This window comes from Ilumatobacter sp. (assembly GCF_965215205.1).
Classification (GTDB): Bacteria; Actinomycetota; Acidimicrobiia; order Acidimicrobiales; family Ilumatobacteraceae; genus Ilumatobacter_A.
In genome coordinates this window covers 3,724,378-3,781,074 of the sequence record NZ_OZ244049.1, presented here as the reverse complement: position 1 = coordinate 3,781,074, position 56,697 = coordinate 3,724,378, and the positions used below count along the sequence as shown (strand labels likewise).

The following is a 56,697-nucleotide window of genomic DNA, read 5'->3' as shown; positions in this document are numbered from 1 at the left end:
CCTACGTCGCGGGCGTCTCGACCCGCTCGGTCGACGACCTGGTCGCCGCGCTCGGCATCGATTCAGGTATCTCCAAGTCCGAGGTGTCACGCATCTGTGGTGGTCTCGACGAAGTCGTCGGCGCGTTCAGAACCAGGCCGCTGGATCATGTCGAGTTTCCCTACGTCTACCTCGACGCCACCTATCTCCACGTCCGCAACCAGACCTCGCAGGTCACCTCGATGGCCGTGGTCGTCGCGACCGGGATCACGGCCAACGGCGACCGTGAGATCCTCGGCTGCGACATCGGTGACTCCGAAGACGAGATCTTCTGGAAAGGCTTCATGCGCTCGCTCAAGGCCCGCGGACTGGGCGGGGTCAAGCTGGTGATCTCGGACCAGCACTCCGGGCTCGTCGCCGCGCTCCGCAAGTCGTTTCAGAAATCGAGCCATCAGCGCTGCAGGGTCCACTTCGCTCGCAACCTGCTCGCCCTCGTCCCACGCAGCCACACCGACATGGTCGCTGCGTTGTTCCGCACGATCTTCGTTCAACCCGACGCCGACAACGTCGCAGCGACGTGAGACCAGGTGCGCGTTCAGCTCGCCGACAAGTTCCCCAAGATCGGCCCGCTGATGGACGACGCGAAAGCAGAGGTGCTCGCGTTCACCGTGTTTCCGAAAGCGCACTGGCAGAAGATCTGGTCGACTAACCCGCTCGAACGGATCAACAAAGAGATCAAGCGCCGCAGCCGCGTGGTCGGCATCTTCCCGAACGAAGCCTCGGTGATCCGCCTCGTCGGCGCCGTGCTCGCGGACATGCACGACGAATGGGTCGCCTCCGACCGCCGCTACCTCTCCGAGGGCTCCATGGCCAAGCTCTACCCCACGCGCGAGACTGACCCCATCGCCGAACTCAACAACGGCGACTGACACCGAGGATCAACCTCGAAACCCCACCACCTCGCGGGCCTCTGCCACTAGGCCGGCGGTCGTCACATGGTCAGCAGGAACATCAGCTTTCTCGCCTGAGAACACAGAGATGTCCCGCAGGCCACAGCCTCAGGACCAGGGAGTTCTCGCGACGAGTGTGACCCGAATTTGCGATGCCGCCTCGATTTCACAAGCGGTCTAGGCACGAGCTAGGCACCAGAGTCGACATCGGAACGAACCAGATGGCCTCTGAGCAGGCGTTTTATGGAGCGGATGACGGGAATCGAACTCGCGTTCTCAGCTTGGGAAGCTGAGAAGTGCGCATGAAACTCGTACCTATCTAGCAGGGACGGGGCGCCGAGCAGCCTGATCGAGAATCCCCGCGTGTAACATTTGTGCAACTAGCGGGGTCGCAGCGATCATCAGTACTGCGCTGGTCTGGGCCGGTGGATCGGGTGGCGGCCTGAATGGCACAGCGCAGGAACCGGCATAGAACTACTGTCGTGCCGGTGATCTGGGCGGAACTGAAAGCAGGCGGATGACGACCTTCCGCCAGCTGTTGGAATTCTTCGACGAGTCAGCCAAGACACTGACGGCCAAGGGGAAGCGGTTCGAGGACTTTTGCGAAGCGTTCCTGCAGGTGGACCCGATCTGGACCGAGCGCTTCGATGCGGTGTGGTCGTGGCAGGACTGGCCCGACCGACCCGACGGGCTTCCCGACACCGGCGTCGACCTCGTCGCCCGCGAGCGCGGCACCGGTGATCTGGTTGCGGTGCAGTGCAAGTTCTATGCGGGCCCTACGCGATGAAGGTGGGTTGAGCATCCCTGCGTGAGGTGGGGGCCTCGGTGAATCTCGTGACTGTCTGACGGTCCGAGTTCAAGGAGGCCCCTGGTGGTCGAAGGTAGTGGAGGTGTCTGTTGGTTCAGCACGCCCGGGTTCACGGTGGTGGGCATCGACGACGGCGCACACGATGTGGTGGTCGAGATCGAGACGACCGCCCAGCGCGCTGCATGTCAGCGGTGTGGGGTGTTCGCGAAGGTCAAGGATCGGCGGACCGTGACGCTGCGCGATGCGCCAGCGGGTGGTCGGCCGGTCTCGATCCGGTGGTGCAAGCGGGTGTTCGTGTGCCGCGAACCCGAGTGTGAGACGCGGACGTGGACCGAGCGTCGCGACGACTTCGTGCTGCCCCGCCGGGTTCTCACCGAGCGAGCGATCAGCTGGGCAACAGATCGCATCGCTGCGGTCGAGGCGACACCGGCATCGTTGGGTCGCGAGTTCGGAGTGACGTGGTCCACGGTGTGGGCCGGCATCGAGCGCCACGGCCACACCCGTGTCGACCACCCCGGCCGGGTCGGCGAGATCACCCAGATCGGGTTCGATGAGACGGTGATGTCACCTGCGAAGCGGCATCGTCGTCGCCGGTTCGTCACCTCCGCCGTCGACCTCGCCACGGGTCGGGTCATCGATGTGCTCGACGGCCGTGACGCGGCTGACCTGGACCGATGGCTGCTCTCGCAGCCTGCCGACTGGGTCGGCGGCATCCGGGTTATCGCTGTCGATCCGCACCCCGGCTACCGCTCCGCGATCGTGCGCTGCGAGTTGCTCGCGGAGGTCACCGTGGTGGTCGATGCGTTCCACATCGTGCGGCTCGCGAACGCTGCGGTGACGAAGTGTCGCCAACGCGTTCAACAAGAGACGCTCGAGCATCGAGGTTGGAAGGGCGACCCGCTCTACGACATCCGCCGTGTCCTGCTCCTCGGCGCCGAGCGCGTCGATGAACGCGGTTGGGAACGCATCCACACAGCACTCGCAGCCAGCGATCCCGACGGCGAGGTCCGCGACACCTGGGTCGCCAAGGAACTCGTCCGCGACATCTACCTCGCGAACAGCCTCGAAGACGCCACCGCAGCACTCGACGCAGCCGTCGCCTGGTGCACCGATCCCGACGCCACGATCGAGCAACGCACACTGGCCAAGACGCTGAGCCGCTGGCGGTCCGAGATCCTCGCGCGACACACCACGGGCGCCTCCAACGGTCGCGTCGAGGCGACGAACCTGACGATCAAGCAGGTCAAACGATCAGGTCGAGGGTTCCGCAACCTCGGCAACTACCGGCTCCGGATCTTGCTCGCCGCCGGTTGCCCACGACAGACTCACCACGTCACGAGACACCGAGCCCGACCCAGCTCAATCGCGTAGAGCCTCTATGCGCCGACGGCGTCGTTGTCGTGGTCGAATGCGTCGACGTTCATCGCGATGTTGTCGAACGATGTGTTCTCGTCTGGTCTGCTGATCTCGACGGCTGGCACGGAGTCGCCGAACTTCCACAAGAACCTGGCGGCCACGTCGAAGAAGGTCACGGTGTGGCGGGTCGAGGACTTCGAGGAGTCGCTGGTCGACTGGAACCAGTTCCAACCCTCAAACCCGACGCAGCTCACGCTGGCGCATCGCAAAGAGCTGCACCCGCATCAGGTCGATGCGATCACCGATGTGCGGGCTGGCTTCGATGCGGGCGCGGATCGTGGCCAGATGATCATGGCGTGCGGCACCGGCAAAACGTTCACGTCACTGCGTCTCGCCGAGCAGGTCGTCGGCGCCGGTGGCCGGGTTCTGTTCCTGGTGCCGTCGATCAACCTGTTGTCCCAGACGGTGGTGGAGTGGGCGAACGATGCTGAGGTGCCCCTGTCGACGTTCGCGGTGTGTTCGGATCGTCATGCGGGCAAGCGAAAGAAGGGCGACGAGGACATGTCGGCCAACGACTTGCAAGTGCCGGCGTCGACAGATGTCGAGTCGCTGCTCGACGAGTGGCGGGCTCGCGCAACGCCGACGCAGATGGCAGTCGTGTTCTCGACGTATCAGTCAATGGACGTCATCGCCGCAGCACAACAGGCGGGCCTCGGCAGGTTCGATCTGATCGTCTGCGACGAGGCACACCGCACGACGGGCGGCACGGGCCCGAAGAGCGACGCATCGTCGTTCGTCAAGGTCCACTGAGCGGGTCCCGATGAGTGGTCCAGGTGTTATGCGGGTTGGGGTTGGTGTCGGCTGATCCAGGCCTTGGCGGCCTCGCTCGGGGTGAGGTCGCCGTGGGCCGTGTGGGGTCGGTTGATGTTGTAGTCGATGCGCCAGTCCTCGATGATCACTCGGGCCTCGAGGAGGCTGTCGAACTGCCAGAGGTTCAACAGTTCGTCCCGTAGGCGGCTGTTGAAGCTCTCGATCCAGGCGTTCTGCCACGGTGAGCCGGGATCGATGAACACGCACTCGGTGCCGTTCGCTGCGCACCACTCGGCGACCACGACAGCGACGAACTCGGGGCCGTTATCGAAGCGCACGAACGCTGGCGGCCGCCCGCGTTCGATGGCGAGGCGGTCGAGGCAGGCAACGACGTCGTCGGCGGTGATCGAGTGCGCGACATCGATCGCAAGTGCTTCTCGGGTGTATTCGTCGATGACGTTGAGGACTTTGACTTGGCGGTGGTCGATGAGGTGATCGAACTGGAAGTCGAGCGCCCACAAGGCGTTCGGCGCGATCAGCGACATGGGCCCAACGTGCGCGCCGACTCCGGTGAGGCGCTTCTTGCGGGACTTGGTCGGCACCTGCAGGCCCTCGTCACGCCACAGGCGCCGAACCCGCTTGTTGTTGACCTTCCAGCCGCCCCGGCGGAGTTCCTTCGCGGCGCGTCGCCACCCCCACCGGGGTCGCCGCTTCGCGAACGCCCGGAGGAACTCGCGTAGCTCGGCCTCGTCATCGGGGACCGGTGGCGGGTCGAGGCGCTGAGTTGAGCGGTGCTGACCCACGATCCGGCACGCCCGACGCTGCGAGACCCCGAACCGATCCTCCAGCTCGCGCACGGCGTCACGGCGGCGGTTCGGGGTCACCATTTTCCCTCGGCGAGATGCTTCAACATCTCCTTGTCCAGCTCCGCCTCGGCCAGCAGCTTCTTCAACCGGGCGTTCTCGGACTCGAGCTCACGAAGTCGTTTCGCGTCGTCGGCTTTCATGCCGCCGTATTGGTTCAGCCAGCGCGCCCAGGTCGATTCGGCGATGCCGAAGTGTCGGCACACCTCCTCGACCGTCTGACCGCCAGCGAGGAGCTTGTGGCCCTCGGCGAGCTTGCGGATGATCTGTTCCGGCGTGTGTCGTCGTCGAGACATCGTCGGTCCTTTCTGCCCCGACCACCATGGCCGAGACGATCAGACCGCACAACTACTGGACCACTCCCAGGGGGTCACCGCAACGTCGCCGCTCGTGTCGAGCGCGGCGCAGGCCTGGATCAACTTGAAGTCGGTGAGCGGCTCGAGCTCCGAGCGGAGGTCATCGGTCGCGGTCACCAGCGTCGCCTTGAGCGTAATCATTGCCTGCGAATGGGCTTTGACGGCGGTGTCGCGTGCGATCTTGGTCAGACGAATCGCCTCGACGATTCCGTCGGCGAGCTTGGGCGTGGCGGTCGCTTTGCCTGCGAGCACCTCACGGGCGGCGTGTTCCGCGTCAATGGTGTCGCTCTTGCCGGACAGGCGACGTACGCCCTTGCGAGGCGGCCGACTCACCTCGACGACACGTCGACCATGCCGGCGCAGGAACCGGGCCAAGCCGCTGCCGTAGGAGCCGGTTCCCTCGACGCCGAACGTGACCACCGCGCCGAGGCGATCGGCCCAGGCGAGCAGCTCGGCATAGCCGTGCGGCTTGGCAGCGATGGCAAGTTCGTCGAGACGGCCGCCGAGGCCGTCGAGTGCGACGGCGACGTGTTCATCTTTGTGGGTGTCGACGCCGACGACGACGTCGTGGCGGCCGAGCGCGATGCTGGTCATGTTGTTGATCTCCTTCACAGGTCAACGACAGCTCGCCGGTCGGGCGGGAAGGACAGGACTGCGAGGGGACCTGGTCGATCAGGCTCCTATGAGGTCACTGCCCGCTCGGCTGGCGGGCAGCCTCTTGGATCGGTGTGCTCCCCCGGTCGGACGACATGTCAACGCAAGGGCACGAGGCCGGTCATAGCAAGGGTCAGGCCGACCAGAGCAGCACACCAGCATCATCGCAGTCATACGAGTCTCCGCGGGATCCAACTGCGTTGACGACACCGTCCTCGGCCAGTCGTTCGGTGTAGCGAATGCTGAGATATTGTCCAGGTTCAATTAGTCGTTGCAACACCAGCTTGAGCGGCAGAGCGTAGGTGCTCATCGAGCGCCTCGGCGGGCGTCTTCCAGCCGAGGATCTTTCGGGGTCGGGTGTTGAGGGCGTGGGCGACCGCCTCGATGTCGGCGGCGGTCCATTCCGTGAGGTCAGTGCCTTTCGGGAAGTACTGGCGCAGCAGGCCGTTGGTGTTCTCGTTCGTGCCGCGCTGCCAGGGCGACTTCGGGTCGGCGAAGAACACGGGGATGTCGGTCTCGACGGTGAACTGGGCGTGGGCGGAGTTCCTTGCCGCGGTCCCAGGTGAGCGATCGACGGAGTTGTTCAGGGAGTGTGCTCATCGACTTGGCGAGTGCGTTCTTCATCGTGACGGCGCCGTAGCCGGCGAGGGCGGGCCCGTTCTTGGGAGTGTTCTTGTGCCGGTAGCCGGGCTTTCGCGGCAGGTGAACAAGGATCGTGTAGCGGGTTGTTCGCTCATCGACGGTGCCAATGGCGGAGCGTTCGAGCCCGATGATGAGGTCGCCTTCCCAGTGACCTGGGACGGCGCGGTCCTCGACCTCGGCTGGTCGTTCGCTGATCAGAGTCTCCAGGGTGACGTGAGCCCAGGTCTTGCGCCGCGATCGCTCTCGTGGGGCACGCAGGGCCCGCCCAGTGCGCAGACACCAGACCAACTCGCGCTTCAATGCTCCGCGGCCTTCGATGTAGAGCGCCTGGTAGATGGCTTCGTGGCTGATCCGCATCGACTCATCTTCGGGGAAGTCGATCTTGATCCGGTTCGCGATCTGCTCCGGACTCCACGCTCGCGTCCACGCCCGATGCTTGCGATGCGGCTTGTTCATCCCCGTCCATCTCGGCGCCGGCGGCCCCTCGACGGTGATGCCATCGGGACCGCTGATCTGTCCGGCAAGACGCTCCTGCACGTAGTCCCGAAGTCGCGGGTTCCCGATGAGCTTCGCGACCTTGGGTCGTCGAGCGGCCATGTCCGCCTTCCATTGCGCGACCGATGCCCGATACTCGCTCGTGCCCGAGCGCGTCGCTGCGTTGCGGCGCAACTCTGTCGAGATCGTTCACGGATCCCGGCCAACCGTGCGAGCGATCTCGCGCACGCCCTTGCCCTGGGCGCGCAGGATGGCGATCTCCTCGCGCTCGGCGAAACAGAGGTAGCGGCCGGTGGGCTGAGCGGTGATGTCGAACGGCGCCATGCCGCCAGCGTGACGGAACCACCGCGCTCCGACCGCCTGCGCCACACCCGCAGCCGCGGACGCTTCTTCGGGCAACTTGCCCTTTGCGATCGCAGCCCAGAACGCCGCCACGACATGACGCTGGAACTTCGGGTGACCAGGCGACCGCAACATCGGGCGAATCGCCCGGTCTGCTGTTTGTTGACGACGAACCATGAACACCTCCGGGAACGAGGTGTTGCGACGACCAGCTGAATCCGCTTTGCGTCCCGTGATCGCTGTGAATCACGACCTCGCGGTCAGCGTCGGGGTTCCGGTCGGTGATGGCCATGCCGAGTGCGTTGGTGACGAGCGCTGTGTCTTGGCGGTGATCGATGGACCAGCCCACGACGCGCCGGCTGAACGTGTCGAGCACGACGCAGCAGTAGAGCTTTCCCTCGCGTGTGGGGTGCTCGGTGATGTCGGTGACCCACAAACGGTCCGGTTCGACCCGGGCGAAGTCGCGGTCGACGAGGTCGGTGGCGCTGACGACTCGTGGGACCTTCTTGCGTCGTTTCGGGCCGGGGAGCCCGTAGATCTGGGCTCTGGACATCAATATCTCGATGGCGTTGTGGCCGACCTTGACGCCGCGGCCGAGGGTGAGTTCGGCGTGAACGCGTCGAGCGCCGTAGGTGCCTCGTGATGCGGCGTGGACCTCGATGATCTGATCGAGCAACCAGGCGTGGCGGATCGATCGTTCAGACGGAGCACGCAAACGCCACATGTAGTAGCCGCCGTGCGAGACACCGACGATCCGACACGCTCGTTCAACGGCGTGACCTTCGCCGGCCATCACCGAGATGGCCTCGAACTTCCTTTTGGGGGAACCACCTCCTTCAACACCTCGTTCGCGCGGCGCGTCGCTACGAGTTCCTTCTCGAGTTCGGCAATCCGTCGGCGCGCTGCGAGCAGTTCGCTGTTCTCGATCGACGGCGTCCCAGCGCGGCGACCGGTGTCGACCAGGTGGCGGTTCCACCAGTTGTAGATCGTCTGATCGGACGGTTCAACCATCGCGGCGACCTCGGCAACGGTCTTGCCGGACTCGATCAGATCGATGACGCGGCGGCAAAGCTCGGGTGCGTAGTGACGTGGCATCTCGGCATCTCCTTCATTTCAGGAGCATGACCGAATCCAACAAACCAAGTCCACAGAACTGGGGGCACATCAAAATGTCAACCAGATCGGGGGCAGACCCAATGGACCACTGCGACGGGCCTACCTTACACGTCCGACGATCCCCGTTAGTTTACTACATCGACACTCGTTGGTGCCGAGCCAACCACTCGCTCCTCGACTGCGACGATGAGTTCCTCGCTGGCGCCACGGCCTGGACGCACCCTTGTCACTCAGCCCGTTCGAGCCACGAACGCATACGCCTGCGCCGCGTGGCGGGTCGAGCTTCGAGGACCTCGACGGTTCGCACGAAGTCTCGGTCTCGTCGTAGGCGTTCGACGATCCAGTCGAACGCACATTGTTCACCCTCGGACAACGCCACTGCGGTCCCCCGGTATTCGTACGGCCGGTTGGCCGAGCCCGTGCGTCGGGTTCTGCTGGCCAGAGTCGTCCCCGTGTCGCTCGACCTCGAAGGTCAATCCGTTCTTCTCTACGTTGACTTGAACGCCATCACGACCCGTGCCGGCTCGACGGGTCATCAGGTCGGGTTGGGAGCATGGGCCGTATCGGCGTCGGCCTTTCCCGGATCGGTCTGCCATTCGCCGCCGTCGCCTGCTCGTTGGCTTCCTACGGCTGACTGTCGCGGTATGACGTAGCCATCTTCGGTGGGTACGGGTTCGCCGCTGTACTCGCGTACGTTGTCACCATCCTCATCGTTCACGTCACTGCGCTCAGCCACGGACCGGCCGTCGCTCGTGGTACCAAACGCATCTTTGACTTCCTGTTCGTTGGCGACCGTGCCGTGGTCGTCGTCCCCGGCTTCGGATTGTCGATGCATGACCATCATCCTTCTTCGTGACGTTCATCGGGCGCGTGCCTGCTACCCGTTGCTCACGTCCAACACTCGCGCAACGAAACGACGCCTGCACCCGGGAGGTGACGTGTGGCTCACCACGAGCGGGCTCTCTGCGTTTCAGGGTTGGATCGTGCGAGCAGTGACCAGTTGGGCTTGCGAGCGTAGATGGGCAGCGGACTCGGTGATGTCGGAAGCTGACCAGGCCGAACGCGACGCCATCGGTGCGTTTGGCGAGGTGCATGACGGCCTTGGTCGGCCCGTTCGACACGAAGGAAGAGACTGCTGCGCTGACGATCGTTGAGGGAGGTTCGTGTGACCGCTCGCACGCTCTGGGCGTACGTACACTTCGCCCGTATGACTTCGGTGAATGAACCGTTTGGTTGGTCCCTTTCGATCGACGTTTACGGGTGCGACGTCGACCGCCTCGAGTCGTCGGTGGTGATCCGGACGTTCGCGACGGAGCTCTGCGACGAGGTGCTCGTGATGAAGCGGTACGGGGATCCGTTGATCGAGTGGTTCGGGACCGCTGACCCGAAGACGGCGGGGTACACCCTGGTGCAGCTGATCGAGACGTCGAGCGTCGTGGCGCACTTCTCGGGCGGCCGTCGGAGCGCCCATCTGGACGTGTTCTCGTGCGCGCCCTACGACGTCGTCACCGTGGAGCGCTTTTGCCGCGAGTACTTCGGCGGCGCTTGCTCGACCGCTGCCGCCGTCACCCGCCGGTGAGTGCTTCCGGGCTTTTGCGCGACCGGGGTTGAGTCAACCGGGTGGGCCGCATGGGCCGGTGTATCATCGTCGCGTGACCAGCACATCTGACACGTCGACCGGTGGCTTGCGCGATGCAGTAGCGGATGCCGATGGCAACGAGCTCCAGGGTTCGATCCTCGAGCGGTTCCCCGTTGGGGATCCGGTCACGATCACGTTCGAGTCCGTAGTCGAAGGCACCGATGCCGAGCGCCTTTACGAGGCGTACCGGATGAACTTCGAGCCGCTTGAGGAACTCGCCGTCCTTCAGCAGTGCTTTTCTCGCGAGGAGGTGCTGGCCGAACTGTCCGATCCTGCGATCACCAAGATCGTGGGGTGGCAGGGCAGAACCCCGGTGGGGCTCGGAATGGTCACGAACTACCTCGATGCGGTGCCGCAGATCTCTCCTCGGGCTCTGCGAGCGCGCTACCCGGAGCACGCGGCAACCGATTCGATCTACTTCGGGATTCTCGTGGCGGTGTCGCCGGAGCACCGTGGGATGACGTTGTTCAACCGGATCTACCTGGAGCTCTGGAACATTCCGGCGACGGCGGGCGGCGTGCTCGTATTCGACATCTGCGAGTTCAACCGGACCGCGTTCGACACCGACTCGCTCGTGCAGCGGATCGGCTCGAACTTCCCGGGGAGCGAGGTGGGCGTCGTCGATCGCCAGACCTGGTATGCAGCCGAGCTCCCGCACCCGATCCCCGGGAGCTGACACCGTCGACAGTTCAAGCGGCGCACCGTCGGCACACGTCCCGACGGGGCGTTACGGGACAGTGCGAACCCACGTCGACCGAACTGAGGAGCGCCGGCACCTCGCCGGGCGGGACAGGACGAGCGATCAAGAAGCCTTGCAGCCGGCGGCAGCCCAGTTCGACGAGGGCGGCCGCCTGCTCGTGCGTTTCGACACCTTCCGCTACGACGTCAAGATCCAACGAACGTCCGATGGCGACGATCGCCCGTACGAGCGCATCCGACACTGGTTGGGTCCCGAGTTCGGCGACGAACGATTGGTCGATCTTCACTCGCGACACCGGGAAGTTGCGTAGGTAGCTGAGCGACGAGAAGCCTGTGCCGAAGTCGTCGACTGCAAGCCGCACGCCGAGGCTTCGCAAGCCGCTCATCACGGCAGCGGTCGTCACGGTGTCGACGAGCATCACCGATTCGGTGATCTCGAGCCAAAGCGCTCGGCCGGGGAGTTCGTGGCGTCCGAGAGTCTCGGCCACGGTGTCCACCAGGTTCGACGTCTGCATCTGGCGCACCGAGAGGTTGACCGAGAGGGTCAGATCCTCACAGCCCGGAACGTTCCGTCGCCACCCGGAGAGCTGCCGGCACGCCTCGTCGAGGACGTGAGCTCCGAGCGAGACGATCATCCCGGACTCCTCGGCGACGCTCATGAATTCGGCCGGGGAGTAGCTGCACTCCGGCGTGGTCCATCGCATCAGCGCCTCGAAACCCTCGACCCGCGCAGTCGTGGTGTTGACGACGGGTTGATAGACGACCGACACCTCGTCGTTCTCCAGCGCCGAGCGGAGGCCACGCTCGAGTTCCAACCGTCGGGCGACGCCGTCACGCATGCTGGTGTCGAACATCGTGACGTGGTTGCGGCCGCGATCCTTGGACTGATACATCGCCGTATCGGCGTCCTGCATCAACTCTGAGGGCGACACGCCTGGCTCGGCCAACGTGATGCCGATCGATGTCGTGACAACCACCTCGTCGCCACCCAACAAGAACGGGTCACGCATCGCTTGTCGGATTCGGTCGCCCATGGCCTGCGCGCCGGCGGCGTCGAGATCGACGATGACGACGACGAACTCATCACCGCCGATCCGTCCGACCACGTCGTCGACTCTCACGGTCGCTCTCAGGCGGCGTCCGACCTCTCGCAGAAGAACGTCACCCGCCGCGTGGCCGAGCGAATCGTTGACGAGCTTAAAGTCATCGAGATCGAGGAACATCACTGCGATTTGTCGCCGTCGAGGATCCGACGCCACCGACATCACGTGCTGCAAGAGCAGCTCACGCGAGGGAAGCCCGGTGAGAGGGAAGCCCGGTGAGCTGATCGTGCGTCGCACGGTGCAACAGCTTCGCGTGCGCAGCGCTCTCCGCGCGAGCGGAAACCGCGATCCGGGTGACCGCGAAGCCCGCCGTCAGCGCGATCAGCCCGAGTTGCACCGCTCGGCCCGGCCCCACGCCCGAGCTCGTCGCCATCGCGACCACCGGCGCCGCCAGCGCCACTGCGACGGCAAGGAAGCGGGTGGCGTCGAACCGCAACGACTCGACGCCGTGGGGCGCGATGTCCTCGTGGACGCCCGGGTGCAGGGCAGCAGCGCCGAGACAGGCCGCCACCATTAGGTACGGGACGTCGAGCACGTTGCGCGAGAACCGAATCGTTCCGATCTCGCCGAGCGCGAAGATGACATCCCCGATCTGGAGGCAGGCGCTTCCCGCCACGACAAACACAGCCCCCTTCATCTCGCGTGCCCGGGTGAGGACGAGCTGGACCACACCGATCAACATCCACATCGAAACGGCTGGGTAGACAGCCACCGCCGCTCGCGCCCACAGCCATGCTCCTTGCAGCCCGAGCGTGGGAGCCACGACCGTCGAGAACACCACAGCGGTCGATCCGACTGCGACGAGGGCACCATCGATCAGCGCGCCCCGGTCACGCATCGCGCCGCGCCCCCGAACGATCTCGAACAGAGCGACCCCGAACAAGACGTAGCCAGGGAGCGCGAACGCATCCGGCCACAGCGACCGTCCTGACGAGAGATCCCCGGTGGCGGCGGTGGCGTCACGGAGCACACCGGCCACGGTCCACAGAACCCCCACCCCGGCCAGGATCCACCAGGGCCGCCGGTACACGGGGTCGAGACGGCGCAGACCGACGACCGCAGCAGCGGAGGCGGCGATCGTTGTCAGCGGGTACAGGAGCTGACCGAACACCCCTAACGCGTGGCACAGCACCAGGAACACGAACGCGCACCAGACGGACCACGCCTGCCGGGCGCCGGAACAAATCCGACGCTCGACGTCGTCGACCGGCGTGTACGAACGCGACGCCAGCATGAATCCCACCACCGATGTTCGGTCGGCCCATCCGCCGACTTGAGGTCCCACGGCAACCCGCCACCAGGCGCCGGCGCGTCGCCTCGTCCGGGACGCGCACTTCACCCGGCCGGTCGCCGTCCCGACGACCGTTGGCAGCAACGTGGCGCTTCGGATCTGAGCGCGGGGTGAGGTCACCCGGGGGTCCGCGAGCGCAGGCGGGGCTCGACGAATCTGGGGTGTCTTACGCAACGACGGACGGTACCCGCAGGGTCCAAGGTCCCCGCCGCAGCTGCGGCCGCGGTTGCACGCTCACGACCCGACGCTGACGGTCGACGGCGCAGAGATTGCCAGAACCGGCACCGTCGGCTGGGAACGCGGGGCCCTAGACGAGGACAAGGCGGTGTTCTTCCGCTACCAGATCACTTCGGCCCGATTCCTCAATGAAACCGTTCCGCCGAAGAGCACGTACTGGGGAGGCTTGGCCGAGTCGTTCCACCGTTGCAGTCGGAGGTCGGTAATGTGTCCCTCATCATCGACCGTGACGTCGACATCGACAGGACCATTCGGGCCGGGCAAATCGACCGTGGTCTTGTGGTCGTTGACCGGCTTCCAGGTGGCACCGGCTTGGCGCATGAGTGCGTGAGGAAGCTGCGCTATGGTCTCGGCGGCCAGACGTCCGGCCGCGCTGCGATCGATGTCGGCGCCACTCGCGTCGACGACCGTGACACGGTCGCGGAACCGGAACCGCATCTGCGCACCGTCGGGTCCTAGGGTGTCGGCTCGGACGAATCGCACGACCCGTCCACCGACCTCGGCCGCCCACACGAACCCGGTGCCTGTTGGAAAGATCTGGCGTGCGGCGAAGGGCAACCAGATTCCAAGCCCCATGCGGCCCGACATTCCCAATCCGACACCGGTCGTGAGGGCGAAACCGTCCGGGATCGCTGAGGCGAGGAGTCGCCGAGCCGGTTCGTGAAAGCTCGTCGAGCGTTGCGTGGTCGAAGTGTTCGACGGTTCCTGCGCCTGAGCGTTCGAAGCACTTCCCAGGCGCGGTCAGCAGTGTCGATCATGGCTGCCGCCCCCGACGCCGACCGACGATCCGACCCATTGCGACCGGAAGAGCGTCGTTGACGATCAATCCGATCATGGTGTCCGGCAGGGCGATCACGCACGCCACGAGCGAGACGAGAGCGATCGCCGTCACTGCGGTCGTCGATCGGTTGGCATCGACCCAGACGGCCGTTGCTGCCGCTACGAAGCCCGCCGCAAGCAGCGTCGAGCGCACAGCAGCGATCACGAGCTGGACGGATCCCGAAGGGGTCCGCCCGAGAGCGCAATCGACGGCCGTGTCCACGGGGCACGGCCTCCTCGTCTCGCAGTTGTGGACGACCGCACGACTTGCGAGGCCACGGACCCTCAACAGTGGATGCTCAAGAACCGATCCACGCTTTGACGTGAAGAATCTCCACATCTTCAGCGACCGGGCAATGCGATCACCGGCCTACACGGTCGATGGCTGCGATCGGTTCCGCCATTCTGACCAGCGAACCGTCCACCGCGTCACTGCGCCGAGCAAGTTTTCGAGCGAATGCAACTCGGGCGAGGACGTAGCCGCCGGGGGCGCCGTCGCAGAAGATAGGCCAGGGTAGGCCAGCTACTCAAGCCCGACAATCCTCAAAGCACCTGCTAGATCGCCTAGCGATAGGCGGAACGGGGGGGATTCGAACCCCCGGACCCGTGAAGGTCGTCCGCTTTCAAGGCGGGTGCATTCGTCCGCTCTGCCACCGTTCCACCCATCACGCTAACGCCTGCGCCACGCCGGCCGAGGTCGTCCGTCGGGTGCCCCCGACGCAGTCGTGCGGCCGGGTCAGAGGAGCTGACCGACGGCGTGGATCACGAACCCGGCCAGGCCGCCGATCACGGTGCCGTTGATCCTGATGAACTGCAGGTCGCGGCCGACCTGCAGCTCGAGCTTGTCGGCGGTCGACTCCCCGTCCCACCCCTCGACGGTGGTGGCGATGAGCTCCGCGATCTCGCTGCGCTCGCTGTCGACGAGGCGTCCGGCGGCGTCGGCCGACCATCGGTCGACCCGCGCCTGGAGGTCGGGGTCGGTGGCGAGTCGACGGCCGAGCTGCTCGACGGCCGACGCGATGCGACGACGGAGATCACCGTCGGGGTCCGCGATCGCGGTCAGCACCGACTCCTTGGCCTCGCCCCAGAGCGAGTCGATCCACCGCCGGACCTCGTCGTGGTCGAGGACCTCCGCGGTCAGCTCCTCGCCGCGTCGGAGCAGGGCGGGATCCTCGCGCAGGCGTCGAGCGAGGTCGGCCAGGCTCGAGTCGACCCCGCGACGCACCTCGTGGACGGGATCTGCGCGCACGTCGGCGAGGAATCGCAGCACCACCGCCTCGACGCGGTCGAACACCCGGTCGTCGATCCCCTCGGGAACCCACCACGGTGACTCCTGGTAGATGCGCCGGCGCAACGCCTCGCGGTTGTCGGTCACGAACTCGCGGGCTCCGGTCAGCAGGGCGTCGAGCAGCCGTGCCTGGTAGCCGTCGCGCATCGCGAACTCGATGGAGCGCCCGACGAGCGGCGAGAGCGGCGTCGCCCGCACCCGCGACTCGACCAGCCGGGCCAGGTCGTGCTGGATCTCGGCGTCGTCGAGCATGTCCGACCCCGTCCGCACGACGTCGGCGACCGCCGACGCGGCTCGCGCGGCGTGGGCGGGGTCGCTCAGCCACTCGCCTGCGCGGCGCGCGACCGCGGCCTCGGCCAGCCGTGCGCGGATCAGCTCCGGGGTGAGGAAGTTCGACTCGACGAACGAGCCGAGGCTGCGGCCGATCTCGTCCTTGCGCTCGGGGATGATCGCGGTGTGGGGGATCGGGAGGCGCAGGGGGTGGCGGAACAGCGCGGTCACCGCGAACCAGTCGGCGAGCGCGCCGATCATCGCGGCCTCGGCGACGGCGCGCACGTACCCCACCGCCGTGCTCGCATCCTCGTTCCGCTTCGCGACGACGTAGACGACCGCCGCCACGACGAGCAGCGATGTCGCCACCAGCTTCATCCTCCGCAGCTCGCGACGGCGCGAAGCGTCGTCGAGCGGGGCTGCCTCGCGCGCCGTCGGGGGAGCGTGGGCGACCCGATCCGTCGGCGCGTCGGTCATCGCCACGAAGGTACCGGCGGTGCGCGGCCGTGGTCGCCGCCGCCACCGGGTACACTCCCGCCCGGCCGGACCCTCGGGTCCGCACGGAGAGGTGCCAGAGCGGCCGAATGGGATGCCCTGCTAAGGCATTGACCCTCCGGGGTCCGTGGGTTCAAATCCCACCCTCTCCGCTCCGGCGCCGGGTCGGGGGCTCGCCCGATCGGTCGGGCGCCCGACCCCGCCGCCCGGCCCGTTCGCCCCGGTGTCGACGACCGGCTCCGGCACGGATCCGCTTCGCGCCGTTCGACCGTCGGACCGCCGCCGCGAATGACATGTGTGTCATTCGGATGACGTCCACGTTGCGGTTCCGTGACGTCTCGACTAGACATCGAGGATCACGTCATCCGAGCTCGGTTCGCGCTGCCCCCTGGGACGCCGGCGCGGACCGCCGTCGGGCGATTCGACGAGCCTCCTGGAGGCGGACAGGTGAAGCACCGATGAACGACGACACGACACCACTGGGCGAGTTCTGGGGAGACGAGCGCGAGGATCCGGCCCCTCGCCCGTCACCGGCGCGTGACGGGTCCGCGCCGGGCCGATCCGGTGCCGCGAAGACCCTCGGTCGGGTGTGGGGATCGATCCTCGGTGGCGGGGCGGGGACGCCATCGGGATCGGCCCGGAGCCGTCGGCACGGGTCAGCGGGTTCACCGGATCCGTCGCCGGACGGCGGCTCGCACGAGTCGTCCCGTGACCCCCGGGCGCCGATCGAGGCGCACCGGCTGGACGACTCCCGATCCGTCGACCCCGACTCGACCCCGTCCGGCGGTGCCGAGCGTCCTTGCGTCGAACGGCCGGACGACGGCCCGGGCGGTGCGGTCCGTGACGATCGCGCGGCCGACGACGCGATCTTCGCGTTCTCGCCCACCTCGGTGTCCGAGCGCGACGATCAGCGGCGCGACGACGCGAGCGGTGTCGATCCGCTGCTGTGGCGCGTCGGTGGGGTCGTGGCCGTGGCGGCGGCGCTCGTCGTCGCCGCGATCGCTGTCGGCTCCGGCGGAGACGCGGACGTGCTGTCGTCCGCGAGCGGCGATGCCCCCGGCGCCGGTGTCGCCGACGTCGCCGCTGCCGAGACGGCCACGACGACCACGACCACCACGACCACCACGACCACGATCGCCGGCGCGGCGCCGGTCCGACCGACCGGCGCGGCGCCGAGCACCGCCGCCACCGTCGCACCGGCCGAGACCGTGGCGCCCAGGTCGACCGAGACCGTCGCCGCCCCCTCGGCGACGGCGCCGGACGCTCCGGGGGGGTCGCTCGACGGCGACGCGCTGCAGCGCGACGAGCCCTCGGCCACCGACGGCGAGGGCACCGACGACACCGTCGAGACGGACCCGACCCCGGTCACCACCTCGGCCCCCACGACCGCAGCCCCCACGACCGCAGCCCCGGCGACCGCAGCCCCGACGCCGGCGGCGCCCACCACCGCGGTGCCGACGACGGCGGCGCCGGCCGTCTCGTGCGCTCTGAGCTACGAGGTCGTCGCCGGAGACTGGTGGATCCGCATCGCGAACGGCGCCGGCGTCGAGCTCGACGACCTCCTCGCGGCGAACGGCGCCACGACCGACACCGCTCTCTTCCCCGGGATGACCATCTGCCTCCCGGCCGGCGCGAGCACCCCGCCGCCGCCCCCCGCCACGACCGTCGCTCCCACGACGGCGGCACCGGCCACGACGGCCGCACCGACCACCGCCGCCCCCACGACGGCCGCACCGACCACCGCGGCCCCGACCACCGCGGCGCCGACCACCGCACCTGCGCAGCCGTCGGGCTCGTCGGGCGAGGAGCGGATGAAGCAGATCATCCGCGACGTGTGGCCCTCCGGGCTCGAGGACCGAGCGATCGAGATCGCCCATCGCGAGAGCCGGTTCGACCCACGGGCGAAGAACTTCTGCTGCTACGGCCTGTTCCAGATGTACTGGGAGGTGCACCGCGGCTGGCTGTCCGAGATCGGGATCACCAGCGCCGAGCAGCTCTACGACCCCGTCCTCAACACCCGAGCCGCCTACGCGCTGTACCAGCGGGCGGGCGGATGGGGTCCGTGGGGCTTCTGATCGGCCGACGTCGCGCGACCCGATCCCCACGGTGGGGAATGGGACCGCGATCGTCTACGATTGGGTCCCGCCAGCGCTCGTAGCTCAATGGATAGAGCACTTGACTACGGATCAAGCGGTTGGGAGTTCGACTCTCTCCGAGCGCGCCAGGTCGATCCCCCGCTCCGCGGGGGATCGTCACGGCCGGGGTCGTCCCGGCGAGACGAGGTGGGAGATGGTGACCGATGACACGGTGATCGCGTTCACGTCGGCTCCCGTGCATGCCGATCGGCGGCCATGAGGTTCTTCCGGCTCTCGGCGCTGGTGCTGAGCCTCGGTCTGCTCGTGGCGACCGTCGTGTCCGTGATCGACCGCCGCTCCGACATGCGCGCCGATCGCTCGGCGCGAGCCGAGGTGGCGGCGACGCTCGCGTCCACGTCGGTCCGCTCGGCGGTGTCGCGGGTGAACCAGGACGTCCACCTCGCCGCCCTCGCAGCGGGTCGCGACGGCTCCGAGCGCAACTCGCTGCTGGCCGCCGACCTCGGCTTCTTCTTCCCCGGCGCGGACGTCTGCGTCGGCGAGACGGCCGGGCAGTGCACCGGTGCCGACCTCTTCGCCCTCCCCGCGGTCGGCGAGCTCGCCGCGATCGCGGACGACGGGGCGGAGCAGCTCGGTTCCGACGCCTCGGGCGCGCCTTCGACGATCGGCGTCGACGCCGACACCTCGTCGCTGATCGTGCTGCGACGCATCCGCCCGAGCGACAATTCGATCGCCGGGTGGGTCGCGCTCCGGCTCCCCGTCGGTGAGCTCGTCGGTTCCGAGACCCGGGAGGCGATCGAATCCGATCTCTCCCGCCTCGATGTCGTCCCGAGCCCGGCGGGCGGCGGTGATCGCCGCTCGGAGGTGAACGAGGTCGACGGGCGCTACGAGATGGTCGAGACGATCGGGTCGCCGTTCGCGAGCGGATCGCTCGAGCTCGTCACCAGCGTCGACGCCGGCGTGGCGATCGGCAGCGACCAGTGGGCTCGCTACGGCGTGCTGATCGCGCTGGGCTCGGTGCTGCTGGCCCTCGCCGGGTGGACGTTCCTGATCGAGCGGCGCCAACTGGAGCGACGGGCCACGACCGACGAGCTGACCGGTCTCGTGAACCGGCGGGAGTTCGAGCGCGTGAGCGAGGAGCAGCTCGACATCGCCGACCGCTTCAGCACCGGGCTGTGCGTGATGGTGATCGACCTCAACGGGTTCAAGCAGGTGAACGACACCCTCGGCCACCAGTTCGGTGACCTCGTCCTCACCGCGTCGTCGCAGCGGCTCGTCTCGGCGGTGCGCGACACCGATGTCGTCGGTCGATGGGGAGGCGACGAGTTCGTGATCCTGCTGCCCGGCCTGATCGAGCGCACCGCGGTGCGCGACAGCGCCGAGCGGATCTGGAGCGAGCTGGCCGGGTCGCCCGTGGTGGGCGACACGACGATGACCGCGAGCATCGGAGCCGCGATCTTCCCCCGCCACGGCACCACCCTCGACGGTCTCATGCGCGCCGCCGACGTCGCGATGTACGAAGCCAAGACGACCGGGGTCGGTCACCGCATCGCCGACACGATCGCGGTCGGCGAGGCGCTGCTCGCGTCGAGCGATCACGCGGACTCGGGCGAGGTCGTCACCGACGGCTACGCGGGTCCCGACCGTCGCCACTCGACGGTGCTGCCGCCCCCGTCGTCGTGGTCGGATCGCGTCCTCGACCCCACGCGCTCCGACCCGACCGACGTCGGACCGGTCGACGAGCCCAGCGCGCGCTGACGCGCGTCCGTCGTCTCGGGGTGGTCCCGGTCCGAGAGGGCGCGGACCCCGACCGGCCGGGTCCGGCGCCGTGGAGCGGAGCGCTCCGGTGCCCGCCTCCTACACTCGCCGAGTGGTGCACGACGTGCTCAGCTCGAAGCTCAGCGGCTTCGGCACGACCATCTTCGCCGAGATGTCGGCGCTCGCCGTCGAGACCGGAGCGATCAACCTCGGGCAGGGCTTCCCCGACACCGACGGACCCGACGCCGTGCTCGACGCGGCCGTCGAGGCGATCCGCTCCGGTGTGAACCAGTACCCGCCGGGGCCGGGAGACCCCGATCTGCGCCGTGCGATCGCCGAGCACCAGCGTCGCTGGTACGGCATCGAGCTCGACGTCGACCACGAGATCGTCGTCACCGCGGGGGCCACCGAGGCGCTCGCCGGGGCGATGCTCGGGATGCTGGACCCCGGTGACGAGGTCGTGCTGTTCGAGCCGATGTACGACAGCTACCAGGCCTCGATCGCGCTGGCCTCCGCGGTGGCGGTGCCGGTGCTGCTGGGCCCGCGCGAGGACGGGAGGTGGGGGTTCGACCCCGACGACCTGCGCGCGGCCGTGTCGGCGCGGACGAAGCTCGTCGTGCTGAACACCCCGCACAACCCGACGGGGAAGGTGTTCGACCGTGACGAGCTCCAGGTCGTGGCCGACGTCGCGACCGCGCACGATCTGATCGTCGTCACCGACGAGGTCTACGAGCACCTCACCTTCGACCGCAGCCGCCACGTCCCGCTCGCCACGATCCCGGGGATGTTCGAGCGCACGCTGACGATCTCGTCGGGGGGCAAGACGTTCCACACGACCGGGTGGAAGATCGGCTGGATGAGCGGTCCACGCGAGCTCGTGAGCGCGGCCCGCTCGGCCAAGCAGTTCCTGACCTACGTCAACGGCGCCCCGTTCCAGCCGGCGATGGCCACCGGACTGCGCCTCGGCGACGACTACTTCGCGGGGTTGCGCGACGGCCTGGAGGTGGCGTGCGGCCGGCTCGCCGACGGGCTCGAGCGAGCCGGGTTCACGACGCACCGGCCCGAGGCCGGGTACTTCGTCACCGTCGACATCCGCTCCCGGCGCCCCGACGGCGACGGGATGGCGTTCTGTCGCGAGCTGCCCCATCTCGCGGGTGTCGTCGCCGTGCCCACGCAGGTGTTCTACGCCGATCCCGACCGGGGGCGCCACCTCGTGAGGTTCGCGTGCTGCAAGCGCCTCGAGGTGATCGACGCGGCGGTCGAGCGCCTGGTCGCGGCGTTCGCCGACGACGACCGGAGCAGCGCAGCGGGCGCCGAGGCGCCGGGGTCGTCGTGACGGGGCTGCGCGTCGCCGCGGTCCAGCACGACATCGTCTGGCACGACCGCGACGCCAACTTCGCCCGGCTGGCGCCGATGGTCTCCGGTGCCGCCGCGAGCGGAGCCCGGCTGGTCGTGCTCACCGAGACGTTCTCGACCGGCTTCTCGTTCGACACCCCGGGGATCGGCGAGCCCGAGGGCGGCCCGTCCGCCCGGTTCCTCTCCGAGCAGGCGGAGGTGCACGACATCTGGATCGGGGGCTCGTGCCCCGAGATCGGGCCGGGTGCGACGGACGACGATCGGCGCCCGTCGAACACGTTCGTCCTCGCGGGGCCCGACGGCACGGTGCACCGGTACCGCAAGATCCACCCGTTCTCGCACGCCGACGAGCAGCGGTGGGTCCGTCCCGGGGCCGACCTCACGACCGTCACCGTCGACGGCGTGCGCCTGTCGCTGTTCGTCTGCTACGACCTGCGGTTCGCGGACGAGTTCTGGGGGCTCGCCGCCGACACCGATGCCTACCTCGTCGTCGCGAACTGGCCGGCGAAGCGGCGGCTGCACTGGTCGACCCTGCTGCGAGCCCGCGCGATCGAGAACCAGGCGTACGTCGTGGGCGTCAACCGGGTCGGCACGGGTGGCTCGCTCGACTACTCCGGGGACAGCGCGATCATCGACCCGCTCGGTGAGGTGCTCGCCTCGGGCGCCGGGGTCGAGACCGTGCTGCTCGCCGACGTCGACCCCGCCGTCGTCGAGAGCACCCGGTCGCACTTCCGCTTCCTCCAGGACCGTCGCTGAATCCCGGCGCCGAGGAAGGTCACCCCGTCGTCGGCATCCTCGTCAGGTCACCAGGTCGTGCGCGACGGCCGACGCGCCGGTCACCCGATCGGGCGGAGCATCAGCGAGACGCCGATCCCCTTCGACACCTGCCGACCGACCTCGCGGAAGCCGAGGGTGCGGTGGAACGCGAGCGACGGCTCGTTCGGCGGGTCGACGTTCACCTCGAGGCCCAACGCGACGGCGTCGGGGTGGTCGCGCCGGATCCGCCGATCGACCTCCGCGTACAGCGCGGATCCCAGGCCGCGACCTCGGGCGGAGTCGTCGATCGCGACGCGATCGAGGTACACGACGTCGTCGTGGCGATCCATGAACCAGCGGTAGTTGACCGAGTCGTAGTCGGCGCCCGGCGCGAGCACCAGGCAGAACCCGACGACCGGATCGGTGCCCTTCGGGTCGCCCTCCGGCCCCACCCCCGCCATCGTGACCGCCAGGGCGATGGCGCTCTGGTCGACGAGGTGTCGCAACCGTGATCCGTCGAGCGGACCGACGGCGGGCACGTTCGCCTCGTTGATCTCCAGGATCCGGTCGAGGTCGTCGTCGGCCACCGCCCGGATGGTCGTTCCGGGGACGTCCACCGCCGCGACGCTAGCCGAGCGGGCCGCGGGAGCCGAGCGTGCCACGGTGCCGGAGGGCGCCGTGAACGATCGCGAACGAGCGCGGTCCGCTGACCGTCGCGACGTGCACGGTCGTATCCTGGTGGCATGTTGTTCAGCAGGAAAGCGGAGATGGTCGACCGGGCCGACGCCCTCCCGGGCCGGACCGACCAGACGATGCCGATCCCGGACGAGCACCACGTGAACCACCACACGTTGCAGGCACCCTTCCCCGAGGGCATGGAGGTCGCCGTGGTGGCGATGGGGTGCTTCTGGGGCGCGGAGCGGATGTTCTGGCAGGCCGAGGGCGTCCACTCCACCTTCGTCGGGTACACGGGCGGCTACACCCCCAACCCGACCTACGAGGAGACGTGCTCGGGCCGGACCGGCCACACCGAGGCGGTGGGCGTCGTGTTCGATCCCTCCGTCATCAGCTACGAGCGCGTCCTGCAGATCTTCTGGGAGGGCCACGACCCCACCCAGGGCTTCCGCCAGGGCAACGACGTCGGCACCCAGTACCGCAGCGGGATCTACACCACGACCCCGGAGCAGGCCGAGGTGGCCGCCTCCACCCGCGAGGTGTTCCAGCGGCGCCTCGAGGAGTCCGGGTACGGCGAGATCACGAGCGAGATCGCCCCGATCGACTTCGCCGACGACTTCTACTACGCCGAGCCGTACCACCAGCAGTACCTCTCGAAGAACCCCAACGGGTACTGCGGCATCGGCGGCACCGGCGTGAGCTGCCCCATCGGCACCGGCGCCTGACCCGCGCATCGCAGCCGGGGCCAGACCCCGGCGGTGATGTCCGACCCGAGCCGGGAGGTCACCAGCCGGTGGCGCGGATGGAGTCGCCGTCGGCGTCGAGGCGCCGTCCGGGCCAGCGCAGCGCCCCGGGGGTCGCCGAGAGCCGCGCGACCAGGCTCTGCATCGGTGTGCCGTCGACCTCCTCGATCGCGCCGCGCGCCGCGTAGTGCGGGTCGAGCGCGATGTCGGACATGTCGAGCACCGGGCCGATCGCTGCCTGGGCGTCCTCGAAGGCCGCGACGACCTCGTCGCGGGTCCGTGACGCGCACCAGCCGGCCATCACCTCCTCCAGCTCGTCGCGGTGCTCCGCGCGCCCCGCGAAGTCGGCGAAGCGCTCGTCGTCGCCGACGCCGAGCAGCTCCATCACCCGGGCGGCGACCGTGTCGCTGCTGGTCGAGATCGCGACCCACCGACCGTCCGAGCACAGGTAGCTGCCACGCGGGACGGTGTACGGGAGCCCGCCGCCGAGGCGCGGCTGCTGCTCACCGGTCAGCGCGTAGAGCGAGGCCAGGGGACCCATGAGCTGGAACATCGTCTCGAGCAGGTTCGCGTCGACGACCTGCCCGACCCCCGAGTGCAGCGCGACCATCGTCGCGAACGCCGCGGCGAGGCCGGTCACCTCGTCGGTCAGCGCGATCGGCGGGGGGAGCGGAGCGCCGTCGGGCTCGCCGTTCAGCGCGGCGAGCCCCGACATCGCCTCGGCGATCGTGGCGAACCCCGGCCGGTGGGCGTAGGGGCCGGACTGGCCGAACCCCGAGATCCGGGTCATCACGAGCGACGAGCGACGCGCGAGCAGGACGTCGGGGCCCAGGCCGAGGCGCTCCATCGTCCCGGGACGCGAGTTCTCGACGAGGACGTCGGCGTCGTCGACGAGGCCGAGCAGCACCTCGCGGTCGGTGTCGTCCTTGACGTCCAGCACCACGGTGCGCTTGTTGCGGTTGACGACCTTCCACCACAGGCCCTCGCCGTCGCGCGGATCGCGCCACGCCATGTGGCGCAGGCTGTCGCCACCCGGGCGCTCGACCTTGATCACGTCGGCGCCGAAGTCGGCGAGGTAGCGGGCGCAGTTCGGGCCGGCGAGCACGCTCGACATGTCGATCACGCGCACGTCGCCGAGGGGCCCTGCGGGACCCGCGAGTGCCTCGCCGTCCTCGTTCTCCACCGTCGGATCATCGCAGGTCGCGTCGACCACGACCACCGCGAGATCGCCCGCGCACCGCACGTCGCCGACGACGTCCTCAAGACGGGCTCAAGGTGGGCGTGCGTGGTCCCGAAGGGAAGGAGATGGATGCCGACGACCGAGCCTGCGACCGCACGGCGCGCTCGCGGCGCGCGGTCGCTCCCGACCACGGGACGTCGCTGGTCGAGATCATCATGTCGATCTTCCTGTTCGGGTTCGCGGTGACCGCCGTGATCGGCGGGATCCGAGCCGTCATCTCGACGTCGTCGACCAGCGACCACCAGGCGAAGGTCGAGGCGGTGCTGACGAGCGCCGCCGACCGGTTGGCCGCCACCGAGTACGTGCCGTGCCCCGACATCGCCGACGGCGACTACGCCCACATCGCGGAGGCGGCGGTGGCCGCGGTCGACCCGGACTGGGACAGCTCGGCGGTGGTGATCGAGCGGATCGAGTTCTGGGACTCCGCGTCGGGCTCCGCACGCGACGCGGACGGGGACCCGATCGAAGCCGAGGGCAGCTGGTCGAGCACGAACAGCGTCACCGGCGACTGCGGCAACGAGGACATCAACCTGACGACGTCGCGCACGCTGCAGCGACTGGACATCCGGGTGACCTCCCCCGACGGTTCGATCTCGCGCACCCTGGAGGTCGTCAAGAGCCCGATCGTCGCCGACCCGGCGCCGACGCCCTGACGCACGACACGATCGGACCGCCGCGATGCCCCCCACGACCCCTGCGCCCCGAGCGGCCAGGACGCGACGCCCGCCCGCCCATCGGGCCGGTCGACGCGATCGCCGCAGCGCTCGCGCCGACGGCGGGTTCACGCTCCCCGAGCTGCTCATCGTGATGATGCTGTCGGCGACCCTGACCGGGGCGATCTCGATGGCGTTGATCACCATGTTGAAGGCCACCCCCCTGGCCGAGGCCCGGATCGCCGAGTCGAAGGACATCACCTTCCTGCAGACGTGGATCCCGGTCGACCTCGCGACGGCGATCAACAGCTACCCGCACCACGACGACGCCACGGTGAAGGCCGAGATGGCGGCGAACGACCCGTTCGTCACATACTCGGCCACCCTCGACGGCACCAACGTGCTGACGCTGGTCGTGCCGAACGCCAACACCGGAGCGCTCGAGGTGGTCGTCTACCGCTACGCGGAGATCCGCGGCAGCTACCTCCTGGTCCGCTACCGCATCAGCGATCCGGGGACCGCGTCGGAGCAGGTCTCCGTCGTGGGCGTCGCGCACGAGGTCCCGCCTCCGCCGGACGGGTGGGTCGCCGGCGACCCCGTGCCGCACGTGGCGCGCGTCGTGGCCCGCAACCAGAGCGCCGTGCGACCGGTCGGTGAGGACGTGACGATCACGTTCGAGTCGGGCAACGAGTTCCGCACCGGGGGTGCCGGCCTCTCCGCGCAGCGGGACCTCACCCCGAACGACCCGGTGACCCTGCCCGATCCGACCGCGCCGCCGTCTCGCTGCGGCGGGAGGATCGCCGTGGTCATCGACACGTCCGGTTCCGTCCCGATCGGCTTCGGGGGCGTCCCGACCGAGAAGGCCGCCGTCGGCTTCATCGACGCGTTCGTCGGCACCCCGACGCAGATCTCGATCAACGGCTTCGACCGCGGCGCGTACGGCATGATCGACGATCCGGCCCGCGCGAAGCGCTACGTGGCGAAGAACGAGCGCGCGCCGTTCCTGTCCGTCCTCGACAACGGTCCGCAGGTGACGGCGATGCGGAACCGGATCACGGCGCTCGACGACCGAGACGGGAACTGGAGCTCGAGCAACGTCGACTCACCGACCAAGGACGGGATCCACTGGGACCAGATCGGTTCGGGGACGAACTGGGAGGACGGACTGTGGAACGTGTTCTTCGACAACGCCGGCCAGCCGCACAACTCGTTCCAGCCCGACCTCGTGGTGTTCATCACCGATGGGCAGCCGACCTACGTCCGAGCCGGCGACGGCTCGCCGACGACCGCCGCCGAGGTCGCGGCCAAGAACGCCGCCGCGCAGGTCGCGAACGCGGGTCGGTCGCAGGGGGCGCGGATCATCGGGGTGATGGTGGGCAACCAGGCGGGCAACCCGAAGTACGTCGGGTACCTGAAGGACGTCGTGGGTGGCGAGGAGTGGGACGGCAGCGTCGCGGCCGACGGGACGGTCGACGTCGGCAACGCGGTCGCCGCCGACTTCTTCACCGGTTCGTTCTCCCAGCTCGGCGGCGTCCTCCGATCGATCATGATCGCCGAGTGCGGCGGGACCGTGACGGTCCGCAAGGGCATCGACGACGGGTCGACCGCGAGCGGTCGGTGGAACTACTCGACCGAGGTCGGTGACCAGATCCTCGACGCCGACGTCACGAACTCGATCACGTTCGACTTCGGCTTCTCGAGCGGCGTGACGACCCGCGAGGTGATCGTGCGCGAGGAGGTGCGCGACGGCTACACGTTCGTGCGTGCCGACTGCTCGAGCCGCGGCCAGCTGATCACCGACACCTCGAAGGTGAAGCCGCTCGGGAGCGGGACCCCGGGCGTGGCGATCCAGCTGCGTCCCGACGAGGCGATCTCGTGCGTCATGGTGTCGGAGCCGTCGTGAGCGAGCGCACCACCCGACCGCGCCCGCCGTCGCGATCCACCGGCGTTCGTCCGCCGGCGTGGTCGACGTCCGGTGAGCGCGACGCCGGCAACGTCTTGCCGATGACCCTCGTGTTCCTCACGGTCGGGTCGCTGCTGGTCCTCGCGCTCTTGTCGTTCGCGTCGACGCTCTTCCTCAACCGGCCCCCGCTCGAGGAGCGCAGCGACTCCCTCGAGGCGGTCCGCTCGGCGATGCGCATGGCGGTGACCATGCAGCGCTCCCACGGGCCCGAGGGCTGCTTCGACCACCCCTCGGGATCCTTCGACGTCAACGGGCGATCGGTCGCGATCGAGTGCTCCGTCGTCAACCAGCAGTACGAGATCGATTCGCGCTTCTCGATCATCGCCACGAGCGACGTGGGCAACGCGGCGCGAGACGGAGCGGCGATCGCGGCGACGGGCTCGCCGAAGACGATCGAGAACGACGTCTTCGTCTCCGGCGGCTCCCTCGCCGCCGACACGTCGGCGATCTCGCTGGGCACCGCTCGGCTGGTGGGCGACGCCGGCGAGGCCGGGGTGCGCACCCCGTACCGCTACACGACGGTCGACGCGACGACGGACCTCGACGCAGCGGGCACCGACTGCGCCACGTTCTACGGGCCGCAGGTCCTGACGAAGACGTTCGCGGGCCTCGAGCTGCTCGCGACGACGAAGGCTCCGATCGAGGTCGAGACGCGAGCGTCCGACGTCCAGGTGAAGGTCGCGGGGCACGCGGACGCCGAGATCCTCGGCGCGATCGTCACCCAGGTCGGTGGAGCGCGCCACCTCGATCGTCGGTTCCACGGCGACCACATCGACACCACGTCGAGCATCACCGGGACGTCCGTCGGGATCACGGCGGTCACCGCGTGCTACCAGGTCGTCGGCCCGGACGACCCCGCCCACGTGCCGCGCGACCTCACGACCTGCGGCTCACCGCTGATGGACCCCGAGCGCTTCGACCAGTCTCCATCCACCGACGGCGTCACCTGCGCAGACGAGCCGTGGTGGACCAACGCCGGTTGGTCGGCCGCCGCGACCGCCGACCACGTCTACCCGATGCTGCCGCGCATCCCGACCTACGCCCGCTCCAGCACGCCGCTCGAGGTCGGCTCGTCGGGCTGCCACGTCTTCTACCCCGGTCGCTACGACGACGACCTCGAGCTCGACGGCGGCCGCGACTACTACTTCGCCTCGGGCATCTACCTGTTCTCCGGAACGGTGGAGATCACGGGCGACGCCCGCGTGGTCGGGGGCGAAGGGATCTGGGAGGGGTGCACGTTCGACGCGGAGGCCTCGTTCCTCCCGGGGAGCCCACGCAACCACGAGATCACCGGCGACGGCGTCACGTTCCTCCTCGGCGGAGACGGCAGGGGATCCGACGGCCGGATCGAGGTCGCGAACGCATCGCTGCGCCTGAACCAGCGGATCGCGACCACGTCGACGCGAGCCTCGGCGGGGATGAACGTGATGACGGTCAACGCGAAGAGCCCGGAACCGACCGCGGGCACGACGCTCGACGTCGAGATCCCCTTCGACGATCGCGTCCTCCTGCCCGGGTGCCTCGGCTCCGAGGTCGCGGCGAAGCCGAGCTGCGCCGAGGGCATCAGCACCTACCGCAGCATCCCGGTCGCCGGCGCGACCCCTCTCGTCTACGTCCCCTCGACCCTCGGCCACGACGAGCTCGCCCTCGACGTCGATCTCGACGGCTCCTCCAGGACGCGGAACCGGGTCCTGTTCGGGGGCGCGGTCTTCACCCCGAACGCCGCGGTCTCGTTCGCGCGCACGGGCGGCGGCTCCGAGTACCAGGTGAGCCTCGCCGGCGGCGTCACCGCCACGACCATCGAGCTCGACTTCGCCGACGGCGCACCCGACCAGGTGGTGGTCGGCGAGGACGCCGCCACCACCTACCTCCAGGTCGAGCTCACGGCGACGACGGACTTCGACGGCCGGGAGTTCACCTCCGCCGTCCTGCTCGAGGTCGACGACGCCGCCAGGTACGCGATCAACTCCTGGGTCGTCGGATCCGTCGAATCGGGGGCGGTCGCGACGACCAGCCCTGCGACGACCGCTGCGCCGACCACGACGGTCGCCCCGACCACGACGCCGCTCACGACCGTGCCGACGACCGCTCCGGCCACCTCGACGTCCTCGACGACGGTTCCGCCCACCTCGACGTCCTCGACGACGGTTCCGCCCACGACGGTTCCGCCCTCCACGGTGCCGCCCTCCACGGTGCCGCCCACGATCGCTCCGCCCACGACCGCGCCGCCCACGACCGCGCCGCCCACGACCGCGCCGCCCACGACCGCGCCGCCCACGACGGCGCCGCCGACCACCTCCACCCCACCGGTCGGCTTCCCGTCGTGCAGGTCGACGCCCAACCACACGAAGGCCTTCGGTCCCGGCACCTGGCAGGTCTCGCACTGGACGAACCCGACCCTGAGCGGCGCTCCCGCCGCGGCGACCACGGAATCGGAGGTCGACGTCGACTTCAAGAAGGGTGCGAACCCGGCGATCGGGGTGAAGGACGACTTCTCGATGCGCTGGACGCAGTCGCTGCGGGTCACCGAGAGCTGCCGGATCGCGCTGCGGGGCAGCGGAGACGACGGCTTCCGGGTGAAGATCGGCACCACGACGGTCATCGACGCCTGGGCCGGAGGTGCGTCGACGGTGGAGCGCGTCGTCGACATCGGCCCCGGCACCCACCTGGTGACGTTCGAGTTCTTCGACCGGACCGAGAAGGCAGCGGCTCGACTCGAGTGGAGGACCGGCTGACCCGACCGCCGGGCACGCGGTCCTCCGACCTCCTCAGTCGGCCGCGACGAGCTCGCCCGCCGCGAGCTGCTGCGCGTAGCGGCCACCCGACGCGACGAGCTCGTCGTGGGTGCCGATCTCGACGACCCGTCCGTGCTCGATGAAGGCGATCCGATCGGCCGACCGGATCGTCGACAAGCGGTGCGCGATGACGAGCGCGGTCCGACCCTCCAGCGCGTGCTCGAGGGCCTCCTGGATGTGTGACTCGTTCTCGTTGTCGAGGTGGCTGGTCGCCTCGTCGAGGATCATGATCACCGGGTCCTTGAGCAGCAGCCGCGCGATCGCCAGGCGCTGCTTCTCCCCGCCCGACAACCGGTACCCACGCTCGCCGACCACGGTGTCGTAGCCGTCGGGGAGGGCGGCGATCGTCTCGTGGATGCGCGCGGCGCGCGCGGCCTCGACGAGGCGCTCGTCGGTGGCGTCGGGATCCGCGTAGCGCAGGTTGTCGCCGATCGACTCGTGGAAGAGGTGGGGATCCTGCGACACGACGCCGATCGAGGTGCGCAGCGTGTCGAGGGTGAGGTCGCGCACGTCGACGCCGTCGATGCGGACCGCGCCGCCCGTCACGTCGTAGAGCCGGGGCACGAGGGAGATCGTCGTCGACTTGCCGGCCCCGGAGGATCCGACCAGCGCGACGGTCTCCCCGGACGCGACCGTCAGCGACAGGCCCCGGAGGACGTCGACGTCGGGGTCGTGGTCCATCCCGAGCCCGGCGTTCTGCTCCATCGAGGCGATCGCCGTGTCGCTCGCCGGCGGGTAGCGGAACACGACGTCGTCGAACTCGATCGCTCCGGTCGGGTCGACCAGGTCGACCGCGCCGGGCCGCTCGCGGATCGACTCGGGCGCATCGAGCACCTCGAACACCCGCTCGAAGCTGACCATCGACGTCATCAGGTCGACCCGGGCGTTGGTCAGACCGGTGAGGGGCTGGTACACGCGGGTCACGAGCGCGGCGAGCGCGACGAGGGTGCCGACCTCGATCGTGCCGTCGACGACCATGATCGCCCCGAGCCCGTAGATGGCGGCCGTGCCGATCGCCGCGACGAGCCCGAGCGCGACGAAGAACACGCGTCCGTACATCGCGGCCTGGATCCCGGTGTCGCGGACCCCTCGTGCGCGCCGATCGAAGCTGTCCTTCTCGCGCGGCCCCGAGCCGAACAGCTTCACGAGCATCGCCCCCGACACGTTGAAGCGCTCGGTCATCTGGGTGTTCATCGCGGCGTTGTGACCCATCTGCTCGCGCGAGATCCCCTGCAGCCGGGTCCCGACCCGGCGGGCCGGGACGATGAACAGGGGGAGCACGATCAGCGTCAGCAGGGTGAGGCGCCACTCGAGCGCGAGCATCGCGGCGAGGGTGGTGACGAGGACGACGACGTTGCTCACCACGCTGCCGAGGGTGCTGGTGACCGCCGTCTGGGCGCCGATCACATCGGTGTTCAGGCGCGAGGTGATCGACCCGGTCGGGGTGCGCGTGAAGAACGCGATCGGCAGCCGCTGCACCTTCTCGAACAGCGAGCTGCGCAGATCGAGGATGAGGCCCTCGCCCACCTTCGCCGAGCACCAGCGCTGGAGGATCGCCAGGCCGGCGTCGCCGAGCGCGGCCGCGACCGCGATCGCGGCGAGCACGCCGATCAGGCCACGGTCGTCGGAGGGGATCGCGTCGTCGAGGATCGCCCGGATCACGAACGGGGGGACGAGGGCGAGCAGGGCCGAGGCGAGGATCGCGACGAGGAACACCACGATCGTCGCTCGATAGGGCCGGGCGAACCGCCACACCCGCGACGCCGTGCCGTCCGCCAGCTTGACGTCGCGCACGGCGTCGGAGTCACCCGGCATCATCCGGTGGGGCGGCATTCGCATGCCCTCCACGCTACGAGGGCGGCGAGCCGAGCCGACCGACGCCGTCCGTGGCGCCCACCTAGCCTGGGGCCGATGGCGGCCCGACCCCCCTCGTCGTCTCGGCGGCGCCGTCCGCGCTCGGCCGCGGCCGCCGCGCTGGTCCTCGCCGGCATCGCCGGCGCGTGCTCGGACTCCTCCGGGGGCGAGCAACCCCCGGCGACCCGCGCCACGATCCCGCCCGAGACCGCCGTCAGCTCGCCGGTCGACTTCTCCGAGGGCACCGCCACGTCGTCGGTGCCGGTGTCGGCGACCGCCCCGGCCCCCTCCTCGGCGGGCACCGCGAGCGCACCGTCCAGCGCACCGTCGCTCCCCGATGCGGAGATCGCGTTCGAGCAGGTCGCCGACGGCGTCGAGGGAGGGTGGCTCACCGTGCCGGTCGACCACGGCGACCCCCTCGGCGCCACCCTCGACCTGTGGGTCGTGCGGCACCGGGCCCCTTCGGGGGAGCCCGTCGGCGTGCTGCTGGCCAACGGGGGAGGGCCCGGCGTCGCGTCGAGCCTGCTGGCGGCCGACGTGCGGAGCTGGTTCGAGGAGCCGCTCGTGGAGTCGTTCGACATCGTCACCTGGGATCCGCGCGGCACCGGCCGCAGCGGGGGTTCCGTCGACTGCATCGACGACGACGAGTACGACCGCTACTTCGCCTCGGGGGACATCACCCCCGACGACGATGCCGAGCGCGAGGCCCTCGTCGAGCTGTCGCGCGACTTCGCGGAGAGCTGCGTCGAGGCCGTCGGCGACGTCCTCGCGCACCTGGGGACGAACAACTCGGCGCGCGACATGGACGCGCTGCGTCGGGCGCTCGGTCAGAGCCAGGTCAGCTACCTCGGCTACAGCTACGGGAGCGAGCTCGGTGCGGTGTGGGCGACGCTGTTCCCCGACACCGTGCGCGCCGCGGTGCTCGACGGAGCCGCCCACCCCGACCCGGACGGCATCGAACCGGTGCGCCTCCAGCAGCTCGGGTTCGAGGGGGTGTTCGAGACCTTCCTCGCCCGGTGCAGCGCGAACCCGTCGTGCGCGTTCCACAACGACGGCGACGCCGAGGGCGCCTACGACGAGCTGCTCGCGCGCCTCGACACCGACCCGGTGCCCGGCCCGCCGGGCCGCCCGGCGGTCAACCAGGAGGTCGCGATCATCGGGATCATCCAGGCGATGTACACCGACCGCCGGTGGCCGGCGCTGGAGCGCGCCCTCGCGGACGCCGCGGCCGGTGACGGGACGGGACTGCTCGCGCTGCGCGACGGGTACTACCGACGAGATCCCGACGACGGCTCGTACTCCGATCTGCTCGAGTCGTTCCAGGCGATCACGTGCGCGGACGACCCCGACCGCCCGACCCCCGACGAGGCCGATGCCGAGGCCGAACCGCTCATCGGGATCGCGCCGCGCCTGTTCCCGTACACCACGGGCTCGTACACGTGCGGCTTCTTCCCCCCGTCGGCCGACCCGCGCGTCGAGATCACCGGCGAGCGAGCCGGGCCGATCGTGGTGATCGGGACGACCGGCGACCCGTCGACACCGCTGACCAGCAGCCAGGCGATGGCCGACGCGCTCGAGGGCGGTGTGCTGGTCACGGTCGAGGCCAACCGGCACACCGCCTACCGATCGGGCGGGTGCATCGACGACCTGGTGCACCGGTACCTGATCTGGCTCGAGGTGCCTCCGGCCGACACCCGCTGCGGTTGACCTCGGCCGCGGCGTCGTGGCACGGAGACGACGACGGGCGCCCACGGAGGTCGTTGCGCCGAGTCGCCTGCTCGGCAGGCGCTGCGGGGATCTTCGTGGACGCCCGTGGACGTGCTGGCGGAAGGCGTGGGATTCGAACCCACGGAAGCCCGAAGACTTCAACGGCTTTCGAGGCCGTCCCATTCGTCCGCTCTGGCAGCCTTCCGACCTCGATGCTAGCGACGAAACGCCGGTCCGCGCACGGGCCGCACGGTGCCCGATCCCGCGTCGGGCCCTCGTTCAAGGGTTCGTCTGCACGTGCCGATGGAGAGGGGCATGACCATCGTGGCATCCCCCCTGCCCGCTCCGGCCGACGGCGCGGGGCCACGTCCGCACGGTGACGTGGCGAGCCCGCACCCGACGTCGGCTCCGAACGCACGGCCCCTCGCCCCGCCGCCACCTCCCGCTCCGGCCCCGACGCGACGCCCGCCGGACACCGTCGTCGAAGCGCTCGACGAGCTGTGCGAGGTGGTCCCGGGCGCGAACGGAGCGCTGCTCGCGTCGGTCGACGGCTTCGCGCTCGCCCGCAGCGACGCGATGCCCGACGACGCCGCCCAGTCCGCGATGATCGCCGCGTCGGTCGGCCTGGCACGCCAGCTCGTCGGCATCGGCGGGGGCGAGCAGCTCCGCCAGCTCGTCGTCGACCACGACGGCGGCCTGCTCCTGCTGTGGCCGATCGGAACGAGCCGGGTGCTCGCGATGCTGACCGACTCGCGCGTCGACCAGGCGGGCCTGCGCCGCTACGTGCGATCTCGGGCGACCCTGCTGGCGGGTGGGTCGTGACCGTCGCCCTCGCCGGGTCCCGATCCGAGCACGAGCTCGACCCCTCCGGCCCGGTCGCCCAGCACGATGCCGACGAGCGCGACGCCGCCGAGCGCGACGCCGCCGAGCGCGACGCCGACGAGCGCGATGCCGACGAGCGCGATGCCGACGAGCACGAGGCGGCTCCGGCGCACACGTTCAAGATCCTGGTGACCGGGCCCTTCGCCGCCGGCAAGACGTCGCTCATCCGGTCGGTGTCGCAGACCGACGTCGTGTCGACCGACGTCGGGACCAGCGGTGAGGAGTCCGACGTCAAGGCCGAGACGACGGTCGCGATGGACTTCGGCACCTACCACGTCCCCGACGACGAGATCCGGCTGCTGCTGTTCGGCACCCCGGGCCAGCCCCGCTTCCGCTTCATGACCGACGTGCTCAAGGGGGAGGTCGACGTGGTCGCCTTCGTCGTCGACGCACGGGCGCGAGCGACCCACGCGGCGGCGGGCGTCGAGCTGCGCTCGCTGCTCGCCGACCTGGGCGTCCCGGCGGTGATCGCCGTGAACCGCTGCGACGACGCCGACGTCGCAGCGCGCATCGTCCGCTCGCTCGGCGCCGCCGCCGGGACGCCGGTCGTGCCCTGCCAGCTCGTCGATCCCGACTCGGGCCGCGAGGTCGTCGTGGAGATCCTGCTCACCCTGCTCGACTCGATGGATCCGGTCGCCGACGCAGACGGCACCGTCGCGGTCGGATCGTGATCGCCGCGTCGGCCGTGAGCGGCATCGAACCACCCGTCGAGGGATCGGAGCTCGAGCCCGCCCGGGTACCCGACCGTCGGCTCGCCGACCGCGGACCCGTGGCGGCCGATCCGACCGGTGACGTCCCCCACGGCCCCGACGCCGCGTGCGCCGCCGAGGTCGCGCCCGTCGCGCTCGTCCTCGACGAGGCTCGGCGTGACCGCTTCACCGGTGCGATCCGCTTCGCCGCCGAACCCGAGGTGAGCGTGTACCTCGAAGCCGGCCACGTGTACCACGCCGTCCGTGCGCACGACCCCTCGATCGGGTCGATCCTCACCGAGGCGGGGGTGCTCACCGACTCCCAGGCCCAGCGTGGGATCGTGCGGGTCGGCGACGTCGAGCACGTCGGTCGGCTGTTCGACCGCGACCCCTCGGTCGAGCGCGACGTCGTCATGGTCGCGATCGAGTCGCGCACCGACGAGATCGTCGGTGACCTCGCGGCCGGTCCTGCCGCCGTGGCGACGAAGCGGGCGTACCGCCACCACCCGTCGGGGGTCCACCGCTGGTACGTCGCTCCTCCCGAGCCCACGACTCGGACCGCGCCGACGCGACCGCTGCACGGCGGGCCGACGGGCGTCGACGTCCTCGGCGGGTTCGACACCTCGTCGTCGCCGACGCCGGGCGGCGGGTTCCGAGTCGTCTGGCCCGACGGGTCGACCGGGGGCGAGCTCGGCGCGTCGCCACCCCCGAACGACGGATCGAGCGTGACCGGATCGGTCGAGGCGGGCGCGCCCGATCCGGGGTCCGCCGCCGACGTCGACGACGCCGCGGTGCTCTCCGACGTCGCCGAGGCGGTGCGCCGAGCGCTCGAGGCGATGGGCCGTGGCCCGTCGGCGCCCACGCTCGCGACGTGTCGGCCCGACGTCACCGGCAGCGCCGGGCCGCCACCGGCCGAGGGCAGCCGACCGATCGCGCCATCGCTCGACCGACCCCGTGAGGTGGTCGCGACTCCCGGTGCGACCGCGTCGCCACCCTCACCGTTCGGGGGGTTCCCGCCCCCCACCCCGCAGATGCGAGCGGAGGCGATGTACGCCGTGACCGACGATGCCCACGACGGCACCGGCGACGCGTCCTGCTCGGAGCGCACCGTCGCGATCGTCGTCGAGGACGACCCCGTCGCGATCGTCGTCGACGACGACTCCCACGACATCGGGGCATCGTCGTCCGACGCCGTCGCAGCGGACGCCGCGGTGATCGTCGATCCGGCCGCACGGAGGGGTCCACCGCCGTCCATCCCGGGACCGAGCGGCAGCGTCGTGACGGAGCCGCCGATCCCCGCCCACGTGTCGAGCGCCCCCGTCGTGATCGCCGCCACCGCCACCGCCACCGCCACCGCCACCGCCACCGACCCGGCGGGGACCGGCGAACGGCGCCGGGCGCTGCGTCGCCTGATCGGCAGCCTGCGGACCGGCTCGAGCTGACGGGGCCGACGCCTCCGGACGGCCGTCCCACCGACGCGACGTCGACGGTCGACCCGCAGAGGCGGACCGACGCCCTCCCGGCCGACTCGGCAGCCCCCGCCGATCGCGCCCGTCGTCGATCAGCGGCGGGACCGGAAGAACGCGCGCAGCAGCTCGCCGCAGCGGTCGGCCTCGACGCCCCCGCTCACCTCGACGCGGTGGTTGAGCGGCGCTCCCTCGAGCAGGTGGAAGTGGCTGACGACCGCCCCGGCCTTGGGGTCGGTCGCGCCGAACACCAACCGCTCGAGGCGAGCGTTGACCATCGCCCCGGCGCACATCGCGCACGGCTCGAGGGTGGACACGAGGGTGCACCCGTCGAGCCGCCACCGGCCGACGTGGGCCGCAGCGTCGCGCAGGGCGAGGACCTCGGCGTGGGCGATCGGGTCGCCGGTCAGCTCGCGCTCGTTGTGCCGGCGCGCGACCACGTCGCCGTCGGCGTCGACGACGACCGCCCCGATCGGCACGTCGCCGTGCTCGAGGGCGTCGGCCGCCTCGTCGAGCGCCAGCTCCATCCACCCGGCGGCATCGGTCGGCGTCATCGACCGGAGTCTCCCACGAGCCGGGTCGTGACCGATGCCCGTCGAACGTCGCACGTCGGACCTCGTCGAACCGCTGCGATGATGTCGACGTGAAGATCTTCTCCTGTCCGGGCTGCGCCCAGGTCGTGTGGTTCGACAGCACCTCGTGCGAGGCGTGCGGGGTCGACCTCGCGTACGACCCGCGCATCGACGAGTTCGTCACCGGGGTGGCCGCGTGCTCCCTGCGCGAGACGGTCGAGAGCTGCAACTGGGCGTCCACCGGGGGCACGGCCGATCTCTGCGACTGCTGCTCGCTCGATCTCGACCACACCGCCGACGAGCTGCGTCGCCCGTTCCAGCTCGCGAAGCGACGCACCCTGCGCCAGCTGTGGATCCTCGGCATCGACCCGGCGACGCGCGAACCCCAGCTCCGATTCGACCTGCGCGCCGGCACGGAGGCCGAGCCGGTCACGACGGGCCACGCCGACGGGTTGATCACCCTCGACACCGCCGAGGCCGAGCCGTCGCACCTCCAGGAGGTGCGGATCTCGCTCGGTGAGCCGTACCGGACCCCCCTCGGCCACGTCCGCCACGAGCTCGGCCACTGGTGGTGGGCCGCTGCGGTCGACGTCGACTTCTCGACCGAGGAGTTCCGCGACCGCTTCGGCGACGAGAGCGCCGACTACTCGGCGGCGCTCGAGAGCCACTACGGCGGGGAGGACGACGGCTCGTGGTCCGACGACCACATCTCGTTCTACGCGGCGAGCCACCCGTGGGAGGACGTCGCGGAGAGCTTCGCCCACGTGCTGCACATCCTCGACACCTTCGAGACGGCGACCACCCACCGGGTGATGACGACGGACGAGGCCCCGGTCGGGTTCCGCGCGATCTACGACCGCTGGGTGCCCTTGACGCTCACCCTCAACGCGCTCAACCGCTCGATGGGGATGCCCGACCCGTACCCGTTCGCCGCGAGCCCGACCGCGGTCGACAAGTTCGAGTTCGTCGCGACTCGCCTCCCGCAGCTCGGCTGAGCTCCGAGCGGCCCGGCGGGCCGGGCGGCGACCCATCGGCGACCGACGAGCCGTTGGCGGAGAGGGTGGGATTCGAACCCACGGAAGGTTGCCCTTCACACGCTTTCCAAGCGTGCCGATTCGGCCGCTCTCGCACCCCTCCGGATGTGCGCCCGCCAGGCTAGCGGGAACGCAGGTGGTCGAGTGGTGGTGACCAGGCGGTCTGCGGCGCACGAACGATGCCGATGAAGGCTGCTCCCTTCCGGGCCTGACCTGGTTCACGGGCGCCCATCGCACAGGGCCCGGTCACCACCGCCGTTCAGCTTAGCGCCGCGGCGAGCCGCTCGGCCTCGCGAGCGAGGCCCGGGGACCCGATCTCGCCGGCGACCTCGACGAAGCGCTCGGTCGGGCCGGTCCATCGCCAGTCGTCGACCCCGCCGACCTCGATGTCGATGTCGATCGTGGCGATGCGCCGGAACAGCAGCGCGTCGTCGATCCGGTCGCGCAGCGTCGACGACAGCTTCGCCGCGCCGCGCAGCCCCGGGACGTCCCACCGCCCGGCAGCGTCGGGGACGTCCTCGATGCGCCCGTAGCGCGCGAGCACCGCCGAGGCCGACTTGGCCCCCCACCCCGGCAGCCCCGGGAACCCGTCGGCGGTGTCGCCGACGAGGCCGAGGTAGTCGGGGATCGACGCCGGGCCGATCCCGAACTTGGCGACGACGCCGTCCTCGTCGAGCACCTCGCGCTTGCGGCGGTCGAACTGCACCACCCGCTCGCCGCGCACGCACTGGGCGAGGTCCTTGTCGGGGGTGACGATCAGCACCTGGGTGACGCGCTCGTCGGCGTCGGCGACCGCCGCGGCCGCGCCGAGGGCGTCGTCGGCCTCGTGGGTGACCATCGGCCACACCGTGAACCCGGCGGCCTCGAGCGCGTCCTCCATCACCGGGATCTGGCGGACGATGGCCTCGTCCATCCCCTCGCCGGTCTTGTACCCCGCCCACAGATCGTTGCGGAAGCTCTCGATGACGTGATCGGAGGCGACGCCGACGTGGGTGGCCCCGTCCGACACCAGCGCCAGGGTGGACGACACGACCGCCGCCGCTCCCGCCGAGGGGTGGCTGTCGGAGTGGCGCGACGCCGAGCCGAAGTGCTGCCGGAACAGCTCGTAGGTGCCGTCGACAAGGTGGACCCGCATCGGCTCACGTTAGCCACCGCTCCGGTCGCCGTCCCTCGCGCGCACGGTGTCGTCAGGCCACGTCAAGCGTTCCCCCAGGTCGTCTCAGCGATCCTTCAAGATCGCACCCCCACCGGTCGATAGATCATCGAGCCGGAGCGGGCTTCAGAGCGCGCAGCGCGAGCACGCGATCGACGACTTCCCCCAGAGGAGAGGGCCGAATGAGCGAAGAACTCCAGGAGATGCAGCGCCAGATCGTGGGCGCGGTGCAACAGGAGCTCACGCGCTTCAGCGCCGAGGTCGCGACGAACCTGAGGAAGCTCGAGGCCGAGGTCGCGAGCGGCGCCGCCGCCCGCGTCGAGCTCGAGGACCAGGTGCGCTCGCTCGCCTCCGCGCTCGAGCACTCCCACGTCGCCGGCTCGAACTACCAGAACGAGATCCAGCACGTCCTCGAGACCCGGCTCGGCGAGATGACGGCGGCGAACGCACGCCAGCAGGACGAGGTCAACGCCCGGCTCGGTCGCGTCGTCGACGAGGCGAACGTCGGGATCATCGCCGCCGTGCAGTCCGCCGCCCACCCGCTGGTGAAGAAGATCGAGGACCGCCAGGAGCGCATCGAGGACGAGGTGCGCGGTCTCGACGACAGCATCCGCCGCTTCGACGACCAGGCGGGCCAGATGGTCGACCACATCAACCAGGTCACCTCCGTCGTGGAGGCCCGCCTCGAGCGGATCGGCTCCGACGTGGCGGCCAACCTCGACGAGCGCCTCGGCGCGATCGGCAACCGCATCGACGATGTGTCGGCGGCCTCCGCCCGGCACCAGGCCGAGGTGTCGAACATCGTGACCAGCCGGGTCGAGGCGAGCGAGCAGCGCTCGACCGAGCGCGTGATGGGCCTCGAGACGCGCCTGTCCGACGAGATCGGCCAGCGCGTCGCCGACATCGACGCCCACGTCGGGCGGGTCGGTGCCGGCCTCGACGACGCGGTGATGACGCTCAGCGACCGCATCGCCAAGGCCGACTCGCGCTTCGAGGCGGTCGAGGCCGAGTTCGAGACGATCCGCTCCGACCTCGCGAACGTCGACGCCGAGGCGATCGACGAGATCAAGGACCAGGTCGGCTCCGCGCTCGGCCAGGCCGAGCTGGTGCGCATCGAGATGGATCGCTTCCAGGAGACGATCCGGGAGAGCCTCGACTCGACCGCGCTGCGCCTCACCGAGATCGAGACCACGGTCAACGACCAGGCGATGGACGTGGAGATGGCCGTCCAGCTCGAGCGCCTCGAGGAGGTCGAGCGCGCCGTTCTGATGCTCGACCCCGACATCCTCGGCGCCGCCGAGCCCGAGCCGGAGGCCACGGTCGTCGACGACGGGGTGGACCCCCACGACATGATCGCGATGCTCGACCGCATCGACGCACCGGCGAACGAGCCGCTGGCGCCGCCGTCGGCCGAGCCGCCTCCTCCACCGCCGCGCCCCGACGCCGCCGTGGACGCAGCCGCTTCCGGTCGCTGACCGCGACCGACGAACGTACGAACGACCCGAGGAACGGAAGACGACGACATGGCGATGGGACGGAAGAGGAGCGACGAGGAGGGTGCCGAGCCGGGCGCGGTCGCGGTCGCGGAGCGGCCCGGCGACGCGCCCGGAGCCTCCGACGCGGAGTGCCAGGCGGCCGGGCAGGCGCTCGTGCAGTCGGGGAACCTGTCGGCGGAGAGCCTGGCGACCCTGCTGGGCGAGGCCGGGGGCGACCTGGTCAAGTTCAGCGACTTCGCGCTCACCCGGCACGCGGTCGGGCGCACCGAGCTGGCGAACGCGGTCGGTGCCGCCTGCCAGGTGCCGGTCGGCGAGTCCAACGTCGGCGAGCTGGACGACGAGATCGTGCAGAAGCTGCCCGAGCAGGTCTGCCGAGACCACAAGGTCATCGCGATCTCGGAGGGTCCCGACGGCCTCGTCGTGTACGCCGTCGACCCGTCCGCCCAGCGTCGCGGCCGGGTCGAGGCGGCCGTGCCCGGCCAGCGGATCGCGTGGCGCGCCTCGGACCACAAGTCGGTCACCGCCTACATCGAGCAGATGTTCCGCACCTCGTCGAACCTCGACTCGCTCGTCGCGGCCTTCGCCGGCGAGGACGAGCAGCGCAGCGCCGCCGAGTCGATCGCCGAGGTCAACCTCGACGACCAGGCGCCGGTCATCCAGCTCGTCGCCAAGATCGTCAGCCAGGCGCTGCGCGACCGCACCTCGGACATCCACATCGAGCCGCTCAACGACCGCCTGCGGATCCGCTTCCGCGTCGACGGTCAGCTCGTCGAGGCGTTCAGCCTGCCCCTGTCGGCGCACAACGCGCTCACGTCGCGCCTCAAGATCATGTCGGAGATGAACATCGTCGAGAAGCGGGCGCCGCAGGACGGCCAGTTCTCGACGAAGGTCGACGGCAAGGAGCTCGACGTGCGCGTCGCGTCCGTCGCCACCGTCTTCGGCGAGAAGATCGTCATGCGACTCCTCGACAAGTCGAAGTCGATGGTCGGCCTGTCCGAGCTGGGCATGCCGAAGGAGACGTACAGCACCTACGCCAAGCTGGTCCACGCCCCGTTCGGGATGGTGATCTGCGCCGGGCCGACCGGTGCCGGCAAGACGACCACGCTCTACGCGACCCTGCTCGAGATCAACTCGGGCGGCAAGAACGTCACCACCGTCGAGGACCCGGTCGAGTACGTCTTCCCCGGCATTAACCAGGTGCAGACGAACGCGAAGGCGGGCCTCACGTTCGCCACCGGGCTCAAGGCTCTCCTGCGACAGGACCCCGACGTCATCCTCGTCGGGGAGATCCGCGACGCGGACACCGCGCGCATCGCGATCCAGTCGGCGCTCACCGGCCACTTCGTGCTCTCGTCGCTGCACGGCACCGACGCCGTCGCGGCCCTGCACCGCCTGCTCGACATGGGCATCGAGGCCTTCCTCGTCGCGTCCGCGATCGTCGGGGTCGTCTCCCAGCGCCTCATCCGCAAGATGTGCGACAACTGCAAGGAGCCGTACACGCCCGGCGCCGAGGAGATGGCGGTGTTCCGCCAGCACTCCGGGGGGAGCGAGAAGACGACCTTCTACCAGGGGGTCGGGTGCAGCTACTGCTCCGGCACCGGCTACCGCGACCGCATCGGCATCTACGAGCTGCTGCGGATCACCCCTGAGATCCGCCGCCTGATCGTCGGGTGGGCGACCACCGAGGAGCTGCGGCGCCTCGCGATCGCGCAGGGGATGCGCTCGATGCTGCGCGAGGCGATGCAGCTCGTGGAGGACGACGTCACCACGGTCCCCGAGGTCGTCAGGACGCTCTTCGCGCACTGACCGCTGCGTCAAGTCCTCGCGAGATCTTCCTCACGTCGCGGTGCGCTGGCGCCGATGAACAGCGCACATCCCACCCTCCCCCCGAGCACAGGAACCCGAGATGCCCAAGTTCGCATACGCAGCCATCGATCCCGAGGGCGCACCCGTCGAGGGTGTGACGAAGGCCGACACGATCGGGTCCGCTCGCGCCCTGCTCGTCGAGCAGAACCTCTTCCCGACGAAGATCGAGGAGACCAAGGGGATGCTCGACTTCGAGCTCACCAAGGAGAAGGTGAAGAAGAAGGAGCTGATGCACTTCACGCGCCAGCTCGCCGTGTTCGTCAAGGCCGGCATCCCGCTCACCGACGCGCTGGTGACGATCGGTGACGAGACCGAGGACGTCGCGCTGCGCCGGGCGCTGTCCAACCTGATCGACGACCTGCGCAACGGCGGTCTGCTGTCGGTCGCCGCCGCGGGCCACCCCGAGGTGTTCCCCGACTACTACGTCGGCATCCTCCAGTCGGCCGAGCTGACCGGTCAGCTCGACACCGCCCTCGAGAGCCTCGCCGAGTACCTCGAGCGCGAGATCGACACCCGCGGCAAGGTGGTCAGCGCGCTGTCGTACCCGATGGTCGTCATGGTGATGGCGTTCGGCACCGTCCTGCTCCTCGCCGGCTACGTCCTGCCCCAGTTCAAGCCGCTGTTCGAGGAGCTCGGCGCCGAGCTGCCCCTGCCGACGCGGATGATGCTGTTCTTCTCCCGCTTCTTCACCGACCTGTGGTACGTGACGGCGATCGTCATCGCGATCTCCGTCGCGGCGGTCATGTTCCTGTTCAAGCACCCGACCGGGAAGCTGTGGAAGGAGCGCGGCGTGCTCAAGGTCCCGATCATCGGCGGCATCGTCGACTACGCGATCCTCGAGCGCTTCTGCCGCATCCTCGGGGCGATGGTCCAGGCCGGCGTCCCCCTCCCGGAGGGGCTCAAGACGACGACGCAGGCGACCTCGAACATCGTCTACCGCGAGCGGCTCGAGGTCGCCCGCGACCAGATGCTCGAGGGGCGCGGCTTCTCCGCCCCGCTGATCGAGACCGAGCTGTTCCCCGGCGCGGCGCGCCAGATGTTCAAGGTCGGCGAGGAGACCGGCACGCTCGACAAGCAGCTCGAGACCGCCGCCATCTACTTCGACCGCGAGCTCGAGAGCCGCATCAAGAAGTTCACGACGATGTTCGAGCCGGTGATGATCGTGTTCGTCGGCGCCATCGTCGGGTTCGTCGCGATCGCCCTGGTCTCCGCGATGTACGGCGTGCTCGGAGGCATGAAGGAGGAGGCCGGCCCGGCCCAGGCGCCGACGCCGGTCGTCGCGGTCGTCGACGTCGAGTCGTCCGGGATCTGACCGGCGCTCAGCGTCCGAGCACGAAGTCGACGAAGTGCTGACCCACGAACACCGCCACCAGGGCCCCGAGCGCGAGGAACGGACCGAACGGGAGCTGGGTGCGCGCGTCCGCCCGGCCGATGAGGAGCGCCGGCACGGCGCCGAGCGTGCCGAGCACGAAGCCGAAGAACAGCCCGGGCGCGACGATGCCGGGGTTGAGCCAGCCGAGGTACATGCCGAGCAGCGGCGACAGGATCACGTCGCCGAACCCGAACGCCACGTCCGCGCCGTAGTAGGCGTTGCTCGCCAGGTAGATGCCCCCGATCAGGGCGAGCGCGATCGCGGCACCGAGCGCGGCCATCGCGATCCGGCGCGGCTCGCCGACGGCGAGGGCGGCGGCGACGAGACCGATCGCTCCGAGCCCGATGCCGGCGTAGGTGATCGGGCGCGGCAGCCGGTGCTCGCGCACGTCGATCGCCGTCTGGACGACGAGGACCGAGCCGAACACGAGGAAGGCCGGCAGCACGGCGACGTCGTCATCGTGGAAGCGCAGCGCCAGCACCACCCACACCGCCGCGTTCGCCAGCTCGATCACGACGGGTTCGATCCCGATCGGGTTGCGGCACCGGCGGCACCGCCCGCGCAGCGCGACCCAGCTCACCACCGGCACGAGGTCGAGCGGCCCGAGCCGCAGACCGCACTCGCCGCAGGCGCTCGGCGGGCGGTTGATCGAACCGCCACGCGGCACCCGATCCGCGACCACGGTCAGGAACGAGCCGACGAGCAGGCCGCCGACGACGACGAGCGGGATCAGCACAGGAAGTTCCATCGACAGCACGCCGGCCTCGAGCCGGCCCGTGCGGGAGGTTAGACCCATGACCGAAGAACAAGCGCTCACCCAGGGAGAGCCCGACCCCATGCTCGTGTCGCTCGCGACGGCGACCGTGCAGTCGGGCGCGTCCGACCTTCACCTCACGGTGGGTCGGCCGGCGACGGTGCGTCGCGACGGCACCCTCGTGTCGTTCGAGAACGTGCCGGTGCTGACCTCGACCGAGATCGACCGGATCGTCCACTCGCTGCTCAACGACGATCAGCGCGCCGAGCTCGAGCGCAACAACCAGGTGGACTTCTCGTTCGGCATCCCGGGCGTGGGCCGCTTCCGTGCGAACGCGTTCAGCCAGCGGGCGTCGCTCGCGCTGGCGCTGCGCGTCGTTCCGTTCCGCGTGCGCACCCTGGAGGAGCTCGGCGCCCCCTCCGCGTGCACCACCCTCTCGTACAAGCCGTACGGGATCGTGCTCGTCGTGGGCCCGACCGGCTCGGGCAAGTCGACGACGCTCGCCGCGATGATCGACCGCATCAACGAGACGCGCCCGTTGCACATCCTCACCATCGAGGACCCTGTGGAGTACCTGCACCACCACAAGATGGCGATGATCAACCAGCGCGAGGTCGGCACCGACGTCCGCTCGTTCAACGAGGGGCTGAAGAGCGCCCTGCGTGAGGACCCCGACGTCGTGCTGCTCGGCGAGATGCGCGACCTCGAGTCGATGGAGATCTCGCTGTCGCTCGCCGAGACCGGCCACCTGGTGTTCGCGACGCTGCACACCAACGACGCCGCGCAGTCCCTCGACCGCATCATCGACGTGTTCCCGGCCGAGCGCCGCGACCAGATCCAGATCATGCTCGCCGGGGCGCTCCAGGGGGTCATCTCCCAGCGCCTGCTCCCCGCGATCGGCGGAGGCCGGGTCGCGGCCTACGAGATCATGATCGCGAACGAGGCGATCCGGAACCTGGTCCGCGAGGGCAAGTCGCGCCAGATGCGCAACATGATCGCCACCGGCGGCGCCGACGGGATGCAGACCGTCGAGATGGACCTCGCCCGGCTCGTCGCGGCCGGGCTGATCTCGATGGACACCGCGATGGAGTCGAGCGCCTACCCGAAGGAGGTCCAGGCCCAGCTCGCCACGGCTCGCGCCCAGCTGCAGGGCCAGGCGACGATGGCGCAGGGCCAGGCGGGCTCGTCGGGCAGCGGCGAGTACACCGACCCGCGTGCCCCCGCCGGACGGGGCTGATCCGTCGTGGCCGTCCGCAAGCTCCCGTACAAGAACCTCGCCGGGGTCACGACGTGCCCGGGCGGGTGGCTGGTGCTGCCGGCGCGCATGGCCGGGATCACGGTCACCGCCGAGGAGTGCTTCGTGGTGAAGCGCCTGTTCGACGTGCTCGACCACCGGCCGACGTTCGACGCCGCCGCGATCGACGCCCCGATGGGCCTGAAGGACCACCCCGACGGCCCGTGGCGCCCGTGCGACGTCGACGCCCGCCAGTACGTGGGGTGGCCGCGGGCGGCGGCGATCTACGGGGTGCCCAGCCGCCAGGCGCTCGAGGAGTCGACGGGGCTCGGCGCGTCGCGCCACGAGAAGTGGATGAACGGCGCCGACAAGCGCCGCTTCCGATGGGTGCGCGAGGCGGCGACCGAGCTGCAGCCGTACCACTCGCGGCGGTTCGTGCCGGCCCACCCCGACGTCTCGTTCACCGCGATGAACGGCGATCAGCAGCTCAAGACCTCGCCGTGGCACGACGACGGGCGGCGTGAGCGCCTCGAGCTCATCCGCGCCCAGCTGCCGGGGATCGACGACGTCGTGACGCGCACCCCGCCGGTGGGCGCGCACCCGAAGATGCTGCTCGACGCGGCTGCGCTGCTGTGGACGGCGCGCCGCCAGGCCGGGCGCGCCATCTCGCGCTTCCCCCTCGACCCCCACTGGGACAGCGAGGGGATGCGCACCGAGCTCGTGCGCTGACGTCGTGGGTGCGCGATGCTGCGCCGATGGCACGGTGGGCGCGAGCGCTGGTCACGGGGGCGTCGTCGGGCATCGGACTCGAGCTCGCGCGGGCGCTGGCCGCGGATGGCACCGAGCTCGTCGTGGTGGCCCGTGACGGCGGCCGCCTGCGCGAGCTGGCGTCGTCGGTCGACGTGGCCTGCGAGGTGATCGTCGCCGACCTGGCGGACCCCGAGGGGCTGCGCGCCGTCGAGGACCGCCTGGCCGATCGTGCGATCCCGATCGACCTGCTGGTGAACGACGCGGGCCTCGGCTCCAGCGGTCCGTTCCACGAGCTCGACGTGGGGACCGAGTCGGCGATCGTCGACGTGAACGTCGTGGCGCTGCACCGCCTCGCCCACGTCGCCGCTCGTGCGATGACCGACGAGGGGCACGGCGGGATCCTCAACGTGTCGTCGATGGCCGGGTTCCTCGCCGCGCCGGGGTCGGCCACCTACGGGGCGACGAAGGCGTTCGTCACCTCGTTCAGCGAGTCGCTGCACGTGGAGCTCGCGCCGTCGGGGGTGCACGTCACCGCGCTGTGCCCCGGCTACACGCGCACCGAGTTCCAGGAGCGCGCCGACTACGACGCGTCGTCGATCCCGTCGTTCGCGTGGCAGTCGGCATCGCAGGTCGCGGCCGCAGGTCTCGACGGCATCGACCGCGACCGGGCCGTCGTGGTGCCGGGGGCGTTGAACCGGGTGGGCGCCGCGCTCATCGGGGCGCTCCCGCGCACGGTGCGCCGGGCGGTGGTGGCGAAGCTGCGTCCCTGAGGCCGCCGGAGCGGGTCAGTCGAGCGACAGCTCGCCGATCGGTCCGCGCTCGTCCGGTTCGCCATCGTCGTGGGCGTCACCGGTGGGGTCGTGCTCGCCGCCGCCCGACGGGTCGGGGACGGCACCGGCGTCGACGGCGGCGCCGGCGTCGGCGGGAGGGGCATCCACGATCGCCGACGCGTGAGCGGGAGGCGGCGGAGCCGGGACCGCGGCACCGTCGGGCGACGGCATCGCGCCGTCGGCGTCGACGGCGGGAGCCGATCCCGAGCCCGATGGGTCACCGGTGGCGGCGACGACGGGCGAGCCCGGCTGGAAGAGGTCGATGATCGCGTCCGCGAGCGCCTTCTGGTTGGTGAGGCACTGCTGCAAGCTGGCGCGGATGTCGGTGACCTGGGCCTCGAGCTCGTCGAGGCGCTCGGCCACCGGCCGGCCGGTGGCGTCGTCGCCGAGCCGGTCGGCGCGCTCGCGCTCGATGAGGCCCGTGACGCGCCGCTCGCTGCGCTCCGTGGCGTGGTGGGCCTCGGAGCGGACGAGCTCGATCTGCTCCTGGGCGATCTGCGCGTAGGCGGCCATCGAGGTGAACTGGCTGCTGATCTGCTGCTCGACGCTCTCGACCCGTCGGCGCAGCTCCTCGACCCGCTCGGCCTCGGCGGCGGCGGCCTCGTCGCCGAAGAACTCGTCGATCGCGAGATCGACGTCGTCGCCGTCGGTGCGCTCCTTGGTCTTTCCGAACATGGACATCCTCGTCGTCGGTCGATCGCTCTGAGCCGGGCATCCGCTGCGACGCACGCCCGGTCCGGCGGTGCTCAGGTCGTACGTCCATCCATCGGCGCGACCTTCCGCGTTCTTGAGGGAGTTCGGCTCCCGAAGGGGTCCGCCGGAGCGTCCGCGCGACAGCTCGACTGCCAGTTCCGACGGGCCGCCATCAAGATCGCGTCAGCGCATCACCCCTGATCAGGGGGTTCGCGAGCGCCGTTCGAAACCTCGCGGAACCCGCTCAAGGTGGCCCCCCGCTCGGCCGAAGCATGACTCACGCTACGGGAGGACTTCTCACGGGGCGAACGTGAGAACAGACCGGGATCCACGACGGATCCCCACAGCGAAAGGACACGCAACATGATCAACAAGAAGGACAAGGGGTTCACCCTCGTCGAGCTCCTCATCGTCATCGTCATCCTCGGCATCCTGGCCACCGTCACGGTGTTCGCGGTCCGTGGCATCACCGACCAGGGCGAGAAGAACGCCTGCAAGGTCGAGCGGCGCACGGTCGAGACGGCGATCGAGTCGTACTACGCCCAGAACCAGTCCGAGCCCACGAGCGAGGCCCAGCTCGTCCCCGACTACCTGAAGGAGGCGCCGTCGAACGTCACGATCACCTACGGCGCGACCGACACGGTGACCCCGACCATCAGCACCTGCCCGGTCTGATCCGGCACCGCTGACCCAGCCGAACCGAAGCCGGACGAGCCCCGCCGCCACGGCGGGGCTCGTCCGCGCCCGGCGGCGGATCGACCGGGCGCCGATTCGGCGGTGCGGTGAGGTGGCGTCAGGCCTGGCTCTCGGCGGCGAGGCGGAGCACCTCGTCCTCGGGGATCGCGCCGATCCATCCCTGGATCGGGGTGCCGTCGGCGGCGAGGAGCACGGCCGAGGGCTGCGACGTGATGCCGATCTCGATCCACGTCTCGAACGACTCGTCCCACAGCATGGTGAACGACTCGGTGCCGTGGTCGTCGACGAACTCGAGCGCCTCGTCCAGGGTGAGCTGGAGAGCGAGACCGACCGCCCTCGGTTGCAGGTGGGTGCCGGATCCGGTCAAGTCGAGCGACGCGGAGCCCGATGAGGAGGGGTGTCCGTCACCCTCGACTCGCTGACCCGCACTCGGCCCCGACCGGCCGAGGTGCTCGCACCGCCCACCGTCGCACCGCGCCCCGCACGGGGTCGACGGGGGATGGCCGCCGGGTGGACGGGGGTCGATCTCGTCGTCGTCCTGGCGGTCGTCGCCCCGAGCGCCTACCTCCCGATCTTCGAGTCGTGGGTGCAGATCCCGCGCACGATGGGTCTGCTCCTGGTGCTTCCGCTCGGCGTCGTCGCGCTCTCGCGACTGGCCCGTGACGGCAGCCGTGCGGCGGTCGCGGCCGCGGCCGTGGTGGCGTGGGCCGTCGCCGGTGCGCTGCGTTCGTCGGTGTTCGACGGCCCGGGGGGTGTCTCGATCACCGGTGACGCGACCGTCGTGACGCTCGCCGGCGCGGTGGCGGTCTGGGCGGCGGCTCACTTCCTGTCCCCGCGGGGGCGTCGGGCGGTGGTCCCGGTGGTGGTCGGGCTGTGCGCCGTCAACGTCTGCGTCGCGCTGGCGCAGGTCCTGTTCGGCGCCGAGGGAGCCCCCCTTCCGACGGTCGACGGGAACGCCACGGGGTTGACCTCGTCGACCACCTACCTCGGCACGCTCATGGCTGCGGGGGTGGCGCTCTGCGTCCGACGTGGCGCGACCGAGGACGAGCCGGTGTGGCGGTGGCCGGCCGGCGCGCTCGCGCTCGGCGCCGGGTTGGCTCTGTCGGGGTCGATCGTCGCCCTCGGCGCGCTCGTCGTGGCGGTGGCGTCGATCGCGCTGCTCCACTCGAACCTGCAGACCGCCCAGGCCGCGATCGCCGGTGCGATCGGGGTGCTGGCCGGGACCATGGTGCTCCAGTTCACCGGCGCCGACGCGCGGCCCGGCCCGGATGCCCTCGATCCGCTGACCTCGTCCGGTTCGTGGGACGCGATCGTCGACGCGGTCGCGCAGCGCCCGCTGCTCGGGTGGGGCCTCGGGAACGAGCGGTCGGCGATCGTGGCTCAGGTCGGCGACGGGGCGGTGCCGACATCGTCGGACCAGCTCGATGTGGTCGTCGGTGCGGTCATCGCGCTCGGCGTGCCGGGCGCCGTGCTGCTGGCGGCGTTCGTCTGGCTGGCGGCTGTGGAGAACCGGTCGTCGACCCTCGTCGGCGCCGGGACGGTGGCGCTCACCTGGTTCTTCGAGAGGGCGGCGATCGTCACGGTCCCGCTCGCCGCTCTGCTGCTCGGCACCGCGGATCCCGAGCCGGGGGCTGCGACGCCACGCCTCGACCTCGGCCGAACGGGGTGGGCCGTGGTGCTGGCGGCCGGTGTCGGTCCGGCGCTGTGGCTCGGCTCCACCGGGTTGGCGACGGGCGGCTGACGCTTCCGAGGAGATCGGGACGCTCGCCCGACGGCGTCCGTCGTGGGCCGGGTCAGGCCTGGCTCTCGGCGGCGAGGCGGAGCACCTCGTCCTCGGGGATCGCGCCGATCCATCCCTGGATCGGGGTGCCGTCGGCGGCGAGGAGCACGGCCGAGGGCTGCGACGTGATGCCGATCTCGATCCACGTCTCGAACGACTCGTCCCACAGCATGGTGAACGACTCGGTGCCGTGGTCGTCGACGAACTCGAGCGCCTCGTCCAGGGTGTCCTGGGTGCCGAGACCCACCACCGTCAACTCGTCTGCGTGATCGCGAGCGAACTGCTCGACGCCGGGAGCCTCCCGGTTGCAGGTGGGTCAATGCGGCGCCCACGCCCACAGCAGGATGGGGGTCTCCTGCGGGACGAGGTTGCGGAAGTTGACCTCGCGCTCGTTGTTCAGGTCGTCGACGACGACGCTCGGCAGCGAGTTGGTCTCGATCTCGGCGGCGGGGACCACCTCGGCGCCCACCAGGTCGACGAGGCCCGGCCCGGTGGCCACGGCGACGTCGGGGGAGTTCGCGGTCGCGGTGTCGGCGTCGGAGCCGTCGTCGGTCTCCGCCACCGACCCGGCATCGGTCGCGGCGCCGATCGTCGCATCCGGCGCAGCGGCGTCGGCGGGCAGCGCCTCGTCGGACCCGCTTCCGCAGGCCGCGATCGCGAGCGCGACACCCGCCGAGGTCGCCAGCCTCCGTGCGGTGCGACGTCGGGGTGGGCCGGGCGCGCCGGAGGACGTCGGTGCTCTCATCCCCACATCGTCGCAGACGCCGATCCGCCGTCGCGGGGGATCGTGGGGGCGTTCCGACAACGTTTCGCGAGCGTGCTCGACTCCCGATCGCAGCTCACGTACCGGAGGACAGCAGCTCGCGACGCAGGTCGAGCAGCTTGGGGGCCGGTTCGCCGTCCGACCACGAGTCGGCGGTGATCACCCGCTCGTAGCACTCCCACTCCTGGCGGACCCCGGCGAGGTCGCCGGCCCTGGCGTGCGCCCGCATCCGCAGCCCGATCAGCTCCTCGTGACCGGGGAGCACCGTGAGGCCCTGCCCGGTCGCCCAGAACACCAGGTCGGTGTCGCCGACCGACAGCGCGTGGCCGGCGAGCTCGGCCGCCGCGGTCGTCGCGAGGAGGACGAGGTTCGACGTGAGGCCGTCGGCATCGGGCCACAGGTAGCTCGTCCCCGCGAACGGGAGGTCGCGGATCATCTCGACCGCGGGACGCAGAACGTCGATCGCGTGGGCGGGGGGAGCGAGGCGCGCGTGCTCGACCCGGCGCTGGACGAGATCGGCGTCGGTGACCACGAGATCGTGGAGCGGGAGCGACTCGTTCAGCGTCCGCGCCAGCCACTCGCCGCCCTCGGGCGGGGGCACGAGCCGTGCGAGGCCGCGTCGGGCCTCCGACACGACGTTCGCGAACGTCGCGTCGCGCACGTCCATCTCCCACAGCGCGGTGCGCGCCGCCGAGCGGGTGGCGCGCTCGCGGTGGGTCGCCAGCCAGGCGATCAGCTCGACGGTCTTGGACCGCTCGAAGCGTCCCGGCGCGCCCTGCGCGTCGGTGACCCGAACCCCACCGAGCAGCGACACCACGATCGCGTGGGGCACCTCCGAGTAGGGCTCGCCCCGCACCTGCGCCGTCTCGGCCGCCGCCGTCCCGATCGAGACGGTCGTGGTGACCGGGTTCCGCGCGTCCGAGAGCACCTCGGCGATCGCGCCGACGTCGTCCTCGGTGACGCCGATCGGGTGGATCTCGATCTCCTCCCCGAAGGCGATCAGCTGCCAGCGGTCGCTCCGCGCGACGAGTCGGGCGCCTCCCGGCTCGGATCTCGCGCCGTCGATGTCGCTGCCGACCGCTGCGGCGGCCGCGACCGTCGCCACCCCGTGACCGGGTCCGGGGATCGAGCCGGTCGCGCCGGAGAGGTCGTCACCGCTCGTCAGCAGCACGACGGCGGGTTCCCACATCTCGCCGCCGGTGCGGCGCGACCGCAGCTCGAACGTCGTGGTCGCGTTCGCGGCGGTCGAGCCCGCCAGCTCGATCGCCGTCTCGATCGCCGCAGGCGCGCTGGGGGCCCGTCGGGCGTTGGGGTGGTCGAACAGGCACCCCGCGTCGAGCTCGCCGACCACGATGTGGACGACCTCCGAGGTGAGCGAGGTGGCCAGCGCCGTGCCGATGGCGCGAACCACCGGGTCCGCGTGCGACGGGTGGGCGTCGACGACGGTCGTCCCGGCCGCCTCGAGGTCGAGGAGGACGTCGGCTCCGGACTCGTCGATCCCGATGGTCACGAGCGCCAGGCACGGCGCTCCGACGCGACGGGCCTCGTCGGCGAGCATCTCGATCGGCACCGAGGCGGGCAGCGTCCAGGTCGCACCCGCCCCCACCCAGGGGCGCTGGACGTCGGCCGGTCCGGTGAGGCGCACGGTGACCTCGCCGTCGGGGTCGACGCGCACCGTGCCGACGGCCGCTCCGGTCCCGGCGACGCGGTGCGCGATCGCTCGGACGGCCACGTCGACGCGCGCCGCTCGCTCACCCGGGTCGATGGTGCGCAGGCGACGCTCCGTCGATGCGACCTCCGGGGGAGGAGCCGGGATGCGAGCGTGGGGGAGCGCCGCACGCAGGGCTCGGCGACGGCGGACGGCGACGAGCGTGAGCACCGCACCGCACAGGAGAGCGGCGTGCTCGATGCCGATCGGCGAGGGTGCGCGCGGAGACCGCTCGTCCGGATCGGGCGCGTCGGTCGCGCCACCGGCTCCGGACGGGGCCGGATCTGTCGTGGTCGTCGTGGTCGTCGTGGCGACATCGGCAGGACCGGTCCTCGATGCGACGTCGGCCGCTGCGGGCGTCGTCGTCGTCACCGTCACGGTCGTCGATGGTGAGGTCGTCGACGGTGAGGTCGTCGATGGTGAGGACGTCGATGGTGAGGACGTCGACGGTGAGGTCGTCGACGGTTCGGTCGGGGGCGACACCTGCACGGCGGTGGTGGCCGGTTCGTCGGTCGCTCGCGTCGCCCCGTCGGTGGTCGACGCCTCGCTCGGTGCGCCCTCCCGGGGGGCGGGGTCCTGGTCGGCGTCGGTCGTCGGTGCGGGGTCGTCGCCGGCCGCCCGGTCGTCGAGCGTGGGAGGGCGGCGGCCGGGGACCTCGAGCGTCCACCCGGGCTCGATGAGGTGCGGATCGACGAAGGCGGTGCCGCCGCCCAGGTCCTCGCCACGGTTCGCCTCCCACAGCTCACCCCACCGGTGCCCGTCGCCGAGGCGATCGTCGGCGATGTCCCACAGGGTGTCGCCGGGCGCCACCACGTGCTCGCCGACGTGGGTCGGGGCATCGTGGTCATCGTCGTCGCGACCGATGCGTTCGCCGCCGGGCGCACCGTCGGACGATGAGACCGTCGTCGGCAGCTCGAGGCGATCACCCGGGCGGACGTTCGTCGGGTCACGGTGTCCGAGGCGCGGTGCGTTGAGGTCGATGAGGGCCTCGGTGAGCTCGGCGACCGGCGCCGCGTCGACCGGGTCGACGGGATCGAGGTCGAGCACCGCTGCCGAGATGGTCCAGTACGAATCGTCCGGGCGCACCACCACGGTCCGGTCCGACTCGGCGCCGAGACCGTCCGACGCCGGATCGGTCCGTGCGTCGTCCCCGATCGGCACGACGATCGCGGTTCCCGCCGGGAAGACCCCACCCGTCCAGCTCGACGACGTGTTGAGGTCGATGATCTCGTCGCGCAGGCTCTCGTCGCCGAGGTCGACGGCGATCGACAACGGGGTCGCGCGGCCGTTCGACACGATCGTCCGAGTCGAGCGCACCTGCGACACCGGCTCGGTCGCATCGGCCGGGGCGCCGGCAACGGTCTCGCCGAGCGCGATCTCGTCGAACGGTCCGTTCCCGCTGAGCGACGCCGCTGCGATGCTCGTCCAGGAGCCGACCGTCGCGGCGGTCGTCACCGAGCCGATCATCGCGATCCGCACCAGTCGGTGGAGCGCCCCCGACGGTCCCGACGTGTCGGCGCGGACCATCATCGCAGCCGCGGCCGGTGCCCGCCGCCGAGCCCGCGTGATCGACAGCGCCTCGGAGCCGATCACGACGACCGCCCACGCCCACACCACGACGAACAGGAGCGCCGCGACCCGCATCGTGGTGTCCGTCGTGAGGCGGCCGAGCGAGATCTCGTCGGCGAGCCGGGCCCGGTCGGGCCACGGGCGGCCGATCAGGGCCCCGATCGCGAGCGGGGGGCCGATCAGGGTCGCGACCAGGGTGAGCGCGGCGGCGACGCGTGCGGCGAGGTGTCGTGTCGTGCTCATCCGAACTCCAGTCGTGCCCGGCCCCGGGCCCGGGCGGTGATTGATTCGGCGCCGGCGAAGCGCGCGAACGTGGCCGGGCGCCGCTCCGTGACGGTGACGACGACGCTGGTGCGCGACGGGAACGAGACGACCACGTCGGCGGCGGCCGCTCCGAGCAGCGCTGCGTGGTCCACGGCGGCCCGGCGGGCGACCGCCTCCGACATGCCCTCCGACGGGGTCCCGGTCGCGACGGCCGCACGGGCCGCCCCCTCGGCGGTGTTCGACGCCTGCCGCTCGGCAGCGAGGTAGACGGCGCCGTCGAAGATCAGCGCCGCGCCGGCGACGACCATCGTCATCATCAGCACGAGCGCGACCGACGCGGAGCCACGGTCCGCGCGGACCGGCAGCACGCGATCGGACGGGGTTCTCCTCCCGTCGGGGCTCATCGCCGGTACCTCTCGACCACCTGGCTGTCGGACACCGAGATCGTCCGCACCCCCGGCGACCAGACGCCCCCGGTGAGCGTCTGGTTGGCGACGGTGCAGGTCACGATGACGGTCACGACCCCGCCCTGCCAGGTCCCCTGCGCCGAGGGCGTCCAGGTCATCGTCGTCGAGGGGGACCCCTCGCAGCGGGCGGGAAGACCCGAGCGCGACACGGCCGAGCGAGCCGCCTGGTCCGCGGCGACGGGATCGATCTCGATCGAGGCCGCCCGGGCCGAGTCCTGGGCGGCGTTGGTCACCTGGATCCCGGACGCCGCCAGGCGTCCCACGAACCCGAGGAACACGATCGCGACGAGCGCGGCGATCCCGATGTACACGACCTCGACGACCGACACGAACCCGGCGTCGCCGAGGTCTCGGGGGTCGTCGGCGCGCGCATCGTCGCGGCGGGCGAGGGCGGTGCGGTCCGGAGCGCTCATCGCTCCCTCGGAGCGGACTCCGTGACGTCCGCACGCAGCCCGGTCGAGCCGAAAAGCACCCCCGGGGTGGTGCCCCGGATGGTGACGGTCACGATCCCGCCCGCCTCGACGCACGACACCGAGGTGCCCGACGCCCATCCGCTCGCTCGTCGCTCGATCAGGCGGTCGGCCGTCGCCGACCCCGCGGCGCACGTCCCGTCGAAGGCGGCGGCGACGCGCGCTCCCTCCGCGGCGGCTTCGTCGAAGACGTTGCGTGCGTGCCAGTACGCGACCGTCTCCACGACGAGCAGCATCAGCGCGATCAGAGCGGTCGCCCCGAACAGGATCTCGAACCCGGCGTCGACGGCCCCACGCTCACCCCGCCCGCGTCGTGCATCCTCCGCGCTCGCACCGGCGGAGTCGAACGGGCCCGGTCGGATGGTCGCGCTCACGATCAGGGGG

Annotated in this window: 51 protein-coding genes, 5 tRNA genes, 1 other RNA gene and 4 pseudogenes (2 of these 61 cut by a window edge); 30 read left to right on the top strand and 31 right to left on the bottom strand. The window is 70.4% G+C overall.

The annotated features are described in order from the left end of the window. The 5 genes and pseudogenes from ACOOHC_RS17715 to ACOOHC_RS17695 all read left to right on the top strand — a co-directional run. Window positions 1-908 (top strand): annotated as a pseudogene (locus ACOOHC_RS17715) (IS256 family transposase); it begins 322 nt to the left of the window's first position. A gap of 538 nt (window positions 909-1,446) precedes the next feature. Continuing rightward, entirely contained in the window at window positions 1,447-1,716 is a 270-nt protein-coding gene (locus ACOOHC_RS17710) for a hypothetical protein (RefSeq protein WP_420451705.1), read from the top strand. A gap of 84 nt (window positions 1,717-1,800) precedes the next feature. Beyond that, window positions 1,801-3,108 (top strand): ISL3 family transposase, encoded by a 1,308-nt coding sequence (locus tag ACOOHC_RS17705; protein ID WP_420451704.1) that lies wholly within the window; start codon window positions 1,801-1,803, stop codon window positions 3,106-3,108. Between the two features lie 15 nt (window positions 3,109-3,123). Beyond that, a pseudogene (locus ACOOHC_RS17700) lies at window positions 3,124-3,324 on the top strand (hypothetical protein); the annotation flags it as partial. Beyond that, the gene (locus ACOOHC_RS17695) at window positions 3,301-3,903 is read left to right on the top strand and encodes a DEAD/DEAH box helicase family protein (protein WP_420453826.1); all 603 of its coding nucleotides are present in this window, start codon (window positions 3,301-3,303) and stop codon (window positions 3,901-3,903) included. The pseudogene ACOOHC_RS17700 and the gene ACOOHC_RS17695, both read left to right, overlap by 24 nt. 26 nt (window positions 3,904-3,929) lie before the next feature. On the opposite strand, the gene ACOOHC_RS17690 is transcribed toward ACOOHC_RS17695, so the two are convergent. The 7 genes and pseudogenes from ACOOHC_RS17690 to ACOOHC_RS17660 form a co-directional block, all read right to left on the bottom strand. Further along, a protein-coding gene (locus ACOOHC_RS17690) for an IS3 family transposase (protein ID WP_420451703.1) occupies window positions 3,930-5,062 on the bottom strand; the annotation gives its coding sequence in 2 pieces (ribosomal slippage) (window positions 3,930-4,801 and window positions 4,801-5,062; 1,134 coding nt in all). A 39-nt stretch (window positions 5,063-5,101) separates the two neighbouring features. Then, window positions 5,102-5,734, bottom strand: coding sequence for an IS110 family transposase (locus tag ACOOHC_RS17685; protein ID WP_420451702.1), 633 nt, complete (start codon window positions 5,732-5,734; stop codon window positions 5,102-5,104). 175 nt (window positions 5,735-5,909) lie between these two features. After that, window positions 5,910-6,086 carry a hypothetical protein gene (locus tag ACOOHC_RS17680; protein WP_420453870.1) on the bottom strand — a complete coding sequence of 59 codons (177 nt, stop codon included), beginning with the start codon at window positions 6,084-6,086 and terminating at the stop codon, window positions 5,910-5,912. Continuing rightward, a pseudogene (locus tag ACOOHC_RS17675) lies at window positions 6,037-7,432 on the bottom strand (IS30 family transposase). The gene ACOOHC_RS17680 and the pseudogene ACOOHC_RS17675 overlap by 50 nt, the downstream one beginning before the upstream one ends. Window positions 7,433-7,490: 58 nt before the next feature. Beyond that, window positions 7,491-8,048 (bottom strand): annotated as a pseudogene (locus tag ACOOHC_RS17670) (IS3 family transposase); the annotation flags it as partial. Next, a complete protein-coding gene (locus ACOOHC_RS17665) occupies window positions 8,048-8,350 on the bottom strand; it encodes a transposase (RefSeq protein ID WP_420451701.1) in 303 nt (100 codons plus the stop codon). The gene ACOOHC_RS17665 and the pseudogene ACOOHC_RS17670, both read right to left, overlap by 1 nt. Before the next feature lie 556 nt (window positions 8,351-8,906). Further along, complete coding sequence (locus ACOOHC_RS17660; protein ID WP_420451700.1) at window positions 8,907-9,206, bottom strand: hypothetical protein; 300 nt, start codon at window positions 9,204-9,206, stop codon at window positions 8,907-8,909. 372 nt (window positions 9,207-9,578) lie between these two features. Here ACOOHC_RS17660 and ACOOHC_RS17655 point away from each other — a divergent pair, with 372 nt between their 5' ends. Together ACOOHC_RS17655 and ACOOHC_RS17650 are read left to right on the top strand one after the other, a co-directional pair. Then, the gene (locus ACOOHC_RS17655) at window positions 9,579-9,950 is read left to right on the top strand and encodes an S-adenosylmethionine decarboxylase (RefSeq protein WP_420453825.1); all 372 of its coding nucleotides are present in this window, start codon (window positions 9,579-9,581) and stop codon (window positions 9,948-9,950) included. A gap of 73 nt (window positions 9,951-10,023) precedes the next feature. Next, window positions 10,024-10,686 carry a hypothetical protein gene (locus tag ACOOHC_RS17650; protein WP_420451699.1) on the top strand — a complete coding sequence of 221 codons (663 nt, stop codon included), beginning with the start codon at window positions 10,024-10,026 and terminating at the stop codon, window positions 10,684-10,686. 13 nt (window positions 10,687-10,699) lie between these two features. On the opposite strand, the gene ACOOHC_RS17645 is transcribed toward ACOOHC_RS17650, so the two are convergent. From ACOOHC_RS17645 to ACOOHC_RS17620, 6 genes are all read right to left on the bottom strand, one after another. Continuing rightward, window positions 10,700-11,974, bottom strand: coding sequence for a putative bifunctional diguanylate cyclase/phosphodiesterase (locus ACOOHC_RS17645; RefSeq protein ID WP_420453824.1), 1,275 nt, complete (start codon window positions 11,972-11,974; stop codon window positions 10,700-10,702). Window positions 11,975-11,993: 19 nt separating this feature from the next. Beyond that, entirely contained in the window at window positions 11,994-13,055 is a 1,062-nt protein-coding gene (locus ACOOHC_RS17640; RefSeq protein ID WP_420451698.1) for a hypothetical protein, read from the bottom strand. 384 nt (window positions 13,056-13,439) lie between these two features. Further along, the gene (locus tag ACOOHC_RS17635; RefSeq protein WP_420453823.1) at window positions 13,440-14,075 is read right to left on the bottom strand and encodes a DUF6544 family protein; all 636 of its coding nucleotides are present in this window, start codon (window positions 14,073-14,075) and stop codon (window positions 13,440-13,442) included. 19 nt (window positions 14,076-14,094) lie between these two features. Further along, window positions 14,095-14,382, bottom strand: coding sequence for a hypothetical protein (locus tag ACOOHC_RS17630; protein ID WP_420451697.1), 288 nt, complete (start codon window positions 14,380-14,382; stop codon window positions 14,095-14,097). A gap of 352 nt (window positions 14,383-14,734) precedes the next feature. Then, a tRNA-Ser gene (locus ACOOHC_RS17625) sits at window positions 14,735-14,819 on the bottom strand. 76 nt (window positions 14,820-14,895) lie between these two features. Next, window positions 14,896-16,194: a DUF445 domain-containing protein gene (locus ACOOHC_RS17620; RefSeq protein WP_420451696.1), complete on the bottom strand. Its 1,299-nt coding sequence runs from the start codon at window positions 16,192-16,194 to the stop codon at window positions 14,896-14,898. An 85-nt stretch (window positions 16,195-16,279) separates the two neighbouring features. Between ACOOHC_RS17620 and ACOOHC_RS17615 the strand changes: the two genes are divergently transcribed. From ACOOHC_RS17615 to ACOOHC_RS17590, 6 genes are all read left to right on the top strand, one after another. Next, window positions 16,280-16,364: transfer RNA gene (locus ACOOHC_RS17615), tRNA-Ser, on the top strand. A 738-nt stretch (window positions 16,365-17,102) separates the two neighbouring features. Continuing rightward, on the top strand, window positions 17,103-18,287 hold the full coding sequence (locus tag ACOOHC_RS17610; protein WP_420451695.1) for a LysM peptidoglycan-binding domain-containing protein: 1,185 nt from the start codon (window positions 17,103-17,105) through the stop codon (window positions 18,285-18,287). Between the two features lie 73 nt (window positions 18,288-18,360). Further along, window positions 18,361-18,436: transfer RNA gene (locus ACOOHC_RS17605), tRNA-Arg, on the top strand. A 127-nt stretch (window positions 18,437-18,563) separates the two neighbouring features. Next, entirely contained in the window at window positions 18,564-20,063 is a 1,500-nt protein-coding gene (locus ACOOHC_RS17600) for a diguanylate cyclase (RefSeq protein WP_420451694.1), read from the top strand. A gap of 115 nt (window positions 20,064-20,178) precedes the next feature. Further along, the gene (locus ACOOHC_RS17595; RefSeq protein WP_420453822.1) at window positions 20,179-21,399 is read left to right on the top strand and encodes a pyridoxal phosphate-dependent aminotransferase; all 1,221 of its coding nucleotides are present in this window, start codon (window positions 20,179-20,181) and stop codon (window positions 21,397-21,399) included. Beyond that, window positions 21,396-22,175: a carbon-nitrogen family hydrolase gene (locus ACOOHC_RS17590; protein WP_420451693.1), complete on the top strand. Its 780-nt coding sequence runs from the start codon at window positions 21,396-21,398 to the stop codon at window positions 22,173-22,175. Before ACOOHC_RS17595 ends, ACOOHC_RS17590 begins: the two co-directional genes overlap by 4 nt. An 80-nt stretch (window positions 22,176-22,255) precedes the next feature. Here ACOOHC_RS17590 and ACOOHC_RS17585 read toward each other — a convergent pair whose 3' ends face one another. Next, the gene (locus ACOOHC_RS17585; protein ID WP_420451692.1) at window positions 22,256-22,792 is read right to left on the bottom strand and encodes a GNAT family N-acetyltransferase; all 537 of its coding nucleotides are present in this window, start codon (window positions 22,790-22,792) and stop codon (window positions 22,256-22,258) included. Window positions 22,793-22,918: 126 nt separating this feature from the next. Here ACOOHC_RS17585 and msrA point away from each other — a divergent pair, with 126 nt between their 5' ends. Further along, window positions 22,919-23,575, top strand: coding sequence for a peptide-methionine (S)-S-oxide reductase MsrA (gene msrA, locus ACOOHC_RS17580; protein WP_420451691.1), 657 nt, complete (start codon window positions 22,919-22,921; stop codon window positions 23,573-23,575). A 58-nt stretch (window positions 23,576-23,633) separates the two neighbouring features. Here msrA and ACOOHC_RS17575 read toward each other — a convergent pair whose 3' ends face one another. Then, the gene (locus ACOOHC_RS17575) at window positions 23,634-24,776 is read right to left on the bottom strand and encodes a CaiB/BaiF CoA transferase family protein (RefSeq protein WP_420451690.1); all 1,143 of its coding nucleotides are present in this window, start codon (window positions 24,774-24,776) and stop codon (window positions 23,634-23,636) included. 122 nt (window positions 24,777-24,898) lie between these two features. Between ACOOHC_RS17575 and ACOOHC_RS17570 the strand changes: the two genes are divergently transcribed. The 3 genes from ACOOHC_RS17570 to ACOOHC_RS17560 all read left to right on the top strand — a co-directional run bounded on the left by ACOOHC_RS17570 (window position 24,899) and on the right by ACOOHC_RS17560 (window position 30,184). After that, window positions 24,899-25,486: a hypothetical protein gene (locus ACOOHC_RS17570; protein ID WP_420451689.1), complete on the top strand. Its 588-nt coding sequence runs from the start codon at window positions 24,899-24,901 to the stop codon at window positions 25,484-25,486. 25 nt (window positions 25,487-25,511) lie between these two features. Then, a complete protein-coding gene (locus ACOOHC_RS17565; RefSeq protein ID WP_420451688.1) occupies window positions 25,512-27,389 on the top strand; it encodes a PulJ/GspJ family protein in 1,878 nt (625 codons plus the stop codon). Between the two features lie 101 nt (window positions 27,390-27,490). After that, the gene (locus ACOOHC_RS17560; RefSeq protein WP_420451687.1) at window positions 27,491-30,184 is read left to right on the top strand and encodes a PA14 domain-containing protein; all 2,694 of its coding nucleotides are present in this window, start codon (window positions 27,491-27,493) and stop codon (window positions 30,182-30,184) included. Window positions 30,185-30,217: 33 nt separating this feature from the next. On the opposite strand, the gene ACOOHC_RS17555 is transcribed toward ACOOHC_RS17560, so the two are convergent. Then, window positions 30,218-32,083 (bottom strand): ABC transporter ATP-binding protein, encoded by a 1,866-nt coding sequence (locus ACOOHC_RS17555; protein WP_420451686.1) that lies wholly within the window; start codon window positions 32,081-32,083, stop codon window positions 30,218-30,220. A 72-nt stretch (window positions 32,084-32,155) separates the two neighbouring features. Between ACOOHC_RS17555 and ACOOHC_RS17550 the strand changes: the two genes are divergently transcribed. Next, window positions 32,156-33,805: an alpha/beta hydrolase gene (locus ACOOHC_RS17550; RefSeq protein ID WP_420451685.1), complete on the top strand. Its 1,650-nt coding sequence runs from the start codon at window positions 32,156-32,158 to the stop codon at window positions 33,803-33,805. A 115-nt stretch (window positions 33,806-33,920) separates the two neighbouring features. Here the strand turns inward: ACOOHC_RS17550 and ACOOHC_RS17545 are convergent. Further along, window positions 33,921-34,010 (bottom strand) — tRNA-Ser (locus tag ACOOHC_RS17545). A gap of 110 nt (window positions 34,011-34,120) precedes the next feature. Here ACOOHC_RS17545 and ACOOHC_RS17540 point away from each other — a divergent pair. From ACOOHC_RS17540 to ACOOHC_RS17530, 3 genes are read left to right on the top strand one after another with little or no spacing between them, the layout of a single operon-like run. After that, a complete protein-coding gene (locus ACOOHC_RS17540) occupies window positions 34,121-34,627 on the top strand; it encodes a roadblock/LC7 domain-containing protein (protein WP_420451684.1) in 507 nt (168 codons plus the stop codon). Beyond that, window positions 34,624-35,358: a GTP-binding protein gene (locus ACOOHC_RS17535; RefSeq protein WP_420451683.1), complete on the top strand. Its 735-nt coding sequence runs from the start codon at window positions 34,624-34,626 to the stop codon at window positions 35,356-35,358. Before ACOOHC_RS17540 ends, ACOOHC_RS17535 begins: the two co-directional genes overlap by 4 nt. Beyond that, entirely contained in the window at window positions 35,355-36,818 is a 1,464-nt protein-coding gene (locus ACOOHC_RS17530) for a hypothetical protein (protein ID WP_420451682.1), read from the top strand. Before ACOOHC_RS17535 ends, ACOOHC_RS17530 begins: the two co-directional genes overlap by 4 nt. A gap of 119 nt (window positions 36,819-36,937) precedes the next feature. Here the strand turns inward: ACOOHC_RS17530 and ACOOHC_RS17525 are convergent, their stop codons facing one another. Beyond that, on the bottom strand, window positions 36,938-37,396 hold the full coding sequence (locus ACOOHC_RS17525) for a nucleoside deaminase (protein ID WP_420451681.1): 459 nt from the start codon (window positions 37,394-37,396) through the stop codon (window positions 36,938-36,940). 89 nt (window positions 37,397-37,485) lie between these two features. Here ACOOHC_RS17525 and ACOOHC_RS17520 point away from each other — a divergent pair, with 89 nt between their 5' ends. After that, complete coding sequence (locus ACOOHC_RS17520) at window positions 37,486-38,409, top strand: putative zinc-binding metallopeptidase (RefSeq protein ID WP_420451680.1); 924 nt, start codon at window positions 37,486-37,488, stop codon at window positions 38,407-38,409. Between the two features lie 54 nt (window positions 38,410-38,463). Here the strand turns inward: ACOOHC_RS17520 and ACOOHC_RS17515 are convergent. The 3 genes from ACOOHC_RS17515 to ACOOHC_RS17505 all read right to left on the bottom strand — a co-directional run bounded on the left by ACOOHC_RS17515 (window position 38,464) and on the right by ACOOHC_RS17505 (window position 39,583). Then, window positions 38,464-38,551: transfer RNA gene (locus ACOOHC_RS17515), tRNA-Ser, on the bottom strand. 46 nt (window positions 38,552-38,597) lie between these two features. Continuing rightward, window positions 38,598-38,696, bottom strand: an RNA gene (ffs, locus tag ACOOHC_RS17510) — signal recognition particle sRNA small type. 11 nt (window positions 38,697-38,707) lie between these two features. Continuing rightward, on the bottom strand, window positions 38,708-39,583 hold the full coding sequence (locus ACOOHC_RS17505; RefSeq protein WP_420451679.1) for a 5'-3' exonuclease: 876 nt from the start codon (window positions 39,581-39,583) through the stop codon (window positions 38,708-38,710). 200 nt (window positions 39,584-39,783) lie between these two features. Between ACOOHC_RS17505 and ACOOHC_RS17500 the strand changes: the two genes are divergently transcribed. The 3 genes from ACOOHC_RS17500 (at window position 39,784) to ACOOHC_RS17490 (ending at window position 44,275) form a co-directional block, all read left to right on the top strand. Next, window positions 39,784-41,076 carry a hypothetical protein gene (locus ACOOHC_RS17500; protein ID WP_420451678.1) on the top strand — a complete coding sequence of 431 codons (1,293 nt, stop codon included), beginning with the start codon at window positions 39,784-39,786 and terminating at the stop codon, window positions 41,074-41,076. A gap of 54 nt (window positions 41,077-41,130) precedes the next feature. After that, on the top strand, window positions 41,131-42,903 hold the full coding sequence (locus ACOOHC_RS17495; protein WP_420451677.1) for a GspE/PulE family protein: 1,773 nt from the start codon (window positions 41,131-41,133) through the stop codon (window positions 42,901-42,903). 100 nt (window positions 42,904-43,003) lie between these two features. Further along, on the top strand, window positions 43,004-44,275 hold the full coding sequence (locus tag ACOOHC_RS17490; protein WP_420451676.1) for a type II secretion system F family protein: 1,272 nt from the start codon (window positions 43,004-43,006) through the stop codon (window positions 44,273-44,275). Window positions 44,276-44,282: 7 nt separating this feature from the next. Here ACOOHC_RS17490 and ACOOHC_RS17485 read toward each other — a convergent pair whose 3' ends face one another. Further along, complete coding sequence (locus ACOOHC_RS17485; RefSeq protein ID WP_420451675.1) at window positions 44,283-45,131, bottom strand: prepilin peptidase; 849 nt, start codon at window positions 45,129-45,131, stop codon at window positions 44,283-44,285. Between ACOOHC_RS17485 and ACOOHC_RS17480 the strand changes: the two genes are divergently transcribed. From ACOOHC_RS17480 to ACOOHC_RS17470, 3 genes are read left to right on the top strand one after another with little or no spacing between them, the layout of a single operon-like run. After that, window positions 45,130-46,326 (top strand): type IV pilus twitching motility protein PilT, encoded by a 1,197-nt coding sequence (locus ACOOHC_RS17480; protein WP_420451674.1) that lies wholly within the window; start codon window positions 45,130-45,132, stop codon window positions 46,324-46,326. The two genes, ACOOHC_RS17485 and ACOOHC_RS17480, sit on opposite strands and share 2 nt — an antisense overlap. Window positions 46,327-46,332: 6 nt before the next feature. Then, window positions 46,333-47,052: a DUF429 domain-containing protein gene (locus ACOOHC_RS17475; RefSeq protein ID WP_420451673.1), complete on the top strand. Its 720-nt coding sequence runs from the start codon at window positions 46,333-46,335 to the stop codon at window positions 47,050-47,052. A 26-nt stretch (window positions 47,053-47,078) separates the two neighbouring features. Continuing rightward, a complete protein-coding gene (locus tag ACOOHC_RS17470; RefSeq protein ID WP_420451672.1) occupies window positions 47,079-47,843 on the top strand; it encodes an SDR family NAD(P)-dependent oxidoreductase in 765 nt (254 codons plus the stop codon). 15 nt (window positions 47,844-47,858) lie between these two features. Here the strand turns inward: ACOOHC_RS17470 and ACOOHC_RS17465 are convergent, their stop codons facing one another. Beyond that, the gene (locus ACOOHC_RS17465; RefSeq protein WP_420451671.1) at window positions 47,859-48,584 is read right to left on the bottom strand and encodes a hypothetical protein; all 726 of its coding nucleotides are present in this window, start codon (window positions 48,582-48,584) and stop codon (window positions 47,859-47,861) included. A 375-nt stretch (window positions 48,585-48,959) separates the two neighbouring features. Here ACOOHC_RS17465 and ACOOHC_RS17460 point away from each other — a divergent pair, with 375 nt between their 5' ends. After that, entirely contained in the window at window positions 48,960-49,271 is a 312-nt protein-coding gene (locus ACOOHC_RS17460; RefSeq protein WP_420451670.1) for a type II secretion system protein, read from the top strand. Window positions 49,272-49,389: 118 nt separating this feature from the next. On the opposite strand, the gene ACOOHC_RS17455 is transcribed toward ACOOHC_RS17460, so the two are convergent. Next, the gene (locus ACOOHC_RS17455) at window positions 49,390-49,659 is read right to left on the bottom strand and encodes a hypothetical protein (protein WP_420451669.1); all 270 of its coding nucleotides are present in this window, start codon (window positions 49,657-49,659) and stop codon (window positions 49,390-49,392) included. Between the two features lie 30 nt (window positions 49,660-49,689). Here ACOOHC_RS17455 and ACOOHC_RS17450 point away from each other — a divergent pair, with 30 nt between their 5' ends. Beyond that, window positions 49,690-51,033: a hypothetical protein gene (locus tag ACOOHC_RS17450; protein ID WP_420451668.1), complete on the top strand. Its 1,344-nt coding sequence runs from the start codon at window positions 49,690-49,692 to the stop codon at window positions 51,031-51,033. A gap of 52 nt (window positions 51,034-51,085) precedes the next feature. Here the strand turns inward: ACOOHC_RS17450 and ACOOHC_RS17445 are convergent, their stop codons facing one another. From ACOOHC_RS17445 to ACOOHC_RS17415, 7 genes are all read right to left on the bottom strand, one after another. Beyond that, window positions 51,086-51,322: a hypothetical protein gene (locus tag ACOOHC_RS17445; RefSeq protein ID WP_420453821.1), complete on the bottom strand. Its 237-nt coding sequence runs from the start codon at window positions 51,320-51,322 to the stop codon at window positions 51,086-51,088. 66 nt (window positions 51,323-51,388) lie between these two features. Further along, window positions 51,389-51,817, bottom strand: a complete 429-nt coding sequence (locus ACOOHC_RS17440) for a hypothetical protein (protein WP_420451667.1) — start codon at window positions 51,815-51,817, stop codon at window positions 51,389-51,391. Between the two features lie 94 nt (window positions 51,818-51,911). Beyond that, window positions 51,912-55,355 carry a LysM peptidoglycan-binding domain-containing protein gene (locus ACOOHC_RS17435; protein WP_420451666.1) on the bottom strand — a complete coding sequence of 1,148 codons (3,444 nt, stop codon included), beginning with the start codon at window positions 55,353-55,355 and terminating at the stop codon, window positions 51,912-51,914. After that, window positions 55,352-55,780, bottom strand: coding sequence for a hypothetical protein (locus ACOOHC_RS17430; RefSeq protein WP_420451665.1), 429 nt, complete (start codon window positions 55,778-55,780; stop codon window positions 55,352-55,354). Before ACOOHC_RS17430 ends, ACOOHC_RS17435 begins: the two co-directional genes overlap by 4 nt. After that, window positions 55,777-56,256, bottom strand: coding sequence for a hypothetical protein (locus tag ACOOHC_RS17425; protein ID WP_420451664.1), 480 nt, complete (start codon window positions 56,254-56,256; stop codon window positions 55,777-55,779). The genes ACOOHC_RS17430 and ACOOHC_RS17425 overlap by 4 nt, the downstream gene beginning before the upstream one ends. After that, on the bottom strand, window positions 56,253-56,687 hold the full coding sequence (locus ACOOHC_RS17420; protein WP_420451663.1) for a TadE/TadG family type IV pilus assembly protein: 435 nt from the start codon (window positions 56,685-56,687) through the stop codon (window positions 56,253-56,255). Before ACOOHC_RS17420 ends, ACOOHC_RS17425 begins: the two co-directional genes overlap by 4 nt. Window positions 56,688-56,689: 2 nt before the next feature. Beyond that, on the bottom strand, window positions 56,690-56,697 hold the end of the coding sequence (locus ACOOHC_RS17415) for a hypothetical protein (protein WP_420451662.1). 247 nt of this gene lie beyond the right edge of the window; the window shows 8 of its 255 coding nt (coding positions 248-255); its start codon lies beyond the right edge, outside the window — the gene reads right to left on this strand; its stop codon occupies window positions 56,690-56,692.

Coding starts and splice junctions, on each gene's coding strand:
- ACOOHC_RS17435 (WP_420451666.1), bottom strand. CDS start 55,355: ATGAGCACGACACGACACCTCGCCGCACGCGTCGCCGCCGCGCTCACC.
- ACOOHC_RS17620 (WP_420451696.1), bottom strand. CDS start 16,194: ATGACCGACGCGCCGACGGATCGGGTCGCCCACGCTCCCCCGACGGCG.
- ACOOHC_RS17465 (WP_420451671.1), bottom strand. CDS start 48,584: ATGTCCATGTTCGGAAAGACCAAGGAGCGCACCGACGGCGACGACGTC.
- ACOOHC_RS17525 (WP_420451681.1), bottom strand. CDS start 37,396: ATGACGCCGACCGATGCCGCCGGGTGGATGGAGCTGGCGCTCGACGAG.
- ACOOHC_RS17570 (WP_420451689.1), top strand. CDS start 24,899: ATGGATGCCGACGACCGAGCCTGCGACCGCACGGCGCGCTCGCGGCGC.
- ACOOHC_RS17505 (WP_420451679.1), bottom strand. CDS start 39,583: ATGCGGGTCCACCTTGTCGACGGCACCTACGAGCTGTTCCGGCAGCAC.
- ACOOHC_RS17460 (WP_420451670.1), top strand. CDS start 48,960: ATGATCAACAAGAAGGACAAGGGGTTCACCCTCGTCGAGCTCCTCATC.
- ACOOHC_RS17665 (WP_420451701.1), bottom strand. CDS start 8,350: ATGCCACGTCACTACGCACCCGAGCTTTGCCGCCGCGTCATCGATCTG.
- ACOOHC_RS17485 (WP_420451675.1), bottom strand. CDS start 45,131: ATGGGTCTAACCTCCCGCACGGGCCGGCTCGAGGCCGGCGTGCTGTCG.
- ACOOHC_RS17660 (WP_420451700.1), bottom strand. CDS start 9,206: ATGCATCGACAATCCGAAGCCGGGGACGACGACCACGGCACGGTCGCC.
- ACOOHC_RS17495 (WP_420451677.1), top strand. CDS start 41,131: ATGGGACGGAAGAGGAGCGACGAGGAGGGTGCCGAGCCGGGCGCGGTC.
- ACOOHC_RS17600 (WP_420451694.1), top strand. CDS start 18,564: ATGAGGTTCTTCCGGCTCTCGGCGCTGGTGCTGAGCCTCGGTCTGCTC.
- ACOOHC_RS17645 (WP_420453824.1), bottom strand. CDS start 11,974: ATGTCGGTGGCGTCGGATCCTCGACGGCGACAAATCGCAGTGATGTTC.
- ACOOHC_RS17490 (WP_420451676.1), top strand. CDS start 43,004: ATGCCCAAGTTCGCATACGCAGCCATCGATCCCGAGGGCGCACCCGTC.
- ACOOHC_RS17480 (WP_420451674.1), top strand. CDS start 45,130: ATGACCGAAGAACAAGCGCTCACCCAGGGAGAGCCCGACCCCATGCTC.
- ACOOHC_RS17565 (WP_420451688.1), top strand. CDS start 25,512: ATGCCCCCCACGACCCCTGCGCCCCGAGCGGCCAGGACGCGACGCCCG.
- ACOOHC_RS17425 (WP_420451664.1), bottom strand. CDS start 56,256: ATGAGCGCTCCGGACCGCACCGCCCTCGCCCGCCGCGACGATGCGCGC.
- ACOOHC_RS17555 (WP_420451686.1), bottom strand. CDS start 32,083: ATGCGAATGCCGCCCCACCGGATGATGCCGGGTGACTCCGACGCCGTG.
- ACOOHC_RS17440 (WP_420451667.1), bottom strand. CDS start 51,817: ATGAGAGCACCGACGTCCTCCGGCGCGCCCGGCCCACCCCGACGTCGC.
- ACOOHC_RS17680 (WP_420453870.1), bottom strand. CDS start 6,086: ATGAGCACCTACGCTCTGCCGCTCAAGCTGGTGTTGCAACGACTAATT.
- ACOOHC_RS17430 (WP_420451665.1), bottom strand. CDS start 55,780: ATGAGCCCCGACGGGAGGAGAACCCCGTCCGATCGCGTGCTGCCGGTC.
- msrA (WP_420451691.1), top strand. CDS start 22,919: ATGTTGTTCAGCAGGAAAGCGGAGATGGTCGACCGGGCCGACGCCCTC.
- ACOOHC_RS17550 (WP_420451685.1), top strand. CDS start 32,156: ATGGCGGCCCGACCCCCCTCGTCGTCTCGGCGGCGCCGTCCGCGCTCG.
- ACOOHC_RS17470 (WP_420451672.1), top strand. CDS start 47,079: ATGGCACGGTGGGCGCGAGCGCTGGTCACGGGGGCGTCGTCGGGCATC.
- ACOOHC_RS17540 (WP_420451684.1), top strand. CDS start 34,121: ATGACCATCGTGGCATCCCCCCTGCCCGCTCCGGCCGACGGCGCGGGG.
- ACOOHC_RS17500 (WP_420451678.1), top strand. CDS start 39,784: ATGAGCGAAGAACTCCAGGAGATGCAGCGCCAGATCGTGGGCGCGGTG.
- ACOOHC_RS17710 (WP_420451705.1), top strand. CDS start 1,447: ATGACGACCTTCCGCCAGCTGTTGGAATTCTTCGACGAGTCAGCCAAG.
- ACOOHC_RS17560 (WP_420451687.1), top strand. CDS start 27,491: ATGACCCTCGTGTTCCTCACGGTCGGGTCGCTGCTGGTCCTCGCGCTC.
- ACOOHC_RS17655 (WP_420453825.1), top strand. CDS start 9,579: ATGACTTCGGTGAATGAACCGTTTGGTTGGTCCCTTTCGATCGACGTT.